Origin of the sequence: Mesorhizobium sp. LNHC221B00 (assembly GCF_000502935.1) — a bacterium.
Taxonomy (GTDB): domain Bacteria; phylum Pseudomonadota; class Alphaproteobacteria; order Rhizobiales; family Rhizobiaceae; genus Mesorhizobium; species Mesorhizobium opportunistum.
Genome location: NZ_AYWR01000010.1, coordinates 57,672 through 114,160 on the forward strand (window position 1 = coordinate 57,672; position 56,489 = coordinate 114,160).

General features: G+C 63.7%; 52 protein-coding genes, 1 other RNA gene and 2 pseudogenes (2 of these 55 cut by a window edge). 35 read left to right on the plus strand and 20 right to left on the minus strand.

The features are described 5' to 3' along the window. Positions 1-729, minus strand: partial view of a CaiB/BaiF CoA-transferase family protein gene (locus X741_RS152405; protein WP_023778004.1) — the 5' portion only. It extends 447 nt beyond the left edge of the window; the window shows 729 of its 1,176 coding nt (coding positions 1-729); the start codon lies at positions 727-729; its stop codon lies beyond the left edge, outside the window. An 82-nt stretch (positions 730-811) separates the two neighbouring features. After that, positions 812-1,744, minus strand: a complete 933-nt coding sequence (locus tag X741_RS152400; protein WP_023778005.1) for an alpha/beta hydrolase — start codon at positions 1,742-1,744, stop codon at positions 812-814. A 188-nt stretch (positions 1,745-1,932) separates the two neighbouring features. Between X741_RS152400 and X741_RS152395 the strand changes: the two genes are divergently transcribed. After that, positions 1,933-2,934, plus strand: coding sequence for a ribonuclease (locus X741_RS152395; protein ID WP_023778006.1), 1,002 nt, complete (start codon positions 1,933-1,935; stop codon positions 2,932-2,934). 46 nt (positions 2,935-2,980) lie between these two features. On the opposite strand, the gene X741_RS1000000171465 is transcribed toward X741_RS152395, so the two are convergent. Further along, complete coding sequence (locus X741_RS1000000171465) at positions 2,981-4,267, minus strand: GGDEF domain-containing protein (protein WP_023778007.1); 1,287 nt, start codon at positions 4,265-4,267, stop codon at positions 2,981-2,983. A gap of 243 nt (positions 4,268-4,510) precedes the next feature. Between X741_RS1000000171465 and ettA the strand changes: the two genes are divergently transcribed. The 3 genes from ettA (at position 4,511) to X741_RS152375 (ending at position 8,248) form a co-directional block, all read left to right on the plus strand. After that, positions 4,511-6,160: an energy-dependent translational throttle protein EttA gene (ettA, locus tag X741_RS152385; protein WP_013894629.1), complete on the plus strand. Its 1,650-nt coding sequence runs from the start codon at positions 4,511-4,513 to the stop codon at positions 6,158-6,160. 47 nt (positions 6,161-6,207) lie between these two features. After that, positions 6,208-6,978, plus strand: coding sequence for a trans-aconitate 2-methyltransferase (gene tam / locus X741_RS152380; RefSeq protein ID WP_023778009.1), 771 nt, complete (start codon positions 6,208-6,210; stop codon positions 6,976-6,978). 148 nt (positions 6,979-7,126) lie between these two features. After that, a complete protein-coding gene (locus X741_RS152375) occupies positions 7,127-8,248 on the plus strand; it encodes a beta-ketoacyl-ACP synthase III (RefSeq protein WP_023778010.1) in 1,122 nt (373 codons plus the stop codon). Positions 8,249-8,269: 21 nt separating this feature from the next. On the opposite strand, the gene X741_RS152370 is transcribed toward X741_RS152375, so the two are convergent. The 3 genes from X741_RS152370 to X741_RS152360 form a co-directional block, all read right to left on the minus strand. Beyond that, complete coding sequence (locus X741_RS152370) at positions 8,270-8,836, minus strand: isoprenylcysteine carboxylmethyltransferase family protein (RefSeq protein WP_023778011.1); 567 nt, start codon at positions 8,834-8,836, stop codon at positions 8,270-8,272. Positions 8,837-8,940: 104 nt separating this feature from the next. Beyond that, entirely contained in the window at positions 8,941-9,339 is a 399-nt protein-coding gene (locus X741_RS152365) for a glyoxalase/bleomycin resistance/extradiol dioxygenase family protein (RefSeq protein ID WP_023778012.1), read from the minus strand. 19 nt (positions 9,340-9,358) lie between these two features. Beyond that, complete coding sequence (locus X741_RS152360) at positions 9,359-9,781, minus strand: hypothetical protein (protein WP_023778013.1); 423 nt, start codon at positions 9,779-9,781, stop codon at positions 9,359-9,361. Between the two features lie 199 nt (positions 9,782-9,980). Between X741_RS152360 and X741_RS152355 the strand changes: the two genes are divergently transcribed. Continuing rightward, entirely contained in the window at positions 9,981-10,550 is a 570-nt protein-coding gene (locus tag X741_RS152355; protein WP_245272703.1) for a TetR/AcrR family transcriptional regulator, read from the plus strand. A 3-nt stretch (positions 10,551-10,553) separates the two neighbouring features. Then, on the plus strand, positions 10,554-11,171 hold the full coding sequence (locus X741_RS152350; RefSeq protein ID WP_023778015.1) for an MOSC domain-containing protein: 618 nt from the start codon (positions 10,554-10,556) through the stop codon (positions 11,169-11,171). Between the two features lie 50 nt (positions 11,172-11,221). Here X741_RS152350 and X741_RS1000000171645 read toward each other — a convergent pair. Continuing rightward, positions 11,222-12,140: pseudogene (locus X741_RS1000000171645) on the minus strand (SDR family oxidoreductase). 132 nt (positions 12,141-12,272) lie between these two features. After that, a complete protein-coding gene (locus X741_RS152345; protein WP_023778016.1) occupies positions 12,273-13,235 on the minus strand; it encodes a D-amino acid aminotransferase in 963 nt (320 codons plus the stop codon). Between the two features lie 160 nt (positions 13,236-13,395). Here X741_RS152345 and X741_RS152340 point away from each other — a divergent pair, with 160 nt between their 5' ends. Further along, on the plus strand, positions 13,396-13,905 hold the full coding sequence (locus X741_RS152340; protein WP_023778017.1) for a hypothetical protein: 510 nt from the start codon (positions 13,396-13,398) through the stop codon (positions 13,903-13,905). 6 nt (positions 13,906-13,911) lie between these two features. On the opposite strand, the gene X741_RS152335 is transcribed toward X741_RS152340, so the two are convergent. Both X741_RS152335 and tsaA read right to left on the minus strand, forming a co-directional pair. Then, positions 13,912-14,226, minus strand: coding sequence for a DUF2293 domain-containing protein (locus X741_RS152335; RefSeq protein ID WP_023765154.1), 315 nt, complete (start codon positions 14,224-14,226; stop codon positions 13,912-13,914). Beyond that, positions 14,223-14,762, minus strand: a complete 540-nt coding sequence (gene tsaA, locus X741_RS152330; protein WP_023778018.1) for a tRNA (N6-threonylcarbamoyladenosine(37)-N6)-methyltransferase TrmO — start codon at positions 14,760-14,762, stop codon at positions 14,223-14,225. The genes X741_RS152335 and tsaA overlap by 4 nt, the downstream gene beginning before the upstream one ends. Before the next feature lie 191 nt (positions 14,763-14,953). On the opposite strand from tsaA, the gene X741_RS152325 reads away from it, so the two are divergent. After that, positions 14,954-15,976 (plus strand): metalloregulator ArsR/SmtB family transcription factor, encoded by a 1,023-nt coding sequence (locus tag X741_RS152325; protein ID WP_023778019.1) that lies wholly within the window; start codon positions 14,954-14,956, stop codon positions 15,974-15,976. Then, positions 15,976-16,893, plus strand: coding sequence for a methylenetetrahydrofolate reductase [NAD(P)H] (metF, locus tag X741_RS152320; protein WP_013894643.1), 918 nt, complete (start codon positions 15,976-15,978; stop codon positions 16,891-16,893). Before X741_RS152325 ends, metF begins: the two co-directional genes overlap by 1 nt. 380 nt (positions 16,894-17,273) lie before the next feature. Here metF and X741_RS152315 read toward each other — a convergent pair whose 3' ends face one another. Further along, complete coding sequence (locus X741_RS152315; protein ID WP_023778020.1) at positions 17,274-18,191, minus strand: DMT family transporter; 918 nt, start codon at positions 18,189-18,191, stop codon at positions 17,274-17,276. A gap of 211 nt (positions 18,192-18,402) precedes the next feature. Between X741_RS152315 and X741_RS152310 the strand changes: the two genes are divergently transcribed. After that, positions 18,403-19,623 carry an alanine racemase gene (locus tag X741_RS152310; protein WP_023778021.1) on the plus strand — a complete coding sequence of 407 codons (1,221 nt, stop codon included), beginning with the start codon at positions 18,403-18,405 and terminating at the stop codon, positions 19,621-19,623. Here the strand turns inward: X741_RS152310 and X741_RS152305 are convergent. Continuing rightward, a complete protein-coding gene (locus X741_RS152305; protein WP_031250048.1) occupies positions 19,620-20,345 on the minus strand; it encodes an SDR family oxidoreductase in 726 nt (241 codons plus the stop codon). The genes X741_RS152310 and X741_RS152305 overlap by 4 nt on opposite strands. An 86-nt stretch (positions 20,346-20,431) precedes the next feature. Between X741_RS152305 and X741_RS152300 the strand changes: the two genes are divergently transcribed. After that, entirely contained in the window at positions 20,432-21,373 is a 942-nt protein-coding gene (locus X741_RS152300; protein ID WP_348625679.1) for a LysR substrate-binding domain-containing protein, read from the plus strand. Positions 21,374-21,407: 34 nt separating this feature from the next. Here X741_RS152300 and X741_RS152295 read toward each other — a convergent pair whose 3' ends face one another. Both X741_RS152295 and X741_RS152290 read right to left on the minus strand, forming a co-directional pair. Further along, complete coding sequence (locus X741_RS152295; protein ID WP_023778024.1) at positions 21,408-22,586, minus strand: lytic murein transglycosylase; 1,179 nt, start codon at positions 22,584-22,586, stop codon at positions 21,408-21,410. 297 nt (positions 22,587-22,883) lie between these two features. Next, complete coding sequence (locus X741_RS152290) at positions 22,884-23,684, minus strand: GH25 family lysozyme (protein ID WP_023778025.1); 801 nt, start codon at positions 23,682-23,684, stop codon at positions 22,884-22,886. Positions 23,685-23,942: 258 nt separating this feature from the next. Between X741_RS152290 and X741_RS152285 the strand changes: the two genes are divergently transcribed. Continuing rightward, on the plus strand, positions 23,943-25,322 hold the full coding sequence (locus X741_RS152285) for a serine hydrolase (RefSeq protein WP_023778026.1): 1,380 nt from the start codon (positions 23,943-23,945) through the stop codon (positions 25,320-25,322). 34 nt (positions 25,323-25,356) lie between these two features. Here X741_RS152285 and X741_RS152280 read toward each other — a convergent pair whose 3' ends face one another. The 5 genes from X741_RS152280 to X741_RS152260 all read right to left on the minus strand — a co-directional run bounded on the left by X741_RS152280 (position 25,357) and on the right by X741_RS152260 (position 31,958). Next, positions 25,357-25,665 carry a HigA family addiction module antitoxin gene (locus X741_RS152280; protein ID WP_013894649.1) on the minus strand — a complete coding sequence of 103 codons (309 nt, stop codon included), beginning with the start codon at positions 25,663-25,665 and terminating at the stop codon, positions 25,357-25,359. A gap of 8 nt (positions 25,666-25,673) precedes the next feature. Next, on the minus strand, positions 25,674-25,970 hold the full coding sequence (locus tag X741_RS152275; protein ID WP_023778027.1) for a type II toxin-antitoxin system RelE/ParE family toxin: 297 nt from the start codon (positions 25,968-25,970) through the stop codon (positions 25,674-25,676). Positions 25,971-26,089: 119 nt separating this feature from the next. Continuing rightward, positions 26,090-26,755 (minus strand): class I SAM-dependent methyltransferase, encoded by a 666-nt coding sequence (locus X741_RS152270; protein ID WP_023778028.1) that lies wholly within the window; start codon positions 26,753-26,755, stop codon positions 26,090-26,092. Continuing rightward, positions 26,752-28,050, minus strand: a complete 1,299-nt coding sequence (locus tag X741_RS152265) for a DUF3419 family protein (RefSeq protein WP_031250049.1) — start codon at positions 28,048-28,050, stop codon at positions 26,752-26,754. The genes X741_RS152270 and X741_RS152265 overlap by 4 nt, the downstream gene beginning before the upstream one ends. A 158-nt stretch (positions 28,051-28,208) precedes the next feature. Next, a complete protein-coding gene (locus X741_RS152260) occupies positions 28,209-31,958 on the minus strand; it encodes a hydantoinase B/oxoprolinase family protein (RefSeq protein WP_023778029.1) in 3,750 nt (1,249 codons plus the stop codon). Positions 31,959-32,139: 181 nt separating this feature from the next. Here X741_RS152260 and X741_RS152255 point away from each other — a divergent pair, with 181 nt between their 5' ends. The 7 genes from X741_RS152255 to X741_RS152230 all read left to right on the plus strand — a co-directional run bounded on the left by X741_RS152255 (position 32,140) and on the right by X741_RS152230 (position 36,131). Next, positions 32,140-32,349, plus strand: coding sequence for a hypothetical protein (locus tag X741_RS152255; RefSeq protein ID WP_023765142.1), 210 nt, complete (start codon positions 32,140-32,142; stop codon positions 32,347-32,349). Between the two features lie 160 nt (positions 32,350-32,509). Continuing rightward, positions 32,510-33,229 (plus strand): DnaJ family molecular chaperone, encoded by a 720-nt coding sequence (locus tag X741_RS152250; RefSeq protein ID WP_023778030.1) that lies wholly within the window; start codon positions 32,510-32,512, stop codon positions 33,227-33,229. Then, positions 33,226-33,981 (plus strand): N-acetylmuramoyl-L-alanine amidase, encoded by a 756-nt coding sequence (locus X741_RS152245; protein WP_023778031.1) that lies wholly within the window; start codon positions 33,226-33,228, stop codon positions 33,979-33,981. Before X741_RS152250 ends, X741_RS152245 begins: the two co-directional genes overlap by 4 nt. 211 nt (positions 33,982-34,192) lie before the next feature. Continuing rightward, entirely contained in the window at positions 34,193-34,912 is a 720-nt protein-coding gene (locus tag X741_RS152240; RefSeq protein WP_023778032.1) for a transglycosylase SLT domain-containing protein, read from the plus strand. Between the two features lie 80 nt (positions 34,913-34,992). Further along, positions 34,993-35,391, plus strand: an RNA gene (gene rnpB, locus X741_RS1000000167500) — RNase P RNA component class A. A gap of 165 nt (positions 35,392-35,556) precedes the next feature. Beyond that, positions 35,557-35,832 (plus strand): type II toxin-antitoxin system ParD family antitoxin, encoded by a 276-nt coding sequence (locus X741_RS152235; RefSeq protein ID WP_023778033.1) that lies wholly within the window; start codon positions 35,557-35,559, stop codon positions 35,830-35,832. Continuing rightward, positions 35,829-36,131: a type II toxin-antitoxin system RelE/ParE family toxin gene (locus X741_RS152230; protein WP_023765138.1), complete on the plus strand. Its 303-nt coding sequence runs from the start codon at positions 35,829-35,831 to the stop codon at positions 36,129-36,131. The genes X741_RS152235 and X741_RS152230 overlap by 4 nt, the downstream gene beginning before the upstream one ends. A 9-nt stretch (positions 36,132-36,140) precedes the next feature. Here X741_RS152230 and X741_RS152225 read toward each other — a convergent pair whose 3' ends face one another. Next, on the minus strand, positions 36,141-37,256 hold the full coding sequence (locus tag X741_RS152225; protein ID WP_023778034.1) for a cystathionine gamma-lyase: 1,116 nt from the start codon (positions 37,254-37,256) through the stop codon (positions 36,141-36,143). 409 nt (positions 37,257-37,665) lie between these two features. Between X741_RS152225 and mraZ the strand changes: the two genes are divergently transcribed. From mraZ to ftsZ, 16 genes and pseudogenes are all read left to right on the plus strand, one after another. Continuing rightward, positions 37,666-38,124, plus strand: a complete 459-nt coding sequence (gene mraZ / locus X741_RS152220) for a division/cell wall cluster transcriptional repressor MraZ (RefSeq protein WP_023778035.1) — start codon at positions 37,666-37,668, stop codon at positions 38,122-38,124. Continuing rightward, the gene (rsmH, locus tag X741_RS152215; protein ID WP_023778036.1) at positions 38,121-39,137 is read left to right on the plus strand and encodes a 16S rRNA (cytosine(1402)-N(4))-methyltransferase RsmH; all 1,017 of its coding nucleotides are present in this window, start codon (positions 38,121-38,123) and stop codon (positions 39,135-39,137) included. Before mraZ ends, rsmH begins: the two co-directional genes overlap by 4 nt. Before the next feature lie 4 nt (positions 39,138-39,141). Continuing rightward, a complete protein-coding gene (locus X741_RS152210) occupies positions 39,142-39,537 on the plus strand; it encodes a hypothetical protein (RefSeq protein WP_023765134.1) in 396 nt (131 codons plus the stop codon). Then, a complete protein-coding gene (locus X741_RS152205; RefSeq protein WP_023778037.1) occupies positions 39,534-41,243 on the plus strand; it encodes a penicillin-binding protein 2 in 1,710 nt (569 codons plus the stop codon). Before X741_RS152210 ends, X741_RS152205 begins: the two co-directional genes overlap by 4 nt. Before the next feature lie 54 nt (positions 41,244-41,297). Then, positions 41,298-42,750: pseudogene (locus X741_RS01000000166565) on the plus strand (UDP-N-acetylmuramoyl-L-alanyl-D-glutamate--2,6-diaminopimelate ligase). Next, positions 42,747-44,180: a UDP-N-acetylmuramoylalanyl-D-glutamyl-2,6-diaminopimelate--D-alanyl-D-alanine ligase gene (locus tag X741_RS152200; protein ID WP_023778038.1), complete on the plus strand. Its 1,434-nt coding sequence runs from the start codon at positions 42,747-42,749 to the stop codon at positions 44,178-44,180. The pseudogene X741_RS01000000166565 and the gene X741_RS152200 overlap by 4 nt, the downstream one beginning before the upstream one ends. Before the next feature lie 23 nt (positions 44,181-44,203). Then, entirely contained in the window at positions 44,204-45,286 is a 1,083-nt protein-coding gene (gene mraY / locus X741_RS152195; protein ID WP_023765130.1) for a phospho-N-acetylmuramoyl-pentapeptide-transferase, read from the plus strand. An 8-nt stretch (positions 45,287-45,294) separates the two neighbouring features. Then, a complete protein-coding gene (gene murD, locus X741_RS152190; protein WP_023778039.1) occupies positions 45,295-46,695 on the plus strand; it encodes a UDP-N-acetylmuramoyl-L-alanine--D-glutamate ligase in 1,401 nt (466 codons plus the stop codon). Next, positions 46,695-47,846, plus strand: coding sequence for a putative lipid II flippase FtsW (ftsW, locus tag X741_RS152185; protein ID WP_013894669.1), 1,152 nt, complete (start codon positions 46,695-46,697; stop codon positions 47,844-47,846). Before murD ends, ftsW begins: the two co-directional genes overlap by 1 nt. Position 47,847: 1 nt before the next feature. Then, positions 47,848-48,975 carry an undecaprenyldiphospho-muramoylpentapeptide beta-N-acetylglucosaminyltransferase gene (gene murG, locus X741_RS152180; protein WP_023778040.1) on the plus strand — a complete coding sequence of 376 codons (1,128 nt, stop codon included), beginning with the start codon at positions 47,848-47,850 and terminating at the stop codon, positions 48,973-48,975. Beyond that, a complete protein-coding gene (gene murC / locus X741_RS152175; RefSeq protein WP_023778041.1) occupies positions 48,972-50,378 on the plus strand; it encodes a UDP-N-acetylmuramate--L-alanine ligase in 1,407 nt (468 codons plus the stop codon). Before murG ends, murC begins: the two co-directional genes overlap by 4 nt. Beyond that, entirely contained in the window at positions 50,375-51,340 is a 966-nt protein-coding gene (murB, locus tag X741_RS152170) for a UDP-N-acetylmuramate dehydrogenase (protein ID WP_031250050.1), read from the plus strand. Before murC ends, murB begins: the two co-directional genes overlap by 4 nt. A gap of 301 nt (positions 51,341-51,641) precedes the next feature. After that, positions 51,642-52,568, plus strand: a complete 927-nt coding sequence (locus tag X741_RS152165; RefSeq protein ID WP_023778043.1) for a D-alanine--D-alanine ligase — start codon at positions 51,642-51,644, stop codon at positions 52,566-52,568. Continuing rightward, on the plus strand, positions 52,556-53,497 hold the full coding sequence (locus X741_RS152160; protein WP_023778044.1) for a cell division protein FtsQ/DivIB: 942 nt from the start codon (positions 52,556-52,558) through the stop codon (positions 53,495-53,497). Before X741_RS152165 ends, X741_RS152160 begins: the two co-directional genes overlap by 13 nt. Next, positions 53,494-54,801, plus strand: coding sequence for a cell division protein FtsA (ftsA, locus tag X741_RS152155; protein WP_013894675.1), 1,308 nt, complete (start codon positions 53,494-53,496; stop codon positions 54,799-54,801). The genes X741_RS152160 and ftsA overlap by 4 nt, the downstream gene beginning before the upstream one ends. A gap of 66 nt (positions 54,802-54,867) precedes the next feature. Beyond that, positions 54,868-56,489 carry the 5' portion of a cell division protein FtsZ gene (gene ftsZ, locus X741_RS152150; protein ID WP_023778045.1) on the plus strand. It continues 67 nt past the right edge of the window, so only the first 1,622 of its 1,689 coding nucleotides appear in the window; the start codon lies at positions 54,868-54,870; the stop codon falls past the right edge of the window.

Here is a 56,489-nt window from a genome sequence, read left to right on the forward strand (position 1 = left end):
CTCGTAAGGAGCGATGTTCATATGCGCATTGCCCATCTGCACCGGCGACTTGCCGGAGACGAGATAGTTGAGGTTCTGGTTGCCGAGCGCCGAGATCTGGGTGTCGAACAGCGCCATGTCGATGTGCTGGCCTTCGCCGGTCTGCTCAGCGTGGCGCAGGGCTGCCTGGATGGCGATGACGGAATAAAGGCCGGTGAAGATGTCGGAGATGGCGACGCCGGCCTTCTGCGGTTCGCGGCCGGCCTCGCCGGTGATCGACATCATGCCGGCCATGGCCTGGATGATGAAGTCGTAGCCGGCGCGTGGCGCATACGGCCCATCCTGGCCAAAGCCGGTGATCGAGCAATAGACGAGGCGCGGGTTTGTCTTGCGCAGGCTGTCGTAGTCGAGCCCGTATTTCCTGAGCCCGCCGAGCTTGAAGTTCTCGATCAGCACGTCCGAGGTGGCGACCAGTCGGCGCACGGTCTCGGCACCTTCCGGTGTCGAGAAGTCGATGGCGATCGAGCGCTTGCCGCGATTGCAGGAATGGTAATAGGCGGCCGACAGGTTCTCGCCGTCATGGCTCATGACGAAGGGCGGTCCCCATTTGCGGGTGTCGTCGCCGCCATCTGGGCTTTCGACCTTGATGACATCGGCGCCGAGATCGGCGAGCAACTGCCCGGCCCAGGGCCCGGCAAGGATGCGGGCGAGTTCGACGACGCGGACGCCTTTCAGGGGTGGTTCGGCCATAAATCACCAGAATTGGTCGGAACCGCAGCCTCTATCAACACCTTGTGCCGCTGTCACGGCCCTTGCGATGGGCCAAACCCTTTCAAGCCTTCAGCACGCCGTCGGCCCAGGCGGCGAAATCGTCCATGATGGCATCGCGGTTCACCTCGTTCAGGCTTTCGTGGCGGGTGTCTGCGTAAACCTTTGAAACGAGATTCGAAAAGCCCATCCTGCGCATGCGATTGGCGAGATGGGTGATGCCCTTGCCATAGTCCGAAGCCGGGTCCTTCTCGCCGCCGACAATGGCGACGGGAAGGTCGCGCCGCATACCGGCAAAGCCGGTATCCTTGCCGCCATTCAGCGCCATCGAGACCACATCGCGCCACATCGAGACAGAGGCGTCCCAGCCACACAGTGGATCGGCGATGTATTTGGCCACCTCGGCCTCGTCACGCGACAGCCAGTCGAACAGCGTTCGGTGGTTGGGCACTGCCTTGCCCCAGGCCTGGAAGGTGAGTTTCGGCAGCAGGCGCGACGGGACGTCGGAGCCCAGCCGCATCCGTTCCCAGGCAAGGATGCCGAGTGCCAGCTGCCCAAGCAGCCCTTGCGAGAAATTGCCGTTCCAGATTGCGGCTGCATGGACGCGCGGCGAATGGGCCAAAAGGTAGTTCAGTGCCACGGACGCGCCCATCGAGTGGCCGAAGAGGAAGACGGGAAGGCTAGGGCATTCGACGGCGATGAGATCGTGGATCGCGTCGACATCGGCGATCACCCTGGAAGGTCCGTCCTTGTCGGCGAACCTGCCGAGCGGCGCGTCGGGCGCCCTGGTCGCGCCGTGGCCACGATGGTCGTGGACATAGACATGGAAACCACGCTCGGCGAGAAAGTCAGCGAAACGGGCATAGCGCGCGGCATGCTCGGCCAACCCGTGATTGATGTGGATGACCGCACGTGGCCGGCCATAGGCCTGCCTGACCAGGAGATTGAGGTCGGCGCCGGTCGGCGAACGAACCAAGCGCTGCTGGCTGAATGGCATGGCCGCCCGGTCCCCCACCCGTGTCCTGTCTGTTACAGGACTTTGTTTGCGCCGGTGCCGGTTTTGCGTCAATCCGCCTTGCCTGCTTTCACACGACGATGTTTCTTGCGTTTGGCCAGCAAAATATCGCAATTCTGACATGGAGACAGCTTCAGTCTGTCGCCCACTTCTTCAGCCGGGGATTTCTCATGCGCATTGGTGTCGTTTTCGGATTGGCCTTGCTGGCGGCATCACTGACCGGTGCCGCGCATGCCGACGTCAAGATGAACGGCACCTTCGTCGCCGATGCCTCCTGTCCGGCGACACAGGCCATCAAGAACGGCAAGAACCCCGGCAACGTGTCGACCGACGCCGGAAAGAGCTACCAGTTGCTTGCCGGCAACAAGGATACGCCGACGCATTATCTGATCCTGGTGCCGGGCGCCGATCCGGAGCGCCGCTGGGTGAAGGTTTCCTGCGGTCATCTCTCGGGCAGCAATGCGGCGGCGGTGCCGGCGGCGCCGGGCGGGCAAGGCAAGTCCTCTGGAAAACCCGAATATGTCTTCGCGCTGAGCTGGCAGCCGGCCTTTTGCGAGACCAAGTCGAGCAAGACCGAATGCAAGGCGCAAAATCCGAACGAATTCGATGCCACCAATTTCACCCTGCACGGCCTGTGGCCGCAGCCCAACGGCAATTTCTATTGCCAGGTGCCGGCGAGCGACAAGGCCAATGACAATCCCGGTCACTGGAAGGATCTTCCGCCTGTCAATCTGGACGCGGGCACGCGCGCGGAGCTCAACAAGGTCATGCCGGGCACGGCTTCCCAGCTCGAGCGGCATGAATGGATCAAGCACGGCACCTGCTACGGCAAGACCCAGCAGGAGTATTTTTCCGATGCGCTCGGCCTGATGCGCGAGGTCAACAGCTCTCCGGTGCGCGATCTCTTCGCCAAGAGCATCGGCGGCAAGCTGACGGCGGACCAGATCCGCAGTGCTTTCGATACTGCCTTCGGCGCGGGGGCGGGGGACCGCGTGCGCGTCTCCTGCGTCATCGATCCGTCGAGCGGCAGGCGGCTGATCGGCGAACTGACGCTCGGCCTCGCCGGCCCGATCGGCCCGAACAGCTCGCTCAAGGATTTGCTGCTGGCCTCGGTGCCGACCAACAAGGCCGGTTGCCCGACCGGCACCGTCGACGCGATCGGGTTCCAGTGACGGGCTCTCTTCGCGCCTGCCGCAGCGAAAGGCGTGACAAACAGAGCTAGATCCGAGCGGACCTGGTCCAGGCGACCGCGGTGTCGGGCTCGTGGCCAACCGGCTCGCCGACGATGCGGTCGCGCCCGGTCGACTTCGCCTTGTAGAGGCGCTGGTCGGCGAGCGCGAACAGGTCGGCAAGACAGCGGGTCGTCTCGCCGACGCTGGAAACACCGGCGCTGACGGTCAGTTCGAAGCGGCTGGCGGCCGCCGATGCCTTGACGGCATGACGGATGCTTTCGCCAAACAGCCGGGCGACCGCATGCGGACGCGAGCTCAGGATGGCGAATTCCTCGCCGCCGATCCGGAACACCTGGTCCTCGGCGCTGGCCGCCTCGCGAAGCAAGGTCGCCAGCGCTTTCAGCACCTTGTCGCCCTCGGCATGGCCGAAGCGGTCGTTGATCGACTTGAAATGGTCGACATCGATGATCAGCAGGCTGAGCGGCCTGGCGGTGCGCAAGCTGACCTCGACGGAGGCCTCGCCGTCGGCGTCGAAGCGCCCGCGGTGCAGCAGGCCGGTCAGGCCGTCGCGGCCGACATGCTCGACCAGCGCTTCATAGCGTTCGCGATAGGTCAGCGTGTCGAAAATGTCGGTCAATCCACGCGGAACCGAAATCTCCCGGGCCTCGAACCATCTGAGGTAGGCGACGAGCATGGCGCTGAAGGTCAGCGCCGCCGCCATCTTGGCGAACCAGCCGCCGAAGAAGACCGCGATCGGCGCGCCGGCGACGAAATGCAGCGCGGTGAAGAAGCCCGCCTGGTCGAAGGTCAGCACGCAGGCGACGCAAATCAGGATGCGCGCGAACTGCGCCTTGCGCAGGGTGCGTCCAAGCTTTTCATAGAGCAGGATGATCAGGATGGCGTCGATGAACAGCAGCGTCGTGCCCCACACCATCAGCCAGCCCATCTCGTCGATGAAGCCGATATCGGGCAGCTTGCCGTCAGGGAGCGGTGCGATGGCGTGCAGACGCAAGAGCAGCACCAGCCCGATCATCAGCCCATTGCCGAGCAAGAGGCCGTAGATCGGCTGACGCACGGTGGCGGCGTCCTCCTTCATGTAGAGCAGGAGCAGCATCACCAGCTTGCCCGAAAACAGCACAGCCGAGCCCGGCGAGACCATTCCGAACGGCAAGGCGACGTAAAAGACGCTGGCGAGGTAGGTCTCGAGGAAATGCATGACGCCGAGCGCGCAGACGAAGACGCCAAGGCCGATGCGCTTGCGGAACCGGAAAAGCGTCACCATGACGCTGAAGTAGACGATCGCCTCGGCAAGGAGCAGGAAACTGTTCAGCACTGCCGTTCGATCCGATCTCTTTCCCGAAATCGCGGCGAGCCGGCGATTCCACCGCTCCTGTTTTGACGCCGAACGGTTAACCGGAGATTTCAGCGCGACCGGCGGCGGTGGAAAACTTCTCCCTTTCCGCGCGTGGCTTGCCTGATGTGGCAAAAGGATTGCCGTTCGGCCCGGCATCGCCTACATAGCGGCCAACCTCCATTCAATTCGACAAATCCATTCAGTTTTTCAGGGAAAGCGCGCGTGGCACGCCAGTTCATCTATCACATGGCCGGCCTCAACAAGGCCTACGGCACCAAGAAGGTGCTCGAGAATGTTCATCTGTCCTTCTATCCCGATGCCAAGATCGGCATTCTGGGCCCCAACGGCGCCGGCAAGTCGACGATCCTCAAGATCATGGCCGGCATCGACAAGGAGTGGAGCGGCGAGGCGTGGCTCGCCGAAGGCGCCACCGTCGGTTACCTGGCGCAGGAGCCGGCGCTCGACCCGAAGAAGACGGTGTTCGAGAACATCATGGAAGGCGTCGCCGCCAAGACCGCCATCATCGAACGCTACAACGAATTGATGATGAACTATTCCGACGAGACGGCCGACGAGTCGGCCAAGCTCCAGGACGAGATGGACCGGCTGAACCTGTGGGATCTCGAACAGCAGGTCGAAATGGCCATGGAAGCGCTGGGCTGCCCGCCCAAGGATTCCGAAGTCACCAAGCTTTCGGGCGGCGAGCGCCGCCGCGTCGCGCTCTGCCAGTTGCTGCTGCGCCAGCCCGATCTTCTGCTGCTCGACGAACCGACCAACCATCTCGACGCCGAAACCACGGCGTGGCTGGAAAAGCATCTGCGCGCCTATCCGGGCGCCGTGATGATCATCACCCACGATCGTTATTTCCTCGACAATGTCACCGGTTGGATCCTCGAACTCGATCGCGGCCGCGGCATTCCCTATGAGGGCAATTACACCAAATATCTCGAAGCCAAGGCCAAGCGCCTCAAGCAGGAAGGCCGCGAGGACGACGCCCGCCAGCGCGCCATCGGCCGCGAGCGCGAGTGGATCCAGTCGAGCCCGAAGGCTCGCCAGACCAAGTCCAAGGCGCGTATCCAGGCCTTCCAGGACCTGCTGGATGCAGCCGACAAGCGGCGGCCGAGCGATACCCAGATCGTCATTCCGCACGGTGAGCGGCTCGGCAATGTGGTGATCGAGGTCGACGGCCTGTCCAAGGGCTTTGGCGACACGCTGCTGATCGACGGACTGGAATTCAAGCTGCCGCCAGGCGGCATCGTCGGTGTCATCGGCCCGAACGGCGCCGGCAAGACGACGCTGTTCCGCATGATCACCGGCCAGGAAAAGCCCGATGCCGGCACGATCCGCGTCGGCGAGACGGTCAAGCTCGGCTATGTCGACCAGAGCCGCGACGCTCTTGATCCGTCGAAGACCGTCTGGGAAGAAATCTCAGGTGGAGCCGAAGTGGTCAAGCTCGGCAAGTTCGAGGCCAATACCCGTGCCTATTGCGCGTCGTTCAACTTCCGTGGCGGCGACCAGCAGCAGAAGGTCGGCAACCTCTCCGGCGGCCAGCGCAACCGGGTGCATTTGGCCAAGATGCTGAAAACAGGCGGCAATGTTCTGCTGCTCGACGAACCGACCAACGATCTCGATACGGAAACGCTGGCGGCGCTCGAAGACGCGCTGGAAAATTTCGGCGGCTGCGCGGTCATCATCTCGCACGATCGCATGTTCCTGGACCGTCTGGCGACGCACATCCTCGCCTTCGAGGGCGACAGCCATGTCGAATGGTTCGAAGGCAATTTCGAGGATTACGAGCAGGACAAGATCCGCCGGCTCGGCCCCGAAGCCGTCAACCCGCACCGCATGACGTATAAGAGGCTGACGCGGTAAGGGGATCGTAGGGGCGGCGATTTCTCAGCACGACATGAGGAGCTCGAATGGCTGACTGGTCCGCCGCCCAATATCTGAAATTCGAGGATGAGCGCACGCGGCCAGCGCGAGATCTGGTTGCGCAAGTGCCGGTCGACTTCCCGCGCCGGGTCATCGATATCGGCTGCGGGCCGGGCAACTCGACCGCATTGCTTGTCGAGCGCTGGCCGGATGCCGAGGTGCGCGGCGTCGACACCTCTCCCGACATGATCGAAAAGGCGAGGGCGCGCCTGCCCAACGTGACCTTCGATCTGGCCGATGCCGCGACATGGCAGCCGGCCGAGCCGGTCAACGTCATCTTCGCCAATGCGGTGTTCCAGTGGTTGCCGACGCATCCGGCGGTGTTCCAAGGACTGATGGGCTTTCTGGCGCCCGGCGGCGCGCTGGCTGTGCAGATGCCTGACAATATGGGCGAGGATTCGCATCGGCTGATGCGGGAAACCGCCGCTGAAGTGCCTTTTGCGGCAAAGATAGGAAACGCGGCGCGTGCGCCGCTGCCGCCGGTGTCGTTCTATTACGACCTTTTATCGCCGCACTCCGATCGGCTCGATATCTGGCATACCGTCTACAACCATCCGCTGGCCGATGCCGAGGCGATCGTCGAATGGGTGAAGTCGACCGGGCTGAAGCCGTTCCTCGATCCACTTGAGGCTGACGAGCGCAACATGTTCCTCGACAGTTACACGGCCAAGATCGCCAAAGCCTATCCGAAGACCGCTGATGGCAAGGTGCTGCTGCGCTTTCCGCGCATCTTCATCGTCGCCAAGCGGGCCGGCTAGGGCTATCCGTAGACCAACACCAAATTGTGGGCCTGTGAAATCGAGCCGGTTTAAGCCGGCGTAAACCCGCTGATGAGAAAAGGGTTGCGCCGAAGCGCTTCGGCGCCCACATGAAGCCGCAACGCCTGCGGATGGGACGGACTGAAATATGCATCGCGTCATCATCAGCGGCATCGGCGCTGAAATCCCTGAAGCTGTCATCACGAATGAAGAGCTGGTCGCGAGCTTCAACAGCTGGGTCGATACGGAGAATGCGCGGCGCGAGCGCACCGGCGAGACCTTGCTGCAGAAATCCGACAGCGATTTCATCGTCCATGCCTCCGGCGTGCGCTCCCGTCATGTGATCGAGCGCGAAGGCATCCTAGATCCGACCCGCATGACGCCGCGCATTCCGGCACGTCCGGACGATGCGCTGTCGCTGGAGGCCGAGTTCGGCATTGCCTCGGCCAGGAAGGCACTCGACCATGCCGGGCTGCAGCCATCCGACATCGACCTGATCATCTGTTCGGCCTCGCATCACCAGCGGCCCTATCCGGCGATCGCCATCGAAATGCAGGAGGCCCTGGGTACGAAGGGCGCCGGCTTCGACATGGGGCTTGGCTGTTCGTCCGCCGCGGCGGCGCTTCACATGGCCGTCAATCTGGTGCGCTCGGGCGCGCACAAGCGCATTCTGGTGACCACGCCGGAAATCATCACCGGCCATCTCAATTTCCGCGACCGGCAGACGCACTTCATCTTCGGTGACGCCTCGGTGTCGATGGTGGTGGAGGGGCTTGCCCAAGGCGAGAAGCGGCCGGGACGCTTCGAGGTGCTCGACACCCGCATCTGGACGCAGATGTCGAACAACATCCGCACCAATCTCGGCTATCACACCCGCACCGCCCAGGACGATCCCTACATGATCAATCTGGAAGGCAATTTGATCAAGCAGGTCGGCAACAAGGTGTTCAAGGAAGTCACCGTCGCCGGGCAAAAGTTCATCGTCGAATTCCTGGCCGAGCACGGGCTGACGCCGCAGGCGATCAGGCGCTTCTGGCTGCACCAGGCCAATGCGCGCATGAACGCGATGATTTTGAAGCTGTCCTTCGGCCACGATGTCGATCACGATCGTGCGCCGATGGTGCTGGAGCGGCTGGGCAATACGGCGGGCGCCGGCGCCATCGTGGCACTGTCGGAGAACCATGCCGACATGAAGCCCGGCGATTTCGGCCTGATCTGCGCGTTCGGCGCGGGCTATTCGATAGGCGGCGCGCTGATCAGGATGCTCTGACGTCTGGGGCGCTCCGCCGCGTCAGGCTGGCGCGAAGGGCACCAGCATCGGCACTCGCCCGGCGTAATCGTCATAGGCGGTTCCGAGTTCTGTGCGCAGGAAGCGTTCCTCCAGCTTGGCCTTCATGATGATGCCGAGGGTCAAAAGGATGGCGCCGACGACGCCCCAGACGGTGCCTTTCGTCGCCATGGTGGCCAGGATTCCCAGGAGCAGTCCGGTGTAGATCGGGTGGCGAACGAGGCCGTAAGGCCCGGTGTCGATGACGCGGTGCTCGGCCTTGGCGGTGACCGTTCCCGACCACAGCCGGCCAAGATGCAGCCGCGCCCACCATGAGAAGGTGAGGCCGATTGCGATCAGCGCGACACAGATCCAGGCCACGGCAAGGTTGGGAAACCACATGCGAAAATGGCCGACATAGTTATGCGCCGGAATGAACAGCAGGATCGTGCCGAGTATCAGCACCGCGCGGTACGGCGCCTCCGCCTGAAAGCCGGCGCGCTTCATTGCCGGGGCGGCCCAGAACGCCGCGGCGGCCCACGATACCGCCCAGATCAACCAAAGCAGCGCGATTGCCGTGCCGGGGCGCATCACGAACCTCCGTCAAATTATCTGGACGTTACCATGAGACCGGCTCGGCGCGGCAGCAATGCGGCGCTGGGTCCATTTCCAGTAAGAAGATCGTGATTCCGTCCTCATTCACCCGAACAGCTGAACATCCACTGCACGCCAAAGGCGTCGACCAGCATGCCGAAAAAGGTTCCCCAATATTGCCTTGCCAGGGGCACGGTGATCCGTCCGCCTACGGCCATGCGGGCGAACAGCTCCCGCATGGCGGCCAGGTCTTCGAACTCCAGCATCAAGGCGGAGCCTTTCATCGGCTCCGCATCGTCATTGTCGGAGGCATGGAACAGCACGCCCGGACCTTCGAAGCGCGCATGCAGGATTTTTCCGCGCATCGCTTCGGTCCGCACCGGCATGTCGTTGTCGCCCCAGCGCAGCAGGATCGTCCCCCGGCCAAGACCGCACTGTTCGTAGAAGGCCAATGCCGGTTCGCAGCCGGTGGTGAAGAACAGCGAAGGGGAGAGCCGCATCCTACCGCTCCTTGCCAGTTCAGTGCGCGGCGGCGGTGGCGGCTGCAATGAGCGCGTCGCCTGAATATTGCCTGTCACCAATGCCCCAGCCGCCGTCGGGCGCGTTGACGATGCTGATCCAGGTGTTTTCAGGTCTGTGGTCCGGCACGCAGTGCTCGGCGACAATCGCGGCGGCGGCGGAGATGAAGTCCTTGCGGGCTTCGACCGAGGCCAGGCCGATGTTCGGCAATTTCAGCTCGACCATGACGACCGGCCGATTGGCGCCACCGGCATAGATGTGGTGAGGCGGCAGGATGTGGACCGTGCCGCCGACGATCGCGGTGAAGAAGGAATTGCCGGTGGCACCGGAGGCTTCGATGAGGGCGGCGCTGAGGCGCGGCAGGATTTGGCGCTCTCCGGCCGGGGTCAGTACGCCTTCGGGGGCGGTCACGGTGATTGGCATTTGGGCTCTCCTTTATCCTCGGGTTGTAGGGCCTTGCCGGTCGGGTTGTCTTCACGGCTTGCCATGTTTCGTATTGATTGGTACGTTATGCGTCGGAGATGAGTCAATAGGTTTCGTATCGATCACTATGGATAATTTGGAAAAGCCGCGCGGGGGCAGGCCGCGTGCGTTCAATCCCGATCAGGCACTGGATGCGGCGATGCACCTGTTCTGGGAGCATGGCTACGAGGCGACGTCGCTGGCCATGCTGCGCGAGGCAATGGGGCTGACGCCGCCGCAGATTTACAACGCCTTCACCGACAAGGAGACCTTGTTCCGCAAGGCGCTGACGCGCTACCACCAGACCGAGATCGGCTTTGCGCTGGATGCGCTGAGCGCGCCGGTGCCGACGCGGGAGGCGATCCGGCGGTTGCTGCTCGGCGCGGCGGAGGCTTATTCCAGACCCGGCAAACCCGGCGGATGCCTGTTCGTCAGCGGTGCGCTGGCGGCCTCGCCGCAAGCGCAAGCCATTGCGGATGAACTCAAGGCCTATCGCAAGGCGAGCGAAGCAGCAATCGCGGAACGATTGGCCAAGGGCAGGGCGATGGGTGACTTTCCTGAAGCTCTCTCGGTCGAGGGCTTTGCCAAATACCTCGCCGGTGTCATGAACGGCATGTCGATCCAGGCGCGGGATGGCGCATCGGTCGAAGAGTTGCGTATTTTGGCCCAAACCGCTCTTGCGGCTCTGCCGGCCGAAGGGCAAAACCAGGGCGTGCCATCCAAGGACTGAAGCATGCTGGATCTCTTCCCCGAGGCCGAAAAGCCGGTCGAAATCATCCCGGCAAAGAAGCTTTCCGCACACGCGGCCGCCCTCTATGTCGCGCCGTCGGATCATTTCGAGACGCGTCCGGTGCAGGAGTTGCGGCTGGGCTTCGACGGCATATCGGGTGATTTCCACGCCGGCGCGACGCGACGCTCGGGCGGCCGCGAGCCCTGGTATCCACGCGGCACCGAAATGCGCAACGAACGGCAGCTGTCGATCGTGGCCGTGGACGAACTCGCCATGGTCGCCGAACGGATGGGCTTGGCCCAGATCAAGCCGGAATGGATCGGCGCCAATCTGGTGATCGAAGGCGTACCGCATCTGTCGATGCTGCCGGCCGGCACGCTGCTGTTCTTCAAGGGCGGCGTGACCCTCAAGGTCGACGCACAGAACGGACCGTGCCGCATCGCCGGCAGGTCGATCGCCGAACATGCCGGGATGGCCGACATCGAAGCCGGTGCGCTGCTGTTCCCGAAGATTGCCAAGCGCCTGCGCGGCGTGGTCGCCTGGGTGGAAAAGCCCGGAACGATCAAGGCCGGCGAGGAGATTTCGGCGCGGGTGCCGGAGCAATGGATCTATCCCACCTAGATCGGAAACGGTGCGGCTGCGCAGCCAGGGCCGCGCAGCCGAAGACCTGTCTAGGCAGCCTTGCGGTTCTTCTTGGCGCCTTGCGCCATGATGGAAACCTCATCCCACTTTTCCCAAGTGGCGAGGCGGTTGGCGTATTCCTGGCGGATCATCGGCAGGCCGCCGTCGCCGAAGAATACCCTGAGCGGCGGCTCGGCGGCGTCGACGATGGCCAGCATCGCCGGGCCGGTCGCCTCGGGATCGCCGGCAACCGAGTTGGCGCGGCGCTCGGCCATCCTGGCGCGAGCGGGCGCATAGGCTTCGATCGCCTGGGAGACCCTGGCCGACGGGCCGGCCCAGTCGGTGGAAAAACCACCCGGCTCGACCAGCGTGACATGGATGCCGAATTCCGCGACCTCGATGCTCAGCGACTGGCTGAAGGCTTCCAGCGCCCATTTCGAGGCGTGGTAGAGGCCGAGCGAGGCAAAGGCGTTGACGCCGCCGATCGACGAGATCTGGATGATGTGGCCGGACCGCTGCGCCCGCATGATCGGCAGTGCGGCCTGCGTGACCCAGAGCGCGCCGAACACGTTGGTTTCGATCTGGTCGCGGGCTTCCTGCTCGCTGACTTCCTCGATGNTGCGTGACCCAGAGCGCGCCGAACACGTTGGTTTCGATCTGGTCGCGGGCTTCCTGCTCGCTGACTTCCTCGATGGCGCCGAAATGGCCGTAGCCGGCGTTGTTGATGACGACGTCGAGCCGGCCAAAGCGCCTGTGCGCTTCGGCAATCGCGGCATCGACGGCTTTCTTGTCGGTGACATCGAGCTTTATCGCGGCGACGTTGTCGCCATATTTCTCGACGAGATCGGTGAGCGTGCCGGCATCGCGGGCCGTTGCGGCAACGCGGTCGCCACGCGCCAACGCGGCCTCGGCCCAGACGCGGCCAAAGCCCTTCGACGATCCGGTGATGAACCAAACCTTGTTTGTCATGATGTGGAATCCTTGCCCCTGCGGGCGCAATTTTCAGGTGAAAGCGGAGGCTTCTCCGCTTTCGGGCATATACGGCCTATCCCGCGATTTTCCAGAGGCGAGGGGAAAACTTTTTGAATGAGATGTCTGGCGTCAGCGATAATTCACCGCACTCGACCACGCCGGATCGTCGTGCTTTTGCCAATAGAGCGCCATCAGCCGGCTGGTGACTGGCCCGACCTTGCCGCCGGCGATCGCCGCGCCGTCGATCTCCGTCACCGGCATGATGCCGCCGGCGGTCGAGGTGATGAAGACCTCGTCGGCTTCGCGCAGCGCGGCGACGCTGACATCGGCGGCTGTCGCGGCGAGACCTGCCTCTGCACAGAGATCGAAGACGGTGCGCCTTGTTATGCCCGGCAGCACGCCGATCGCCGGCGTCGACAGTCTGCCATCCTTGACGCAGAAGACGTTGAAGCCCGGGCCTTCGGCGACGTTGCCATTGAAGTCGAGAACCAATGCGGTCTCGGCGCCGCGGTCATAGGCATCGTAGAGGCCGCGCACCAGGTCGAGCCAGTGGTAATTCTTGATCGCCGGGTCGATCGAGACCGGCGGAATGCGCACCTTGTCGCTGATGGCGACGCGCAGGCCGCGCCGCAACTGCTCGGCATTGGCGACGGAGCCGAACGGCACGGCGAACGCCATGAAGCGGTTGATCGCCTGGCGCGGGTCGCGGCTGAAGGTCGGCGAGGCGCCGCGCGTGCACAGCATTTCGACATAGGCGGCGCGATGGCCCGACAAGGCCACGCAATCGTGCAGGATTTCGGCCACGCCATCGCGGTCGAAGGGTATCGTCATGCGCAGTTTTTCCAGCCCGCCGAAGAAACGGTCAAGATGCAGGTCAAGGCGGAAGAAGCGACCGTCCCAGACATGCACGGTGTCATAGGTGGCGTCGGAATGCAGGAACCCCCAGTCCAGCACCGATATCTTGGCTTGCGACATCGGCAGATATTGGCCGTCGAGGAAGGCGATGCCGTCCGGATAGGAATGCGGGTCAACGTGATGCTCGCTGACCGCGGGCAGCGGCTTCGAATTCTCTATCGCCGTGGTCTGGCTCATCAAGGCCTCCTGTCGCGTAAGGCGGGGTATCCGCAGGCTATCGGCCCTGGTCAGAAGGCATAGAGCCAGGCGTCCGGCGCTGTTCGTCCTCAAGGGGGACGTGGCCGATACATCAGGCTGGAATTGCCTTATGGTCGCGTTGCTGAGACGGAGCGGGAAAATGGGCAGGCTTGAGATCGTTGTTGCGGCTTTGTCGATTTTCGCCGTAGCCGGCGAAGCCAGCGCGCAGTGCGTGAAAGAGGGCGACGAGCTCTGCCAAAGTGGCCAGACCTATCGCTGTGAGAAGACGGGCAGCGAACTGACGCCGATCTTCCAGAACCTGCCTTGCGCGGTGAACATGCCGGCGCCGACGCTGACCGGCACCTGGGCCGGCAGCGGCCACCAGAGTCCGGCGGGTGACGCCGGCGCCGACTGGTCGATCGCCATGACGATTGGCGATGGCAGCGGGTCGATCGACTATCCCTCGCTCGGCTGCGGCGGATCATTGTCCCAAACCTCCAGGGACGACAGCTCAGCGGAGTTCCATGAGAGCATCACCTATGGTCAGGACAAGTGCATCGACGGCGGCGACATCACCGTCCGGTTCTTCAAGGAAAAACTGTCCTGGACATGGGTCGGCCACGCCGATGGCCAACCATACAATGCGGTCGCCGTGCTGACGCGGCGGTAGCAGGTCTCATTCGTCCTCGTCGTCGGCGTCAAGCAGGCGGGTGGCGCGCCAGCGGGTCAGCACCACGTTGGTCTGCTCGATGACGAAGAAACGCGCCGAGTCGCGGTCATAGCCGTCGGCGAGCAGTTTTTCGTAATCGGTGTGCATATGGCGGATATGGGCAATCGCCGCCAGCCACACCGCGATCGTCGGCGGCAAGGTTTTCATATGCACCGAGCCGGCATCCGTGCGGATCTTCTCCATGTCGGCGTAGGGCGCTAGCGGCAGAAGCGCTGTCAGCGCCTTGGCGATGGCGCGGCGGCGGCCTGTCGGCGCGGTCATCGCCGACTCCGATCGGATTCCTCTCGCCCCTCAACGGTCGCCTCGGCAATGGCATCGGTCGAGGCGAAGTAAGGCTTGATGTCGATAACCGGCGTGCCGTCGAGCACGTCGATGGCGTCGAGATCGACGCGCCCGGTGGCGATGTCGAGTCCCACGAGCCGCGCCACATGCAGGCCGACCGGGTTCGGGCGGGCAGGGGAGCGCAGGCCGAATACGCCTTTGGCTTCAGCCGCATGGCGCGGTTTCTGCACAATCAGATTCCGCGGCGCGTGATGCAGCCAGGACAGGATAACGACGTGGCTGGACCGCTCCAGGCCGCGCAGGCCTTCGCGGTAGGGCGCTTCGATGGTGAGCATGGCGGGCTGTCCGGTCTCACGGGCAGCGCGCATGTTCTTCGGGCAGCTTTCCCGCGTCGCCCATGGCGAGGCGATGCGGCCGATGAAGACGACGCCGGCATCGGGCGGCATTGTTGCCGGATCATGGTCCAGCCTCCGCTCGCCTTCGCGTGCCTCGAACATCTCACGCGGTCCGGTCATTTTACCCATCTCTTGCTGGTGCATGTCATTGCCCCAAAACCGTTACGCACTTTTGGGCGATATACGCCGGGAAATCACGCATGCGGCATTTTCTTGTCCGGAAGCGACATAGCGCTTGCAAGGTTTTGAAAATCGACATAAACATATGTTTATATCTTTTTCAAAGTGAATAGGCTGAAAAGAATACGCTGATGCACGTCTCGCTCGACACCATGGTGGACACATTGAAGGCGGCGGCCGAATCCAGCCGCCTGCGCATACTGGCATTGTTGTCGCGCGGCGACCTCACGGTTTCCGATCTTACCGAAATTCTCGGCCAGTCGCAGCCGCGTGTCTCCCGGCACCTGAAGCTGTTGCTGGAGGCAGGGCTGATCGGCCGCTACCAGGAAGGCTCGTGGGCCTTCTTCCGGCTCTCGGATGCCGATTCCGCGCGTGACTTCGTCATGGGGCTGGTTTCCGGCATTCGCGGCGCCGATCCGCAGGTCGAGCGCGATCTGGAACGGCTGGCCTCGGTCAAGCGCAAGCGGCAGGATCGCGCCACCGAGTATTTTTCGGTGAACGCGGCGAGCTGGGACCATATCCGTTCGCTGCACGTGCCGGACCGTGCCGTCGAGGCCGCCATGCTGAAGCTGGTCGGCAAGCGGCCGTTCCAGTCGATGCTCGATCTCGGCACCGGCACCGGGCGGCTGCTCGAAATCTTCTCGCCGCTCTACCGGCGCGGCATTGGCATCGACATGTCGCGCGAGATGCTGACCGTGGCGCGCGCCAACCTCGACAAGGCCGGCGTTTCGAATGCGCAGGTGCGGCAGGGCGACATCTTTTCGCCACCGGTCGAGCGCGACGCCTTCGATCTCGTCACCATCCATCAGGTGCTGCATTACCTCGACGATCCGGCCCGCGCCATCCACGAGGCGGCGCGGCTGTTGCGGCCCGCCGGCCGGCTGGTCATCGTCGATTTCGCACCACACACGCTGGAGTTCCTGCGCGATAAGCATGCCCACATGCGGCTCGGCTTCTCCGACCGGCAGATCGGCGAGTGGTTTGCCGAGGCCGGCCTCGACCTCGAGGACGCCCAGGAGTTCGAGCCGCGCGGCGGCAACGAGGCCAGGCTCACGGTAAAACTCTGGCTTGGCCGCGACCGTCGCCTGCTGATTGCCGATCCCGCCAATGACAGCCAGCAGACCAAAATGACCTCGATAGGGGAAATCGCCTGATGAACCAGTTCCGTTTTTCCCGCCGCCCCGACATTGGCGACAAGGTCCGGGTTTCGTTCGAATTCTTCCCGCCCAAGTCCGACGAGATGGAGGCAAGGCTGTGGGACACGGTCACGCGGCTGGAGCCGCTGAAGCCGAAATTCGTATCGGTGACCTATGGCGCCGGCGGTTCGACGCGCGAGCGGACCGCGCGCACCATCAGCCGCATCCTGCAGGAAACAAGCCTGACGCCGGCCGCGCACATGACCTGCGTGGATGCCGCCCGCCATGAGGTCGATGCAGTCATCCAGGAATTTGCCGATATGGGCGTGAAGCGCTTCGTCGCCTTGCGCGGCGATCCGGCCGCGGGCGTCGGCACCGCCTACCGTCCGCATGCGGACGGCTATGCCAACGGGGCTGAGCTGGTCGGGGCGCTGAAGAGCGCCGGCGACTTCGACATTTCGGTCTCGGCCTATCCGGAAAAGCATCCGGAAAGCCCTGACTTTGCCACCGACATCGACATGCTGAAGCGCAAGGTCGACAATGGCGCGACGCGGGCGATCACCCAGTTCTTCTTCGACAACGATCTCTACGAACGCTATGTCGAGCGCGCGCGCCGCGCCGGCATCTACATCCCGATCGTTCCCGGGATCTTGCCAGTGCACAATTTTACCCAGGTCGCCAATTTCTCGGCGCGCTGCGGTGCGCTGGTGCCGGCATGGCTGGCCGAGCGTTTCGACGGCTTGCAGAACGACCCGCAGACGCATGCGCTGGTGGCGTCAGCCGTGGCCGCCGAACAGGTGCTGGACCTGGTCGAGCGCGGGGTGGGCGACTTCCACTTCTACACCATGAATCGGGCCGACCTGGTGTTCGCGATCTGCCACATGATCGGCATCCGTTCGCACGAGGCTGAGGTGGCGGGTTCGGCCGCAGCATAGGCACGCTGAATAGCAAAAGGCCGGGTAAAAACCCGGCCTTTCGAATTGTCTGGACTATTTGGTGCTGGTCTTCCCCGGTTGGCGGGTTCAGGGAAGGACGCCCATAATGAGGGCGCCGATGAAAGCAAACGCAGCACAGATCATCAATGCGTTGATTGGCCTCGTAAGTCCCATGACATAGCCTCCTCTTAAAGAGCTATGAGTGGGAGTCTAGGTTCATTTGTGCCACAGGCAAGCGGAAAATGTGCTGCATTGCGACGTGATTGTGGAATTTGCGACCCCGGTTTTGCCGTTAGGCTTTGAAACTCCTGCGCAAAAACCCGCTTCAGGCCTGTGAATAAATTGTGGCGACGGCGTGTCGTTGCTGTGTCATGGCAGCGCTACCTTTTGACAAATAGCCGCCCATCGATGGTGACAAGGCCAAGCGCGATCAGCACCACGCCGCCGATCTCGAACAGTTCCAGCCGTTCGCCGAGGAACATAAAACCGAGCAGCATGGCGCTGGCCGGCACGATGAGCGTGACCAGCGAGGCGTTGGTCGCCCCGGCCGAGGCGACGAGATTGAAATAGAGGATGTAGGCGAAGGCGGTGGACAGCAGCGCCAGCGCAAAGACGGCTGTCCATACCGGCGGCGAGGCCGAGAACAGGCCGGCCGGGCCATGGGCGAAGAGCACGATCGGGATCATGATGATGGTCGAGGCGGTCATCTGTCCGGTGGCGATGACCGGCGAGGGCACGCCCTTGAAGCGGCGTGCGACCATCAGGGCGACGCCATAGGACAGCGAAGCGCCGATCAGCGCGAATTTGGCCCAGACCGGGCCGCCGAGCCCGGCGAGCAGGCCCGGTCCGATCATCACCGCGGTGCCGGCAACGCCAAGCGCAATGCCGGCAAGCTTGTTCCAGGAGAGCTTCTCGTCCGATGTCAGTGCATTGGCGAGGATCAGCGTCCAGAACGGCGTGGTGGCGTTGAGCACCGAGGCGACACCGGCACCAAGCTTCGTCTGGCCGGCAAAGATCAGCGAGAAGGGGACGACGTTGTTGGTGAAGGCCAGCAGGAAGAACAGGCCGGCGTGGGGCAGGGCGAGGCGGAAGGAGGGGCCGCGCAGGCCGAGATAAAGCTGCAGCGCGATCGCGGCGATGGCGACGCGAAACAGCACCAGCACCAGCGGGTGAAGTTCCGCCACCGCTATGCGGGCGAAGAAGAACGAGCCGCCCCAGATCGCACCGAGCAGCAGCAATTGCCCCCAGTCGGTGAGCGTCATCGGTCCGCGTGGTGGTGCTGTCGCGGCCATTGCCATGTGAATCATCCTCCTCCAAGACGGGCTGAAATGCCGACCGGTCAGGCAGATGGCATATCGGGTTCGGCGGCAAGGGCCACCCGAAACCTGATCGATGGCAAACGCTGCCCCAAAACTAGAGTCGCTGCGCCGGGCGCACGAGACACAGAATTGTTTTCATTGGCCGCTAGCTTGGATTAATTGTGCGCAGGCCGAAGTCGAGGATTCGTCAATGCAGCGATTCGAGAATGCCCGCGAGGCGGCCCTGGCGCTTCGCCCGGACGATCCGGTCTATTGCTTCCGCCCGCAGGTGCTCAAGGCAGACGCCAGGCAGTTCATGGGCATGTTCCCAGGCAAGACCGCCTATGCGGTCAAGACCAATGGCGAACAGATCGTGCTGAAGACCCTGGTCGGGGCCGGTGTCACTGCCTTCGACGTTGCATCGCCGGGCGAGTTTTCCGCCGTGCGCGCCGTCTCGCCCGATGCCGAGATGCTCTACATGCACCCGGTCAAGGCTCAGTCGGACATCAAGCTGGCGCTTGAGAAATACGCCATCCGCGTCATCTCGCTCGACCATGAGGACGAAATCACCAAGCTGACGCGCGTGGTGCGGGCGCTCGATATCGATCCGCGTGCGATCAGCGTGTTCGTGCGCATCCAGACGAAAGGATCGGCCGCCTACGAGCTGTCGAAGAAGTTCGGCGCCGGACCGGCTTATGCCGTTGAACTCGCAGAGCGGCTGAACCGCACCGGCTACAAGGTTGGGCTTTGCTTCCACGTCGGCAGCCAGATCGAGGACCCCGACACCTATGAGCGAGCGCTTGCCTCGGCCGACTGGGTGCGCAACCGCCTGACCTTCGATATTGCCGGGTTGGATGTCGGCGGCGGCTTTCCCGCTGAATACGGGCACGATCCCAACCGCAAGCAGATCGAGATGCCGTCGCTCGGCCAGATCATGTCGCGGCTTTCCGGCGACCTGAAGGAGTACCAGTTCGATCAGATTCCATTGGTGGCTGAGCCGGGCAGGGTGATCGTGGCACGCTGCCTGTCGCTGATCGTGCGGGTGCTGTTGCGCAAGGGCAAGCGGCTCTACATCAATGACGGCATCTGGGCATCGCTGTCGGATTCATGGACCGGCAAGATCACGCTGCCGGCCCGCTTCATTCCCGATCCAGCGATCCGTTCGCGCAATGGCGAGGAGAAGAACATCGTGCCGTTCAAGGTCTGCGGCGCGACCTGCGATTCCGTCGACATCCTGTCTCGGCCGTTCTGGCTGCCGGAAACCGTGGACACCGGCGACTGGATCGAGATCGGCCATATCGGCGCCTATTCGCTGTCGCTCAGGACTCGCTTCAACGGGTTCTATCCCGACACCTTCGTCGAGGTGGCGACGCCGTTCGACGAGGGCGACGCGCCGCAGGGTTTTGCCAGTTTGGAGACGATGGCGGATTAGGCCACGCCGCCACCGGCCTGGATGTTCTCGCCGGTCAGCCAGCGAGCCTCGTCGCTGGCCAGGAAAACCGCGATATCGGCAACGTCGCGCGGCGCACCGAGCCTGCCGAATGGCGACATGCCGGCCGCCACGGTGCGATCGCGCTCGGGAAGCAGGTCCGTATCGGTGAAGCCCGGCGACAGCGCATTCACGGTGATGCCGCGTGGCCCGAGTTCACGCGAGAGCACACGGACGAATTGTTCGACAGCACCCTTGCTGCCGAGATAGAGCGCTGTCTGCGTGAAGAACATCTTCGTGCCGCCGGTTGACACGGCGATGATGCGGCCGCCGTCGCGCACGCGGCGCGCTGCTTCCTGAAGCGTGAAGAAGGTGCCCTTGGCGTTGGTGCCGAAGACATGGTCGAAATCGGCCTCGGTTGCCTCGGTCAGCGGTTTGATGACGGCGACGCCGACATTGGCGACCACGATGTCGATCGTGCCCAGCTCACGCTCGGCCTGGTCAAACAGGCGGCTGATATCCGAAACGCTGGACATATCGGCCTGGATGGCGACGGCTTTTCCCCCGTTGCCGGCGATGGCGGCCACGACCTCATCGGCGGCTTTCTGGTTGCCGACATAGTTGACGGCGACGGCGGCGCCCTTGGCCGCGAGCCCTTCGGCGATGGCCCGGCCGATGCCGCGCGAACTGCCGGTGACGAGTGCGGTTTTGCGTTGCAGGGACATGATCAATTTCCTTCAACCGTTTATGCCGCGTCGATATTCGTGACGGGCTGATGGCGAACAGATAGCGACATGCAACTGATCAGATAATGGCCTATTATCTGAGTGGCTCGTTAATCTGGGGATACACAATGCGTGGGTCCGAATTCGCCGAACTCAAGGCATTCGCGGCAATCGTGGAAGAGCGCAGTTTCGTTCGCGCCGCCGCCCGGCTGCGCGTGTCTCCGCCGGCGCTAAGTCAGTCGATCCGGCAATTGGAGGCTCGCATCGGCGTCCGCCTGCTGAACCGCACGACGCGCAGCGTTTCACCCACTGCCGCCGGCGATACGCTGTTTGCGCGACTTGCCGTTGCGTTTGAAGAGCTGGAGGGCGCCGTCGCGGACGTTCATGCCACACGTGACCGGCCCGCGGGTTCGCTGCGCATAAACGTGCCGCGTGTCGCCGCGATGCGGTTCATCGCGCCGATCCTCGGCGACTTCCAGCGCGCCTATCCCGATATCGCGCTGACCGTCATCGTCGACGACACGCTGACCGACATTGTCGGGGGACGGTTCGATGCCGGAATCCGACTTGGCGAGCGGCTGGAAAAAGACATGGTGGCGGTGAAGCTGAGTGGGGATCTGCAAATGGCCGCGGTGGCCGCTCCCGCCTATCTCGAGAACCGTGCCATACCTCGTCATCCGCAGGAGCTGCACCGGCACCAATGCATCAAATTCCAGTGGCCCGGCGGCGGCAACCTCTATCGATGGGAATTTGCGCGCGGCAAACGGGCCTTGGAAATCGCGGTCGAGGGGAGCTTGACCGTCAACGACACCGAATTGATGCTCAACGCCGCGCTGGATGGAGCCGGCATCGCTTACATGATCGATTACCAGGTCCGGCCTTGGCTGGAAAATGGCAAGCTGGTTCGCTTCCTGGAAGCCTGGTCGCCCAGCTTTCCCGGTTTCTATTTGTATCACCCAAGCACGCGGCACGTGCCGCCAGCCTTGAGGGTGTTCATCGATTTCCTGCGGGCGAGGAGGAATGAGTGAGTAGTGAGTAGATTTGACTCACTGCTCGCTCCCTTCACAGTTTCGCCAAAAGCTCCGGTGTCGGCCAACCGTCCACGGGCAACCCCAGCCGCATCTGCTCCTTGCGAATGGCTTCGCGGGTGTTGGTGCCAAGGATGCCGTCGACCGTACCGACGTCGTAGCCCCGGGCTTCGAGCTTGGTTTGCAGTACCTTCATCTGGTTGTTGTCGAGGCCTGGTTCAGGACTGCGCGGATCAAGCGGCGGTGCGCCGTCGAGCCTTGCCGCGAGGTTGGCTGCGGTCAGCGCATAGGTGAAGGACTGGTTCCATTCGAGATAGACGTCGAAATTGTCGTAGGTGAGGAAGGCCGGGCCCTTGCGGCCCATGGGCAAGGCGAGGCCAGCCTTCAGGCCCTTGTCGACAAGCGGAGAGCCGTCGGGATTGGTGATGCCCCACTGCGCCCATTGCGTCAGCGGCAGTTTGTTGGTGCGCCCGGTCTGGTCCCACGGCATCTCGTCGGGCACGCGCACTTCCTGGATCCAGGGTTCGTCACGCTTCCAGCCGCGCGACAGCACCTTGTTGGCCGTGGTCATGATCACGTCGGGCGCACTGCCGCGCAGGTCGATCTTGCCGTCGCCATCGCCGTCGACGCCGCGCGCCAGATAGTCCGAAGGCAGGATTTGGGTCTGGCCGATCTCGCCGGCCCAGGCGCCGGTGACATCGGCCGGCAATACGCCGCGATCGATCAGTTCCAGCAGTGGTACGAGCTGCTGCCGGAACAGTTGCGGGCGGCGGCAATCATGCGACAGCGTGACCAGCGCGCTCAGCGTGTGGAAATCGCCCTGCACGGCGCCGAAGTCGGTCTCCAACGCCCAGAAGGCGGTGATGACCGGCGCCTGGACACCGAACTGCTGGTCGGCGCGGGCGAAGATATCGGCGTATTTCTTCATGTTCGCCGCACCTTGCTTCAGCCGGTAGGCCGAGATCATGCGGTTGGAGAATTGGACGAAGGTTTGGGTGAAGACGCCCTGGGCGCGGTCGCGCGCCAGCGCCCTCTCGTCGAAGTTGGCATCTTCAAGCGCATCGAGGCCGACAGGACCGACGCCTGCCGCCTTGGCCTCGGCCGCGACGCCCTGTTTCCAGGTTTCGAAATCGCCGCCGCATTCCTGCGCCACCGCCGGCAAGGCCGTGGCGCACAGCAACAGCGCCGCGAGGGCTTGGAAACGCAATCGCATCGGCTTCCTTTCGAAGCGAAGAAGGGCGTTGTCGCGGCTTGCCTGGAAGCCCAACACCCTGAATTACCGGCGGTTGCACTCATTACCGCTGGCTGTGTCGAAAAGCAGGCGGCAGGCCCGGTGTCAACGGTTCTTCTGCCGTAGCCACATATCCGGGCGGATTCGCTGCCGTTGAAACCGGTTCAACGGGAGCTCTGCAGGAGTGATCAATCCAAGCGTTGCTGCCGTTGAACCCGGTTCAACGGAAACTCTGCTGGAGTGATTTGATCTAAGGCGGTGCTGCCGTTGAACCTGATATCAACGGGTGTTCTGCCGCAGCCACTTGTTCCAGGCGGCCTCGCTGCCGTTGAACACGTTGATATCGGACTTGCCGGTCATGCCGGGAACGATGCCCGTGCCGGTGTACTGCCAGAAGGTGAAGGGATGGCTGCCGTACTTCTCGCGCGGATGGCCGGCGACGGAGCGCAGCCAGTAGGGATAACCGCGGAAGGTCGACAGTTCGTTGTCGTCGAAGAAATCGACCGAGGTGTAGATGATCGGCTTCTTGCCGTAGTGCCGCTCGATGATTTCGAGGAAGGTGGCCATCTCCGCGCGCACCGTGGCCGCGTCGGGGCGCAGCCTGCAGGTCGGCGATTTCGGGTTCCATTCCATGTCGAGCACCGGCGGCATCGAGGAGCGGTCGACGGGGACATTCTGGATGAACCAGCGCGCCTGGACGGCCGCCGGCGTGCAGAAATAGAAGAAGTGATAGGCCGCGCGCGGAACGCCCGCGGCTTTGGTGCGTGCCCAATGCTCGTTGAAATATTCGTCGAAGCGGTCGCCGCCCTCGGTCGCCTTGATGAAGGCGAAGGAGATGCCGCTCGCCCTGGCTGCCGGCCAGTCGACCGAGGTCTGGTACTTGGAGACGTCGGTGCCGTGCACGGCATAATTCCATGGCGCCCCGCTGTCCCACTCGTGCGGCTTGGAATCGCCGAAGCGCGGCGCGCGCACGGCAACCGTCCCACTGCTGGACGAAGATGGCGACAGCGGCGAGAGATCGTCCACGGTCGAGCAGGCGCCAAGCAGCGTCAGCATGAAAAGAGCCGCAAGACGGCGCATCACAACTTCCAAGCCGGATTCAGCCGGTCGCTGATGGGTTGTTGCTGCGGGGTGACCTCAGTGCCTTGGTCGGCACGTGTCAGCCCTCAGGAGATCGCCCCACAGCATCTCCTGATTCTCCAGTGATCGCCGATCATGGTTGATAACAGGTTGATGGCGCTCGACAAGAACCTCGATTTTGCCGAAGCAATGGCGGCAAATCGATGACATAAATCGAGCCGGAAGTGACCGGGCAGCTGAAGAGCAGGGACCGAAAAGATGCGGATCGTCGTCAAGATCGTCAAATGGCTGCTTGGCCTGATCGTGCTGGCGGTCGCCGCTTTGTTTGCCTGGCTTTATATCGCGCCGCCGGAATTGATCCGCGTCGGCTCGGGCTATTCGGCCAAGATCGTCTGCTCCAATGTCTTCATAGCCGGGCGCGACCCCAACGAGGTGCTTGCCGTCGACGTGCAGGCGCCGGGCCATCCACTGCTGCGGCTGATGCGGGTTTCGGTCGACAAGAACCGCGGTACCGTTTCCGCTGGTTTGCTCGGTTTCCTGGGCAAGAGCGTCGCCGTCGCCCGCGACGGGCTGGGCTGCGCCTCGGTCCCCGACGGCGACGTCGGCAAGGTGCGGCGCACGGCAGTCCATGTCGAGCCTGTCGCGACCAGCCGGGATACGCTGTGGCCGGAGGGCGAGCGGGTCGACGCTTCACAGGATCCAGTGATTGCAAAGCTGCTCGACGATGCGGCGCTGACCGGCGCCGGCATGCGGGCGATCGTGGTGGTCAAGAACGGCCGCGTCGTCGCCGAACGCTATGGCGAGGGGTTTTCCGCCAAGACGCCGCTGCTCGGCTGGTCGATGACCAAGACGGTGAATGCCGCCATCATTGGCACGCTGGTCAAGGACGGCAAGATGACCATCGACAACAAGGGCCTGTTCGCGCCGTGGAAGACAGATGGCCGCGCCGCGATCAGCCTTGCCGACATGATGGCGATGTCGAGCGGGCTGGAATTCAACGAGGATTACGGCGACGTCGCCGATGTCACGCGCATGCTCTATCTCGAACCCGACATGGCAAGCTTTGCCGAATCCAAGCCGCTGACTGGCGAAGTCGGCAAGGTGTTTTCCTATTCGAGCGGCACGGCGGTGATGCTGTCGCGGCTCTGGCAGGACGCGATCGGCGACAAGGCCAAGGCACTGACATTGCCGCGCAGCGCGCTGTTCGAGCCGCTCGGCATGCACAGTGCGGTGCTCGAAACCGATGAGCAGGGCACATTCGTCGGCTCGTCCTATCTCTACGCCACCGCGCACGACTGGGCGCGCTTCGGCCAGTTCCTGCTGCAGGGCGGTGTCTGGAACGGCAACCAGGTCCTGCCGGCGGGCTTCGTCGACTGGATGCGCGAACCGGCACCGGCTTCCAATGTCTACGGCAAGGGCCAGTTGTGGATCGAAGCACCCGGCGACGAGGAGAAGCCTGGCGCTGGTGTCGCAGCGGGCCTGCCCAAGGACACTTACTGGATGCAAGGTCATGACGGGCAGACCGTCACCATCATCCCGTCCGAGCAGTTGGTGGTGGTACGGCTCGGCCTGACGCCTGCCAAGCTCGGCTACCGCCCGCGGACGATGGTGGGAGCGCTGGTGAAGGCATTGCATTAGAACGCGGCGGCCGCCGGTCGCCTCAAAGTCCTGTCTATGCAGCCGTCGCCAAAGGCTTGGCGCGATCGACACGCGCGCGCTCGTCGGGCGAATTCATAACCGCCCAAAGATCGCTGCGGCGTTGGACGTTCAACCAGAAGTCCGGACTGTTGCCAAACACCCGCGCCAAAATGAGCGCAGTCGCCGCCGTCACGCTGCGGCGGTCGTTGCACAATTCGTTCACGTGCTTGCGTTGAACGCCCATCGCGTCGGCCAAGGCTGCCTGTGTCAGGCCGAGCGGCTGCATGAATTCTTCCGAGAGAATTTCACCAACCGTTGCCGGCTTGCGTGCAGTCATCAACATGTCTCACCTCACTTATAACCGTGGTCGTCCAGATAGATGTCCGACGCCTCACCGCGGCCGCCATCCCAACGGAAGACCAGCCGCCATTGCTTGGTGACGCGGATGGAATGGAAGCCTTCGAGATTGCCGCGCAACTTCTCGAAATGATTGCTTGGCGGCACGCGCAAATCCTGATCGACCATCGCGTCGTCAATCATCTGGAGCTTGCGGAACAAGCAGCTTTCGAGGTCGGACGGAATATTGCGGGAGTGGGTATCTTCTACGACGAAAGCCCGCAGCCATCCGTCCCTAAAGCCGACGATCATCACATGCTTTCAGCAGCATGGAGATAATGTACCACTCCTTGGGTCATCAGGCAATCTATCTTGCTGAGCGCGGTAGCTATCGTCTCGCTGAGGGGATTGATCCCGATGGCTGGTATTTTTCAAATGGCGATCTTGATCACAGCCAGCCACGCGTAGCCGCGATAAAGCGTGCGGAAACGGAAGGTTGCGCCTGTTCGCCGGGATTCCGATTCCAGAACTTCGCGCAACGATTCACGCGGCGCGACGTGGAATTTTCTGAGCCATCCTCGCAGCAACGTCCGGAACCAGGCGGGCAGGCCTTCCTGCTGGCCGAAGTCGACAATGTGCAGCGAACCGTTGGGGGCAAGTGCTGCAAGGGCCGCAGACACCGTCTTCTCCCAGCCAGGAATCATCGACAACGAATAGGACACGAAGACGCGGTCGAAGCGTTCGGTGCCGAAGAGCGCGCCGGCATCGAAATCGGTCGCGTCGCCTCTTGCCAGCGTGACGCGGCTAGACAGGCCTTTGCGGTCGATCGCCTTGCCGGCCGTCTCCAGCATCTCGGCCGAAATGTCGAGGCCGAAGAAGCGGGCATCGGGATAGCGACGGGCGGCCAGGATGATGTTGCGCCCGGTGCCGCAGCCGAGTTCCAGCACGGTGCCGCCAGTCGGCACATCGAGCCCATCGATCAGCCGGTCACGGCCGAGAAGATAATATTTGCGGGTCAGGTCGTAGATGTGGCGTTGCCAGCGGTAGACGCCGTCCATCAGTTCGGCATGGTTGGCCGGCAGTTCCGTCGTGCTCATGCCGGACGCTTCACATAGAGGTGGAAGCCGCCATAGATGGCGGAGCGGTCGCGGGCCGAGAAGTCGCGCGATGCCTCGTTCTGGTAGTCCCATTGGTCGAGCAACGAAGTGGAGACGCGGCCCGGCAACAGGCTGGGCTCGGCGGCGGTGCGGAAGATGACGCGGGCGCCGGTGGAGGCGGTGCGGGTGATTTCCGACCACAGTGCATTGAGCTGGTCGTCGGTCATCCAGTCCTGGGCGTCGAGCAGGATGAAGCGGTCGACGGTGCCGGCATCCTTGCCGGCCAGGAACTCGATCAGATTGGCATGGTGGATGGCGACGCGATCGATGTTGCCGCGGATGGTGTCGTAGTTATGCTTTTCCAGATAGGCGGGCAGGGCGGCTTCGCCGGGCTCGGGATAGCGGCGGGCGAAAGCCTGCCAGGCGAAATAATTGTTTTCCAAGGGAAAATCGCAGGCGAGTTTTTCCAGCCGGGCCTTCAGCACGCTGGCCATTGTGCCGTCGCCGGAGGTGATCAGGGAATCGTACTGCGCCGGCGGAATGCCGAGGCCGAACAGCGAGGCCTTGCGCGAGGTCGCCCATTTCAGAAGCTTCCTGTCGAAGACCGGCGCCAGTTCCTCGTTGAAGAACCGGCGCTGTTCGCCGATGTTGCGGGCCTGCATGATGCCCGCTGGGTCGACGCCGAAGAATTTCGCCGTGCGATGGCCCATGGCGATGAACAGGCCGAGCAGGCCGGTCTGGTAGAAGTTGCGGTCGAAAACGCCGATGCGCCTGATGCCGCGCCAGTTGCGGCGCTCCCAATAGTGACGGCTGACCGGATCGAGATGCGGCGCGATGAAGCGGTCGTAGGCTTGCGAATTGTGGCTGGTGTCGGCAGCACCGAAGAAACGAAACAGATCGCCCTGCGAGGGCAGGCGGCGCACCGCCTCCAGCTTCATGCGGTTCAGCGCGATGTGCGCGGCATTGAGGTCGACGGCGTCGATCCTTGCCGGCGAGCGGGTGAGGTAGGCCAGGATGTTGCAGCCGCCCGAGGCGATGGTGACGACGCGGTGGCCCTGGCCAAGCTGCATGGCCTCCATGTCGACATCGGGGTCTTCCCAGATCTGCGGATAGACGAGGCCGGAAAACAGGAAGGCGAACAGCCGCTCGGAAATGCCGGCTTTCGAAAGCGCGCGGTTCTGGTAGACGGCCCTTCCAACTTCCTTGCCGCGGCGAAAAACCAGATCCGAGGAGACGTCCGTCATGGCAAAGTGATTCCCCATTTGCTTTGCCGCAAGCGGGTAGCGCAGGGTCATGACAGGCCGGTGACAGTCGGAAGCATCGATAATTCTACTGCGGCGGTCATCTAACGCGGCTTTCTGCGCTTCCGGTGCTCACGGACGTAATGTCCGCTCCGCTCCGGTTCTCGAAAGTCACGTCACCCGACTCGCCGCAGCGAATTCTCGAAGCTTCCTCAGGCGCGCCCAAATCCACCTGGCGTCGGTGTCGTCAGGATGACAGCCTCGCCTGCATCAAGCACGGTCTGGTCGCAGGCCTTCAACGTGTCGACGCGACCGTCCTTGCGGCGAACCTGGGTCGAGCCGACCTCACCATCACCACCACCGTCCAGCCCCTGCGGCGGGCGGTTGCGGTGCGAGGACAGGATTGCGCATTCCATCTTTTCGAGGAAGCGGATGGTGCGTTTGGTGCCGTCGCCGGCATTCCATTTGCCCGTGCCGCCGGAGCCTTCGCGGATGTGGAAATCCTCCAGCACCACGGGAAAGCGGAGTTCCAGCACTTCCGGGTCGGTGAGGCGGGAATTGGTCATGTGGGTGTGGACGCCGGACGTGCCGGCAAAGCCGCGGCCGGAGTTCATCTGGCCTGCCGGCGAGCCGGAGCAGATCGTCTCGTAATACTGGTATTGCTTGTTGCCGAAGGTCAAATTGTTCATCGTGCCCTGCGCATTGGCCATCGCGCCCATGGCGCCGAACAGCGCGTTGGTGACATGCTGCGAGGTCTCGACATTGCCGGCGACGACGGCGGCGGGGTAGGCGGGCTTCAGCATGCAGCCATCGGGAATGATGATGTTGATGGGCCTGAGGCACCCGGCATTCATCGGGATCATGTCCTCGACCATGACACGGAAGGCATAAAGCACCGCCGCACGGGCGACAGGCTCGGGCGCGTTGAAGTTGTTCTTCATGACCGGCGACGTGCCGGTGAAGTCGACGGTCGCCTCGCGTTTTTGCCGGTCGACCGATATCTTCACCTTGATGACCTGGCCGGTGTCGGTCGGGTATTCGTATCGTGACGTGTCGGGCAACCGTTCCAGCACGCGGCGCACGCTTTCGGCGGCGTTGTCCTGGACATGACCCATATAGGCCTCGACGACATGGAGGCCGAAATGCGCGACCATCTTGCGCAGTTCGGCGACGCCTTTCTCGTTGGCGGCGATCTGCGCCTTGAGGTCGGCTATGTTCTGGTGCGGGTTGCGGGCCGGATAGCGGTGGTCGGTGAGCAGCGTCTGCAATTCCGGCTCGCGGAATTTCCCGCGGTCGACGATGCGGAAATTGTCGAACAAGACGCCTTCCTCGTCGACCGTGGTGGCGAGCGGAGTCATCGATCCAGGCGCGGTGCCGCCGATATCGGCGTGGTGACCGCGCGACGCAACGTAGAAGAGGACTTCCTCCCCCCTTGAGGGGGAGGTGCCGCCGAAGGCGGTGGAGGGGGTCGCCGAGGCAGTGCTCGACGTTCTTGCGGTGCCTTTTGAGAGGACCCCACCCGGCCGCTGCGCGGCCACCCTCCCCTCAAGGGGGAGGGAAAACACCGGCGTCACCACTGTGATGTCGGGCAGATGCGTGCCGCCATTATAGGGTGCGTTCAAGGCAAAGACGTCGCCGGGGTGGATGTCGCCGGAGTTCAGCCGGATGATGGTCTCGACCGAACGGTCCATCGAGCCGAGGTGGACCGGCATGTGCGGCGCGTTGGCGACCAGCGCACCGGTGTGATCGAAGACAGCGCAGGAAAAATCCAGCCTTTCCTTGATGTTGACGGAGTAGGCGGTGTTTTGCAGCGTGACCCCCATCTGCTCCGCGATCGACATGAAGAGGTTGTTGAAGACCTCCAGCATCACCGGGTCGGCTTCGGTGCCGAGCGCTGCCTGACGGCGCTTTCTTTCGACACGGCGCAGCAGCACATGGTTCCTGGCGGTGATCTCGGCCTGCCAGCCCGGCTCGACGACGATGGTTTGGTTCGGCTCGATGATCAGGGCGGGACCGGCAATCCTGTTGCCCGGCTTCAGCGCCTCCCGGCGGAAAATGCCGGATGCACGCCATTCTCCCTCGGTGAAGATTTCGCGGCTCTGCGAAGGGCTTAAGGTGAGATCCTCGGTTTCTGAATCGCTTTCGTCGCGGCCGCCGCCGCCGGTGTCGGTGCCTTCGACGCCGACCGTCTCGACGATCATCGGCTTGTCGTCATAGACGAAACCGAATTGCGCCTTGTGGGCGATCTCGAAATCGCGCTTCGCCTGGAAAATCGAGTCACTTTCGAAATTCACCGGCAGTGTCGTGTCGGTGCCGTCGTAGCGAATGTGCAGCACCGGCCTTGCGGCAACCGCGTCTTCGGCGACGCCTTGCGCAGCGAGTTCGGCGATGACGGTGTTTCTCAAATTGGCAATGAGGCTACCGATCTCGGTTCGGGACTCCTCCGCAAGCGGCTTTAGCAGCGCCTGCTGGCGCGAGGCAAAGACGGAGGCCAGGCCGATGCCATAGGCCGAAAGCAGGCCGGAGAAGGGGTGGATCAGCACCGCCTCCATGCCGAGCGCGTCGGCAACCAGGCATGCGTGCTGGCCGCCGGCGCCGCCAAAGCAGTTCAGCAGGTATTCGGTGACGTCGTAGCCGCGCTGCACGGAAATCTTCTTGATGGCGTTGGCCATGTTCTCGACGGCGATGGTGATGAAGCCTTCCGCGACCGCCTCGGGCGAGCGGCCGTCACCGATCTCGGCGGCAAGTGCGCTGAATTTCGCGCGCACGGCCTCGACGTCGAGCGGCTGATCCTGGTCGGGGCCGAATATCGCCGGGAAGAAATCGGGCTGCAGCTTGCCCAGCATGACGTTGGCGTCGGTGACTGCGAGCGGTCCGCCACGCCGGTAGGCGGCGGGGCCGGGATTGGCGCCGGCGGAGTCCGGGCCGGCACGAAAGCGGCCGGCTTCGTAATGCAGGATCGAACCGCCGCCGGCGGCGACGGTGTGGATGCGCATCATCGGGGCGCGGACCCGCACGCCGGCGACTTCGGTGTCGAAGGCGCGCTCATACTCGCCGTCATAGTGGGCGACATCGGTTGATGTGCCGCCCATGTCGAAGCCGATGACCTTGTCGAAACCGGCGGATTTCGCTGTCTCGACCATGCCGACGACGCCGCCGGCCGGACCCGACAGCAGCGCGTCCTTGCCCTGGAACATATTGGCGGCGGTGAGGCCGCCAGAAGACATCATGAACATCAGGCGGGGGGATTGGTCAGTCTCTTCGGCCGCACCCAGTTCTCCCGCCACCTTCTGCACATACCTCGACAGGATGGGCGACAGATAGGCGTCGACCACGGTTGTGTCGCCGCGGCCCACCAGCTTGATCAGCGGCGAAACCTCGTGGCTGACCGAGACCTGGCCGAAACCAAGCTTGCGGCAGACTTTTGCCACCGCCTTCTCGTGATCGGGATATTTCCAGGCATGCATGAAGACGATGGCGACGGCATCGATGCCGTCGGCCTTGGCCTGTTCTATTGCCGGCCGACAAGCGGCGATGTCGAGCAGCCGTTCGACGGAGCCATCGGCCAGCACGCGCTCGTTGACCTCGATGACGCGCTCATAAAGCTGTTCGGGAAGGATGATCTCCTTGGCGAAGATGTCCGGGCGCGCCTGATAGGCGATCCTGAGCGCATCGCGAAACCCCTTGGTGATGAGCAGGAGCACGCGGTCGCCCTTGCGCTCCAGAAGCGCATTGGTAGCCACCGTGGTGCCCATCTTGATGTCGCCGAGCCGGCCGGGCGGAACCGCGACCCCAGGTTCAAGCCCGAGCAGGTCACGGATGCCCTGGATGGCGGCATCGCCATAGGCTTCCGGGTTCTCCGAAAGGAGCTTGCGCGGATGCAGCCCCCCTTGCGGGTCTCGGCCGACGACATCGGTGAAGGTGCCGCCGCGGTCGATCCAGAAGTCCCATTTCGCGGCCATGGCGGCTGTCTCCGGCATTTTTCGTTTCCAGCTTTCGTTGTTAATGCGCCAAGGCATCAGCGGCAACGCATCCCGTTGATGTTACACGCGGAAACGCAACGTTACGAAACTCATGGCGATGTGATGCATTTCCCCTTCGACCGTTCACTGCAACGTGAACGTGTGTTGAAGGAGAGATGTCATGAAAAAGCTCATTCTTGCGTCCGTGTCCGCGCTTGCCCTGCTGGGCCTCGCCGCCTGCAGCGACAGCGGCACAGGCACTGACAACACCACCACGCAGAGCACCAATCCGCCGGCCTCCGAGCCGATGAAACCCGCGGCCCCGGCCGATAATTCGACCAAGCCTGCCGAGCCGGCTCCGGCAACGCCTGCTCCTGCGCCCGCGCAGTAGCTTGTAAGCAGTAAGTGTCTTGGGAGAAAAGGCCGGCGTCATGCCGGCCTTTTCTTGTGGAGGCGACCATCGGAACCGACGAGGCGCTCTCCTCACCGACACCGGACAGTGGCCGTTATTGGCTTGATAGCGGGGTCCGGTTGGCTTTATGAAGCTGGCCATGTCGATTTGGGACCGCCTTGGCGAATTCATAACACGGGTTTCGTCTTCGACGACGTCGGGCGTCGCCGACGTCGTCGAGGCCGTGCGCACGGTGTTCTCCGGCGACGCGGACCTGCGCCGCCGCGTCGCCTTCTCGGTGGCCATGATCGCGCTTTCGGCCAAGATGGCCAAGGCCGACGGCATCGTCACCCAGGACGAGGTGCGCGCTTTCCAGGAAATCTTCGAAGTGCCGCCGAAGGAGACGCGCAATGTGGCGCGGCTATTCGATCTGGCGCAGCGCGACGTGGCCGGATTCGAGACCTATGCCGAACGGATGGCGCAGATGTGCGGCTCTGGGCATTCCAACTGCGTGATGCTGGAAGACATACTCGACGGCCTGTTCCACATCGCAAAGGCCGACGGCTTGGTGCATGAGCATGAAGGCACCTTCTTGCATCGGATCGCGGAGATTTTCCGCATCGACGAGGCACATTATGAGGCCATCCTGGCGCGACACGTCAATCTTGGCGCTGGCGACCCCTATGTCGTGCTCGGCATCGAGCGCGGCAAGCCGTTCGAGGAGGTCAGGAAGCGGTACCGCAAGCTGGTTTCCGACAATCATCCCGACCGGCTGATCGCGCGCGGCTTGCCGCAGGAATTCATCAAGATCGCGACGACCAGGGTCGCGGCGATCAACGCCGCCTATGAGATGATCGAGCGAGGCCTGCGGCACGTATGAGCGGCTTCCTGCCCGACGAGCCGCGCGCCGAGGTCAGGGTGTCGCCGAATTTCGGGCCAAGGCGCGACACGATGAAACCCGATATGATCGTGTTGCACTATACCGGCATGGCGACGGGTGCCGGGGCAGAGGCGTGGCTGTGCGACCCGGCCAGCGAAGTCTCGTCGCATTATCTCGTGCATGAGAATGGCCACATCGTGCAGATGGTCAGGGAAAGCGACCGCGCCTGGCACGCCGGCAAGAGTTCCTGGTTCGGACGCAGCGACATCAACTCCTGTTCGATCGGCATCGAGATCGTCAATCCGGGACATTCGCTGTGCTATCGCGGATTTCCCCAGCGTCAGATCGACGCGGTGATCGGCCTGTGCGAAGGTATTGCCGCGCGGCATGCGATCCCCGCCACGCGGGTGCTGGCCCATTCGGACGTGGCGCCTGGGCGCAAAGTCGATCCAGGCGAGAAATTTCCGTGGCGCGCGCTGTTCGACTCCGGCGTCGGCCATCTCGTGCCGGCCGCTCCCGTGAGGCGTGGAGCCGCGCTGAAGCCCGGCGACAGCGGCGCCGATGTCGAGGCACTGCAGTCGATGCTCGCGCTCTATGGCTATGGTGTCGAGATATCGGGCGTTTTCGATCATCAGACACGGATTGTCGTCGAGGCTTTCCAACGGCATTTCCGTCCCCGCCTGGTTGACGGGCTGGCCGACGGCTCGACGATGCGTACGCTGCAAAAACTGCTTGCCTCCATGAGCCGCTGACCCAGGGTCAAGGCCTGCCCAAGTAATCCTTTTCGCCTTTCAGGTTACAAACTGTCACCTAAAGTGACTTGCCCCGCCTTCATTGGCGCCAATTCGGACTTCAAAGGGCAATTCGTACAGTTTGTCGGACGTCTATCCCCCCGGATGTTCCGATATTAATCAAGGCATGCCACGCGATGATCTTCGCGTGGTCCAAACAGAACAGGATCACATGCAGAAATTGACCGTTGTAACGGCAGCTCTTGCTGCCGGCGTAATGACTTTTGCCTTTGGTGCGGCCAATGCCGCGCCGTTAAGCCCACGGGCCGATCAAGGGCTCGTCGCCGCAACTGCCAAAGGCAAGGCCATTTCGGCCAAAAGCAGCAGGAGTGTGAAGACGGCGAAGAAGCAGGCTTCCGCGAAAGTGGAAAAGGCAAGCTGGACCAACGCGAAAAAATCCACCGCCAAAAAGCAGACCAAGCGCGGACGCAAGACCGTCGACATGATGACGACGGCATCGATCGGCCTCGGGAATGCAGCCGCGTCGACCGCAGTGGTGGCCAGCAGCGGCCAGTATTCCGCGATCGTCGCCCGCTATGCGGCGAGCTACGGCATCCCGGTGTCACTGGCTAATGCCGTCATCAAGATCGAGAGCAATTACCGGCCGAACATGGTCGGCGGCGCCGGCGAGATCGGCCTGATGCAGATCAAGCCGGCGACGGCGCGGATGATGGGTTACAACGGTTCGGCCAAGGGCCTCTTCGATCCCGACACCAACATCAAATACGGCATGAAGTATCTCGCCATGGCACGGGATCTCGGCGGTGGCACGACCTGCGGCACGATCCTGAAATACAATGCCGGCCATGGCGCGACACGGATGAACCCTGTCTCGGCCGCCTATTGCAGCAAGGTCAAGGTGCAGTTGGCCGCCGTTGGTGCGCCTGCCTGAGAAGAGCTGGCGTGAGAAGAGCTGGCCGCAAGCGGCTTTTTCGGTTGCGTTTTCTGGGCTGAACCCCTTTATACGCCTTGCCAGCTGGCCGGGCGGCCGCACTCGCAAACGCCGAAAGGTCGCGGGTGAGGAAAGTCCGGGCTCCATGGAGACACGGTGCCGGTTAATGGCCGGCGGGGGCGACCCCAGGGAAAGTGCCACAGAAAGCAAACCGCCACGGTTTCACCGTGGTAAGGGTGAAAGGGTGGGGTAAGAGCCCACCGCGCGACTGGCAACAGGAGCGGCACGGTAAACCCCACCGGGAGCAAGACCGAATAGGGGCGGTGCGAGGGAAACCCTCGAGGGCTGTTTCCGGCTCACCGTCCGGGTAGGTTGCGTGAGGCGCATGGCAACATGCGCCCAAGATGAATGGCCGCCACGTTCTCGTCCCGCAAGGGGCGAGGGCCATACAAAACCCGGCTTACAGGCCGGCTGGCAGTTTTCCTTCGAAAAGAAAACGTTTGAGATCAGCAGGTTGCGCCCTCCAGCGCGCCTGCCGATTCAAGTTGGTGCGGCTTTGCCGGCTGGATCGACACCAAGCCATTGCTTGAAGCTGGTACGATTTAATCGTACCATTGGATCGACGAAAGCATCGGGAGCCTATCATGGGACATGTCGATAAACGCAGCATCACGCTGTCGCCGGAACTGGCGCAAGCGGTGGACGATGTGGTTGCCGCCGGCGAATATGCTTCGGCGAGCGAAGTGATCCGTGATGCGCTGCGGCAATGGAAGGACCGCCGCGATCTGCTCGGCTATACGGTCGAGGAACTGCGCAAGCTGGTGCAGGAAGGGATCGATAGCGGGCCTGGTCGATTTGCATCGATGGATGAAATCAAAGCCGAGGCGCGGAGACGGTTGCGATCTGACGACGCAGCATGAATCTGTTGTCCATCGTCCGGAATGCACGCGTTGAAGACGATCTGATCGCGATCTGGCTGCATATTGCCCAGGACAGCGAGGCTGCAGCCGATCGGCTCCTCGATCGCATCGAAGCGCGATGGCAGCAACTGGCCATCTTTCCCCTCTCAGGTGCGCCACGCGACGATATTGCGCCCGGCATCCGTCATCTGGTGGTCGGCGATTATCTCACCCTGTATCGCGTCGGTGGCGAAGCGATCGAAATTCTTCGCGTGCTGCACGGCCATCGCGACATCGAAGCCGACGATCTCGGTTCGTGATCGATCCTGTCAGCCTCTGATCCCGTCCAGCGACATCTCGATTGCTTTCCAGAGTTCTTCCACCGGTTCACATCCGACCGAGAGGCGTACGAAGCCAGGCGCAACCGCATCGCCTCGCTTCAAGCGCCGCTCGGCCGAGGTGTGGACGCCGCCGAAGGATGTCGCTGCCTGCATCAGGTCGCAATTGTTGATGAAATCCTCGGCCTTCTGTTCCGAGGCAAGCTCGAACGAGATGAGAAAGCCGAAGCGCTCCATCTGGGCGCGGGCAAGGTTGTGCGACGGATCGCTCTCCAGTCCGGGAAATCGCAGGCCGCTGATCGACCGGTGGCCCTGCAGTCGCCGCGCGATCACTTCCGCGGAGGTGCACATGCGGTCGAAGCGCACATCGAGTGTCTCCAGGCCACGGTGCACCAGCCAGGCTTCGAACGGTCCGGGAATGCTGCCTGAAATTTCACGCCAGCCGGTCACGGCGGCGATGATGTCGGCGTTGCGGCTGGCGACGTGGCCGAACAGCACGTCCGAATGACCGTTCGGTGCCTTGGTGTCGGCGGCGACGACGATATCGGCGCCGTGGTCGAGCGGGCGCTGGCCGAACGGCGTCATCGTCGTGTTGTCGATCGCCAGCAGCGCACCTGCTTTGTGAACCGCCGCGGCAACGGCCGCTATGTCGCAGATATCCAGTCCCGGATTGGCCGGGGTTTCGACGAAAGCAAGCCGGTAGCCATCGAAGCCGCCATCGAGGAACGCCGAGGTCGGACGGACATCGTAGCTGACGCCGAAAGGCTTCAGGAAGCGATCGGCCAGTGCCCTTGTCGTGTGATAGCCGTCCGACGGCAGCAGGATACGGTCGCCAGTCTTGAGCAGTCCGAAGAACACGGCCGAGATCGCGCCCATTCCGGAAGGGAAGGCCACGCAGGGCGCGTCTTCCAGATGCGCCAGCATATGTTCGACCGCGTCCCAGGTCGGATTGCTGAAGCGGCCATACTGATCGTAGCCGGTGGCATCGCCAGGCGCGTGGTAGATCGCGGCCATGGTCAGTGGCAGCGGGATCGGGTCGCCCATGGCGAGCCCGTTGTTGCGCAGATGGGGAAGTGCTGCAGCGCGTGTGTTCGCTGATTCAGGCATCGATTCTCAAACCCTCCTGGTGACCGGCCGGACGCGAGCGAACGCTATGCCCGGCAACGCGCCCCAGCAAGCCGCCTCCGGTTGGGCCAAGCGCTCTAAACGCTTCGTTAGGCTTAATGATCCATAAAGACGAGACGTGCCGTAACGGCTGCCCTCATCGGTCGCGATGCGCGTGTTTGTGAAGCCTATTCCCGTTGACGCCCATAGTGCCCCATGATATCCCATTCCGATACTCAAGCCTTCGTTCCGCGTCAGGGTAAAGCGTACGCCAATCGGGCAGCCGCGGCGGCTGCGCGTTTGCCGGTTTTTGCCCGCGTAAACGAGGTGGGTGCGAGGCAGGGAACGCGCTGCGGCGGCGCGTGCGACACGATGAAGAGGGGTGCGGCGGCGCAAGCGGCTGTAACGCGTGATGGACCGGTTTCTGTCGAACACGGTGAGCAGGATCGATGTGAAGGGGCGGGTGTCCGTTCCGGCGCATTTCCGTGCCGTCGTGCAGAAACGCGGCTATTCGGAACTCTACGCGCTGCGTTGCCTGGACCTGCCGGCGATGGATGTCGGTGGGCTCGACCTGCTCGATCGTTACGAGCAACGCATCGCGCTCGAGGATCCTTTCCTGCAGACGGCGGACGACATGTCCTTCTTCTGCCATGGCGATGGCGCGTTCCTGAAACTCGACCAGGATGGCCGCATCACCATGACCGATTTCATTCGCGAGCACACCGGCATCTCGGCGGAGGCGACCTTTGTCGGCCGCGGCAATTTCTTTCAGATCTGGGAGCCGGGACGGCTTGCTGCCTATGGCGCCCAGGCGCGGGCCCGGCTTTTGCAGCTTCGGCAGGGGACGAAGCCTGGGGAGCGGCCGGAATGACGGCGGGCCACGGCGATGACATCAACGCCGTTGGCGGATCGGCCCGCCACATTCCGGTCTTCCTTGGCGAAGTGCTAGAGGCACTGGCGCCGGGGCAGGGCGACACCATCATCGACGGCACGTTCGGCGCCGGCGGCTACACCAAAGCCATCCTGGCGACGGGCGCTTCGGTGGTGGCCATCGACCGCGACCCGGACGCGATCGCCGCCGGACGCGATCTCGAGGCACAGTCGGGCGGCAGGCTGAGGCTGGTGCAGGCGCCGTTCTCGACGCTGGACCAGCATGCCGAAAGCGTTGATGGCGTCGTGCTCGACATTGGCGTGTCCTCGATGCAGCTCGACCAGGCCGAACGCGGGTTTTCCTTCCGCTCCGACGGGCCGCTCGACATGCGCATGGCGCAGGCGGGCCTCAGTGCCGCCGATGTCGTCAACAGCTTCAAGCCGGGCGACCTTGCCCGCATCTTCGGCTTTCTCGGCGAGGAGCGTCACGCCGGGCGTATCGCCCGCATGATCGAGGCGCGCCGCGAAAAGCGGCCGTTCGAACGCACGCTGGAACTCGCCGACGCCATCGAGACGCATATCGGCCGCGCGCCGAAGGACAAGATCCATCCGGCCACCCGCGTCTTCCAGGCGCTGCGCATCTTCGTCAACGACGAGCTCGGCGAGTTGGCCAAGGCCCTGTTCGCTGCCGAACGCGCGCTGAAGCCGGGCGGACGCCTCGTCGTGGTGACGTTCCATTCGCTGGAAGACCGTATCGTCAAGCGCTTCATAGCCGACCGCGCCGATGCCGTGACGGGGTCTCGCCACATGCCCGAGGCGCAGGCGCGCAGCGCCACCTTCCGCAAGGCAGGCGGCGGCGTGACGCCTGGTGACGCCGAGATCGCGGCCAATCCACGCGCCCGCTCGGCGAGGCTGCGCGCCGCGATCCGCACCGAGGCGCCGGCGCGCCCCGGCGATTTTTCGATTTTCGGCCTTCCAAAGCTTCCCGGTATCGACCGGCAGGGGGAGAGGTAAGCACGTGTTCCGTACCAGCGACATTGTCCTGATCGCCGTCATGGTTTCGGCGGCGGCCCTGACCTACAAGATCAAGCGCGAGGCCGAGGACCAACTGGCGGCGGTGCAGAAGATCCATACCCAGATACGCTACGAGGAGGAGACGATCGACCTGCTCAAAGCCGACTGGAGCCTGCTCACCCAGCCGTCGCGGCTGCAGAAGCTCGCCGAACTCTACAAGGCGCAGCTCGCCCTCGAGCCGGTCAGCGCGCGCCAGATCGTGGGCCTGGGCGACCTGCCGTCCAAGGCCCTGGACATCCAGGACATACTGAACGGCCGCCAGGGCGGCATGGCCGACAATTCCGACAAGGCGCCCCCGGGCGACAAGGATCCCGTCGTCACCGGAGGCATCGCCCAATGATCGGCAAACTGCTGAAGCGCCGGGCCAGGACGGTCGAGGACGGGTCCATCGTCGTCGAGGGCGCCCGCAAGGCGACCGGCGGCAAGGGCAAGGCGCGCATCGTGATGACGATGGCGGTGTTCTTCGGCATCTTCTCGGTCATTTCCGGGCGGCTGGTCTATCTCGGCTTCCAGACACCCGACCTGTCGGGCGGCCCGCAGAGCCGGGTCACCGCCTCGCGGCCCGACATCGTCGACCGCAATGGCGAAGTGCTGGCTACCGACATCAAGACAGCGTCATTGTTTGCAGAGCCGCGCCGCATCGTCGATGCCGACGAGGCGATCGAAAAACTGTCGACCGTTCTGCCCGAGATCGATTATGAGCAGACCTACCATAAGCTCAAGAGCGGCGCCGGCTTCGTCTGGCTGCAGCGCCAGCTGACGCCCAAGCAGCAGGCCGACATCATGCAGCTCGGCATTCCCGGCTTCGGCTTCCGCACCGAGAAGCGCCGTTTCTATCCAAGCGGCGAGACCTCCTCCTACATTGTCGGCCTGACCAACATCGACAACCAGGGCATCTCCGGCATGGAGAAGTACATCGACGAGCAGGGCCTGAGCGACCTGCAGGCGTCGGGCCTGGCGGTGGCCAAGGATCTCAAGCCGGTGAAGCTTTCGATCGATCTGCGCATCCAGCATGTGGTGCGTGACGAGATCGCCGCCGGCCTGGAGCGCTATCGCGCCATGGGCGCCGGAGCCGTCGTGCTCAACGTCAAGACTGGCGAAGTGGTGGCCATGGCCTCGGTGCCGGATTTCGATCCGAACAATCCCTACAATGCACAGGAAAAGGACCGGCTGAACCGGATGTCGGCGGGGCTCTATGAGATGGGCTCGACCTTCAAGAGCTTCACCTCGGCCATGGCGCTCGATTCCGGCAAGGCGACGATGGCGAGCCGCTTCGACGCTTCGCATCCAATCCGGGTCGGCCATCAGGCCATCCACGATTTCCACGGCAAGAACCGTGTGCTGTCGTTGCCGGAGGTGTTCCTCTATTCGTCCAACATCGGGTCGGCCCGAGAGGCCGAACTGGTCGGCATCGCGGGGCACCGGGAATTCCTGCACCGCCTTGGCATCCTGGACAAGATGCAGACCGAACTGCCGGAAGTCGCTCGCCCGACGGAACCGAAGGTCTGGAAACAGGTCAATTCGTTCACCATCGCCTTCGGCCATGGTGTGTCGACGACGCCGCTGCAAGCGGCTGTCGGCTGCGCGGCGCTGATGAATGGGGGCTACTTGATGGAGCCGACGTTCCTGGTCCGCAGCGAGCAGGAAGCGATGGCGACGGCCAAGAAAGTGGTCAACGACAAAACCGTCGAAGGCATGCGCTACCTCTATACGCTCAACGCCGAGAAGGGCTCGGCCAGAAACGCCAGGGTCCCCGGCTACCGCGTCGGCGGCAAGACCGGAACGGCCGAGAAGGTGATCAACGGCCGCTATTCTAAGGATTTGAATTTCAACACCTTCGTCGCCGCCTTCCCGATGGACGATCCGCAATATCTCGTGTTTACGATTGCCGACGCCCCGCACCCCGAAAAGCCCGGGATGACCGACGTCGCGGCCGCGAATGCCGGGGTTATAGCCGGCAATATCATCAGGCGTTCAGCGGCCATGCTTGGCGTGAAGCCAGATTTCAGCCATGAAAATGGTGCAACGCTGGTGTCCTATCAGTGATTCTTGGGGCGCGCCGGTAACTGCGCGCTATTTTGTTGCGGTGAACGGAACTCGATGAAGCTCAGAGATCTAGACGGTATCCTGCCAGTCGAAGGAACAGCTTCCGCCGATCTGGAGGTTACCGGCATCTCGTCGGATTCCCGGCAGGTTAAGCCCGGCGTCATCTTCTTCGCGCTTGCGGGAAGCAAAGCCGACGGCTCGGCCTATGCCGCCGATGCCGCCAGGCGCGGTGCCGTGGCGATCGTGACAGCCAAGGGCACCGCCGTTGGCGGGCAGCAGGTGCCAGTGCTGGCGGTGGACGATCCGCGCCTGGCGCTGGCGCTCGGAGCCGCCCGCTTTTTCGGCAAGCAGCCACAAACCATGATTGCGCTGACCGGCACCAGCGGCAAGACGTCGGTCGCCGCCTTCACCAGGCAGATCTGGGAGCAGGCCGGCTACGCCGCCGCCTCGATCGGCACCACCGGCGTGGTGGCGCCGGGCCGCAACGAATATGGTTCTCTGACGACTCCCGATCCGGTCGCCCTGCACCATCTGCTCAAGGAATTGGCCGACGCCGGCGTTACCCACGCCTCGATGGAGGCTTCCAGCCACGGGCTCGACCAGCGCCGCCTCGACGGCGTCAAGCTCGCCGCCGGCGGCTTCACCAATCTTGGCCGCGACCACATGGACTACCATCCAACGGTCGAGGATTATCACCGCGCCAAATTGCGCCTGTTCGACACGCTGCTGCCGAAAGGCGCGCCGGCGGTCATCTTCGCCGACGATCCGTGGTCGGCGCCGACGATCCAGGCGGCGCGGGCCGCCGGGCTCGAGGTGCTGACCGTTGGCCGCCATGGCGATTTCCTCCGGCTGAAGCGGGTCGAGCATGAGCGTCATCGCCAGCGCGCCGAGGTCGAGGCCGACGGTGTGCTTTACGAGATCGACTTGCCGCTGGCCGGCGATTTCCAGATTTCGAACGCGCTGGTTTCCGCGGGGCTCGCTATTTCCACGGGAACACCCACTCCCAAGGCTTTGATGTCGTTGGAGAAATTGAAGGGCGCGCCGGGCCGGCTCGATCTCGTCGGGACCACCGCCAATGGTGCGCCCGTTTATGTCGATTATGCCCACAAGCCCGATGCGCTGGAAAACGTGCTGACCTCGGTGCGGCCGTTCACCACGGGCCGCGTCCTGGTCGTGTTCGGCTGCGGCGGCGACCGCGACCGGGGAAAAAGGCCGATCATGGGCGAGATCGCGACCCGGCTCGCCGATGTCGTCATCGTCACCGACGACAATCCGCGTTCGGAAGTGCCCGAGACGATCCGCGCCGCCATCATGGCCGCAGCACCTGGCGCCANAGATCGGCGACCGGCGCAAGGCGATCCACGATGCGGTCGCCATGCTTCATGCCGGCGACACGCTGATCGTGGCCGGCAAGGGCCACGAGGAAGGCCAGACGATCGGCTCCGAGACGCTGCATTTCTCCGATCATGAGGAAGTCCGCGCCGCGCTGCGGGAGCGTGCCGCATGAACCTCTTGTGGACTTCCGAAGCGCTGGTTGCCGCCATGGACGGGCGGCCGCTCGGTCCGATGCCGGAAGGCATATCGGGCATTTCGATCGACAGCCGCAGCCTGCAGCCCGGCAATGCCTTCTTCGCCATCAAGGGCGAGGCGATGGACGGGCACGACTTCGCCACCGCTGCGATCAAGGCCGGCGCCGGCGTACTGGTGGTGGCTGAAGGCAAGCTGCCGTCGCTCGGCCGGCTGACGGCGCCGATTGTCGTCGTCGAGGACGTGCTGGTCGCATTGGAAAAACTCGGTGTCGCGGCACGAGCCCGTTCGCAGGCAAAAATCATCGCGGTGACCGGTTCCGCCGGCAAGACCACCACCAAGGAAGCGCTGCGCCACGTGCTGTCGGCGGTGGGCAAGGTGCATGCCTCGGCGCAGTCCTTCAACAACCATTGGGGCGTGCCTCTGACCTTGGCGCGCATGCCCGTGGATTGCGATTACGCTGTGTTCGAGATCGGCATGAACCATCCCGACGAGATCCGGCCGCTGGTCAAAATGGTGCGGCCGCATGTCGCCATCGTCACCATGATCGCGGCGGCGCATCTCGGCTTCTTCCGCAACCTCGACGAGATCGCCAAGGCCAAGGCCGAGATTTTCGAGGGCATCGAACCCGATGGCGCGGCCATCCTCAACCGTGACGATGCGCGCTTCAAGCTTCTGGACAAGATGGCGCATGCCGCTGGTGTCGAGCATGTCTACGGCTTCGGCGAGAACGCGCGGTCGACCTTCAAGCTCACCAAGTGCGAACTCCACGCCGACCATTCCGACATCGCCGCCAGGATCGGCGGTCATGATATGATCGCCCGTATCGGCGCGCCCGGCCGTCATATGGTGCAGAACGTGCTGGCCGTGCTGGGCGCGGCGCATCTGGTCGGCGCCGACCTCGACAAAGTGGTGCTGGCGTTGGCCGATCTCTCCGCCGAGCGTGGGCGCGGCAAGCGCCATGTGCTGCGCCATCCCGGTGGCCCGATCACGCTGATCGACGAGAGCTACAATGCCAATCCGGCATCGATGGCCGCCGCGATGGCGTTGCTCAACACGACGCCTGTGACGGGCGAGGGTCGTCGCATTGCCGTGCTCGGCGACATGCTGGAGCTCGGTGATCATTCGGCCAAGCTGCATGCCGCACTTGCCGACCTCATCGTCGGTACCGGCACGCAGACAGTCTTTCTCGGTGGCCCGGAAATGAAAGCGCTGGCGGAAGCGCTTCCGACCGAGATCCAGACGGAATACCGCGCCGGCGTCGCCGAGTTGAAGCCGGTGCTGGTTGCCGCGCTTAAGCCGGGCGACGTGGTGATGATCAAATCGTCGAAGGGCATCGGTTTCGCAAAACTGGTCGATGCGCTGCTGGGCAAATTCCCGGCGGAATCCACAACCAGCAAACAGACCTAGACCAAGTCGGGGGACGAAAGCGCATGTTCACACTGCTCGTCGATTTTGCGGACAAGATCTCGGTCTTCAATGTCTTCCGCTACATCACCTTCCGCACCGGCGGGGCGCTGATCACATCGGCGCTGATCGTCTTCATCTTCGGACCGACGATTATCAATTCGCTCAGGCTGCGCCAGGGCAAGGGCCAGCCGATCCGTGCCGACGGGCCGCAGACGCATTTCAAGAAGGCCGGCACGCCGACCATGGGCGGCCTGATGATCCTGTCCGGCATCATCGGTTCGTCTCTGCTGTGGGCGAACTTGTCGAGCATCTATGTCTGGGTGGTGCTATTGGTGACGCTCGGCTTCGGCTCGATCGGCTTCTACGACGACTATCTGAAGGTGACCAAGCAGTCGCATCTCGGCTTTTCCGGCAAGGCAAGGCTGGCGCTTGAATTCGTCATCGCGGGCATCGCCGCCTGGGTAATCATGCACAATGGCCAGGCGCCGTTCTCGTCGTCGCTGACGTTTCCTTTCGCCAAGGAATTCATCATCAACCTCGGCTGGTTCTTCATTCCGTTCTCCTGCTTCGTCATCGTCGGCGCCGGCAATGCGGTGAACCTGACCGACGGCCTCGACGGACTTGCGATCGTGCCGATCATGATCGCGGCGGCGTCCTTCGGCGTCATCGCCTATCTCTCCGGCAACGCGGTGTTCGCCGAATATCTGCAGATCCATTTCGTGCCGGGCACCGGCGAACTGGCGGTCGTGCTGGGCGCCGTCATCGGCGCCGGCCTCGGCTTCCTCTGGTTCAACGCGCCGCCGGCGGCGATCTTCATGGGCGACACCGGCTCGCTGGCTATGGGTGGCCTGATCGGCACCGTCGCGGTCGCCACCAAGCACGAGATCGTGCTGGTCATCGTCGGCGGGTTGTTTGTCGTGGAAATCCTGTCTGTCATAATCCAGGTCGGCTACTTCAAGATGACCGGCAAGCGGGTGTTCCTGATGGCGCCGATCCACCATCACTTCGAAAAGCTCGGCTGGACCGAAAGCCAGGTGGTGATCCGTTTCTGGATCATCGCCGTCATCCTGGCGCTGGTCGGCCTCTCCACCCTCAAGCTCAGGTAGGAGGCCCCTTGATCCCCGCCGCATCTTTCGCAGGCAAGCGCGTTTCGCTCTTCGGGCTCGGTGGCTCGGGGATAGCGACGGCGCGCGCGCTGATCGAGGGCGGTGCTGAGGTGCTGGCCTGGGACGACAATCCCGACAGTGTCGCCAAGGCGGCCGCCACCGGCATTGAAACCGCCGATTTGCGCGGCGCCGACTGGGCGAAATTCTCGGCCTTCGTGCTGTCGCCAGGCGTGCCGCTGACACATCCCAAGCCGCATTGGACGGTGGAGCTGGCGCGCGGCGCCGGTGTCGAGGTGATCGGCGACGTCGAACTGTTCTGCCGCGAACGGACGCTCAGTGCGCCGACAGCTCCCTTCATCGGGATAACCGGCACCAACGGCAAGTCGACGACGACCGCACTGACGGCGCATATCCTCAAATCGGCGGGCCGCGACACGCAGATGGGCGGCAATATCGGCCGCGCGGTGATGACGCTCGATCCGCCGAAGCCCGATCGCCACTATGTCGTGGAATGCTCGTCCTACCAGATCGACCTCGCACCCTCGATCAACCCGACGGCCGGCATCCTGCTCAACCTGACGCCCGACCATCTCGACCGCCACGGCACCATGCAGCACTACGCCTCGATCAAGGAACGGCTGGTGGCGGGTAGCGAGACGGCGATCATCGGCATCGACGATTCCTGGTGCGCGCAGATCGCCGAACGGCTGGAGCGGGCCGGGCGGCAGGTCATCCGCATCTCCAAGCGGCTGCCTTTGACCGACGGCTATTTCGCCGACGGCAGCAATTTGATGGAAGCCGTGCACGGCCGCTACAGCCGGGTCGCCTTCCTCGAAGGCATCGGTTCGCTGCGCGGCCAGCACAATGCGCAGAACGCGCTTGCCGCGGTCGCCGCGTGCCTGAGGGTTGGGATGGAGCTTGGTGAGATCCAGTCGGGGCTGGAAAGCTTCCCAGGCCTCGCGCATCGCATGGAGCAGGTCGGCCGCAAGGACCATGTGCTGTTCATCAACGATTCCAAGGCGACCAATGCCGATGCGGCGGCGCCCGCCCTGTCGAGCTTCAGCCGCATCTACTGGATCGCCGGCGGCCTGCCCAAGGAAGGCGGCATCGAGCCGCTGCGCGGCTTCTTCCCGCGTATCGCCAAGGCCTACCTGATCGGCGAGGCGGCGCCCGCCTTCTCGGCGACGCTGGGCGAGGCGGTGTCCTACGAGATATCGGGCACGCTGGCCGCTGCGGTCGAACACGCCGCGCATGATGCGGCCAGGGACGACGGCGGCGAGGCTGTGGTGCTGTTGTCGCCGGCCTGCGCCAGTTTCGACCAGTTCAAGAATTTCGAAGTCCGCGGCGAAGCCTTCAGGCAAGCTGCGAATGCTATCGAGGGCGTGAAACCCATCGGAGGGGCACGATAATGCAGAGCCGTCTCGACAAAAGCCCGGTTGCAACCTGGTGGTGGACGATCGATCGCTGGTTCCTGGCGGCATTCCTGTCGCTGATGGGGCTCGGTATCGTCTTGTCGTTCGCCGCCAGCCCGGCGGTGGCCGAACGCATCGGTCTCGACAGCTTCCACTTCGCCACCAGGCAGATCATCTTCACCGTGCCGGCGCTCGGCGTGATGCTGGCCGTCTCCTTCCTCGATTCCCGGCAGATCCGGCGCATGGCACTGATCATGCTATGCTTGATGCTGGTGCTGATGGTGGCGGTGCTCTACATCGGCATCGAGGTGAAGGGCGCGCGGCGCTGGGTGTCGATTGCCGGCCTGTCGATCCAGCCGTCGGAATTCCTGAAGCCGGCCTTCGTCATCATGTGCGCCTGGCTGTTCGCCGAACACAAGCGTCAGCCCGACATTCCCGGCAATCTGTTCGCCATGCTGCTCCTGGTGCTGGTCGTGTCGCTGCTGGTGGCGCAGCCGGATCTCGGCCAGACCATGCTGACGACAGGCACCTGGGGCATCATGTTCTTCATGGCGGGGTTGCCATGGCTGTGGATCATCGTGCTGGGCGCGGCCGGCGTCGGCGGCGTCTTCGCCGCCTATACGGTGTTCCCGCACGTTGCCTTGCGCATCGACAAGTTCCTCACCGGCGAAGGCGATACGTTCCAGGTCGACATGGGACGCGACGCCCTGATCAATGGCGGCTGGTTCGGCGTCGGGCCGGGCGAGGGCACCGTCAAGCGGGTCATTCCGGACAGCCATGCCGACTTCGTGTTTTCGGTCGCGGGCGAGGAATTCGGGCTGATCATGTGCTTCTTCATCATGTCGATCTTCGCCTTCATCGTGCTGCGCGGTCTCAACACGGCGCTCAAGGAACATGACGATTTCACCCGCTATGCGGTCGGCGGCCTGGTCACCGTGTTCGGCCTGCAGGCGGTCATCAACATGTGCGTCAACCTGCAGCTGGTGCCGGCCAAGGGCATGACATTGCCCTTCATCTCCTATGGCGGCTCCTCGCAGATCGCCATCGCCATCTCGATGGGCATGGTGCTGGCGCTGACGCGCAAGCGGCCGGAAAAGCGCAAGCAAATGGGCTTTACGCTGCCGCAGCGCGCGATGCCGGCGGAGTGACATGGCAAGAGGCGTCATCCTTCTTGCGGCGGGCGGAACCGGCGGACACCTGTTTCCGGCCGAGGCGCTGGCGCATGAGCTGAACGAGCGCGGCTGGTCGGTGCATCTGGCGACCGACGACCGCGCCGAGCGGTTTGCCGGCCATTTCCCGGCCGCCGCCATCCATCCCATCCAGTCGGCGACCATGGGCTCGAAGAACCCCATTGCCATGCTCGGCGCCTTCTGGAAAATCTGGCGCGGCGTGCGCCAGGCGTCCGCTGTCATCGCCAGGATCAAGCCGGATGCGGTCGTCGGCTTCGGCGGCTATCCGACCTTGCCGCCGCTCTATGCGGCGACCCGGCGCAAGGTGCCGACGCTGATCCATGAACAGAACGCTGTGATGGGGCGCGCCAACCGGGCGCTGGCCGGCCGCGTGGACGCGATCGCCGGCGGGTTCCTGCCGCAGGATACGAGTGCCGCGGGCGCCAAGACGGTGACGACAGGCAATCCGGTCCGGCCGGCCGTGCTGGAAGCGGCCAGGACGCCTTATGCGGCATCGGCCGGCGAACAGCCATTCCGCCTCCTGGTGTTCGGCGGCAGCCAGGGTGCGCAGTTCTTTTCCGACGCCGTGCCGGGGGCCGTCGCGCTGCTTTCGGATGCGCAGCGCAAGCGGCTTGTGATCACGCAGCAAGCGCGGGCGGATGATGTGGCGCGGGTGAAGGCCGCCTATGCCGCTCTTGGCGTCGCTGTCGAGGTCTCACCCTTCTTCACCGATATGGCGGCGCGCATCGCGACCGCGCATCTGGTGATCTCGCGCTCCGGCGCATCGACCGTTTCGGAGATCGCCGTCATCGGCCGGCCGGCGCTGCTGGTACCTTATCCCTACGCGCTCGACCATGACCAGGCGGCGAACGCGGCGGCCCTTGCCGCTGCCGGAGGCGGCGAGGTGCACCCGCAATCCTCGCTGTCGCCCGAGCGCATCGCGGCGCTCATTGGTGGGCTGATGGACAACCCCGAGCGGCTGGCGGCGATGGCTGCGGGCGCGAAATCGGCCGGCAGACCGGACGCGGCACGGTTGCTCGCCGATCTCACAGAGGCTATTGCGTCCGAAAAAACCGTCTCGGATTTCAGGAAGGGGACGCACGCATGAAGATGCCGCAGACCATCGGCCTTGTGCATTTCATCGGTATTGGCGGCATCGGCATGAGCGGCATCGCCGAAGTGCTGCACAATCTCGGCTACAAGGTGCAAGGGTCCGACCAGGCCGACAGCGCCAATGTGCAACGGCTGCGCGATAAGGGCATCGAATGCTTCGTCGGCCACAAGGCCGAGAATCTCGGCGAGGCCGAGGTGGTGGTCGTTTCGACAGCGATCAAGAAATCCAATCCGGAGCTGAAGGCCGCGCGCGAAAAGCTGCTGCCGATCGTGCGCCGCGCCGAGATGCTGGCCGAACTGATGCGCTTCCGCCAGGCGGTGGCGATCGGCGGCACGCATGGCAAGACGACGACGACCTCGATGGTCGCGACGCTGCTGGAAGCCGGCGGGCTCGACCCGACCGTCATCAATGGCGGCATCATCAACGCCTATGGCACCAATGCCCGCATGGGTGATGGTGAGTGGATGGTGGTCGAGGCCGACGAGAGCGACGGCACCTTCCTGAAACTGCCGGCCGAGATCGCGGTGGTCACCAACATCGATCCCGAGCATCTCGATCACTATGGCAGCTTCGACAAGGTGCGCGAGGCGTTCCGCCAGTTCGTCGAGAACGTGCCGTTCTACGGTTTTGGCGTGATGTGTACCGATCACCCTGAAGTACAGGCGCTGGTCAGCAGGATCGAGGACCGCCGCGTCATCACCTATGGCGAGAACGCGCAGGCCGACGTGCGCTTCACCAACCACCGCATGGCCGGCGCCATTTCGGAATTCGACGTGGTGATCCGCAACCGCAAGACGGGCGGCCAGACAGCGATATCGGACCTGCGGCTGCCGATGCCCGGCCGTCACAACGTCTCCAACGCCACCGCCGCGGTCGCGGTCGCGCACGAACTTGGCCTGTCGGCCGAGGCGATCAAGAAGGGCCTGTCGTCCTTCGCCGGCGTCAAGCGGCGCTTCACCCATACCGGCTCGTGGAACGGCGTCGACGTGTTCGACGATTATGGCCACCATCCCGTCGAAATCGCTGCGGTGCTGAAGGCGGCGCGTAGCGCCACCAAGGGCCGCGTCATCGCCATTGCCCAGCCGCACCGCTTCACCCGGCTGCATGATCTGTTCAACGAGTTCTCCGCCTGCTTCAACGACGCCGACACGGTGATGGTCGCCCCGGTTTACGCTGCCGGCGAAGAGCCGATCGACGGTGTCACGTCAGACGAGCTGGTGTCTCGCATCCGTGCCGGCGGCCATCGCGATGCCCGCTACATAGAGGGGCCGACGGCGATCGCGCCGGTTATCCGCGATCTGGCGAAACCTGGCGATTTCGTCGTCTTCCTCGGCGCCGGCAACATCACCCAATGGGCCTATGCGCTGCCCAAGGAGCTCGGCGGGACTGTTTCATGATGCACGGCCAGGCCTTGATCGACAGACTTGGCGACCGGCTTGCCGGCCTGCGCGGCCGCATCACGCCGAATGCCGAGATGGACAAGATCACCTGGTTCCGGGCCGGCGGCCTTGCCGAGGCGCTGTTCCAGCCGGCCGACGAGGAAGACCTGGCCGCGTTCCTCAAGGCGGTTCCCGAAGAGGTGCCGCTGACCATCGTCGGCGTCGGCTCGAACCTGCTGGTCCGCGACGGCGGCATTCCCGGCTTTGTCATCCGGCTTTCAGCCAAGGGCTTTGGCGAGGCCGAAGTCATTTCGCCGATCAGGATCAAGGCCGGCGCGGCCACGCCCGACAAGCGGGTAGCCGCGGTGGCGCTCGAGGCAGGCATTGGCGGCTTCCATTTCTACCACGGCATCCCAGGCGCCATTGGCGGGGCGCTGAGGATGAATGCCGGTGCCAATGGTGTCGAGACACGCGAGCGCGTCGTCGAGGTGCGGGGGCTCGACCGCAAGGGCAATCTCCTGACGTTGAGCAATGCCGAGATGGGCTATGCCTATCGCCATTCCGGAGCCCCGTCCGGGCTGATCTTCACTTCGGCGGTGTTCGAAGGCTTTGCCGAGGAGAAGGCGGTGATCAAGGCGGCGATGGATGCAGTCCAGAACCACCGCGAGACCGTGCAGCCGATCCGCGAAAAGACCGGCGGCTCCACCTTCAAGAATCCGGAAGGCACGTCGGCCTGGAAGGAGATCGACAAGGCAGGCTGCCGCGGCCTGATGATCGGCGGTGCACAGATGTCGCCGATGCACTGCAACTTCATGATCAACACTGGCACTGCGACCGGTTACGATCTCGAATATCTCGGCGAGACCGTGCGTGCCCGCGTGCTCGAACATTCGGGCATCCGCCTGCACTGGGAGATCAAGCGCATCGGCAATTTCCGCTCCGGGCATGCCGTGCAGGAGTTTCTCGGTCAACTCCTGTAGCCGCCGTTGAAGTTCATGTGATGCATGAACTTCAACGTGTTCCCAAAACGCGCAAAACCGTTGCTCCAAGGACTCACCGACACGGTTTTCGCAGCCATTTTCTCAGAAAGTGAATCTCTCGAAATCATAAGCACTTGCCAGTGAATCAACTCTCTGATTCTCTGCTCGAAAGCGTTTCCTGATTTGAGTCGTTCGACGCGTTACCCGCGTTTTCCGTCTGGGGGGGCAACCTGCCGGGAGACTCGGACTCAATGTTGCGGAAATCCTGGTTTTGGTCCGCCACGAGAGGGGATGACGGGGAATGAAGAGCAAGCATGTGGCCGTACTGCTGGGAGGTTTCTCGTCCGAGCGGCCCGTGTCCCTGTCTTCGGGAAAGGCTTGCGCCGATGAACTCGAGAAAGAAGGCTACCAGGTCACGCGCGTGGATGTCGGGCGCGATGTCGGCTCGGTGCTCGCCGAACTCAAGCCCGATGTCGCCTTCAATGCGCTGCATGGTCCGTTCGGCGAGGATGGCACCATCCAGGGCATCCTCGAATATCTCGCCATTCCCTACACCCATTCGGGCGTGCTCGCCTCGGCGTTGGCCATGAACAAGGAGCAGGCCAAGCGGGTTGCCAAATCGATCGGCATGCCTGTCGCCGAATCGAAGGTCACCAGCCGCTTCGCCATCCAGGACAAGCATCCGATGAAGCCGCCCTATGTGGTCAAGCCGGTCAGCGAGGGCTCGAGCTTCGGTGTCGTCATCGTGAGCGAGGGCCAGTCGCATCCGCCGCAGGTCATCGGTTCGTCCGAGTGGAAATATGGCGATACGGTCATGGTCGAGCGCTACATCCACGGCCGGGAACTGACCTGCGCGGTGATGGGCGATGTCGCGCTCGGGGTCTGTGAGATCATCCCGACCGGCCATTCCTTCTACGACTATGATTCAAAATATGTCGCTGGCGGATCAAAGCACGAATGCCCCGCAAAAGTTTCACCGAATATTTACCAAAAAATACAAACACTGGCGCTCAAGGCTCACCAAGTGATCGGCTGTCGGGGCGTTTCCCGGTCGGACTTCCGTTATGACGATCGTCACTCCGAAAATGGCGAGGTTGTATGGCTCGAGGTCAATACCCAACCGGGCATGACACCGACGTCCTTGGTGCCTGAAATCGCCGCCCATGCCGGGCACTCGTTTGGCGGTCTGTTGAGTTGGATGGTGGAGGACGCTTCGTGTCTGCGTTGAAATGGGGACAGAGCAAGGGGAAGGGCGCGGCTGGGCCGTCGCTGCTTGGCCTGTCGCTTTCGTTCGACCATTTCATCCTGCCGCGCATGCTTCGCCGCCCGGTGCGCATCCTGGCGCGCCTGGGTGACGGCGAGTTCCAGGCGCCGCGTTTCTCAGCCGCGATGATGTCCGCCGTGCTGCTCGCTTCGAGCGGCGCCTATGGCGCCTATCTTGGCGGCCATGCCGACGGCATCATCCAGAGCATTACCGCCCGTACCGGCTTCGCCGTCGATCAGGTCAAGGTGGTCGGCAACCGCCAGACCTCGGAGATCGATATTCTGGACAGGCTCGAACTCGACGGCTGGACGTCGCTGATCGGCTTCGACGCGGAGGCCGCGCGCGAGCGCATCTCGGGTCTGCCGTGGATCGAGGTCGCAGCGGTGCGCAAGGTCTATCCGCACACATTGGAAGTGCGCGTTGGGGAGCGCGAGGCGTTCGCGCTCTGGCAGCAGGGCGATGCCCTTTCGGTCATCGAGAAGGATGGCGCCGTCATCGCGCCGTTCTCGGGCGGCAAGCAGGTGCTGCTGCCGTTGCTGATCGGGACCGGTGCGCCGGCCAAGGCGCCGGACTTCCTGGCCAAGATCGAAAAATATCCGGACCTTGCTTCCCGCGTGAAAGGCTACATCCGTGTCGGTGAGCGGCGCTGGGACCTGAAGCTGGACAACGGCATCACCGTCAAGCTGCCCGAGGATGACGAGGACCAAGCGCTCGCCGAGCTCGTCAAGATGGACCATGACAAGGGGCTGTTGTCGCGCGACATCGCCGCTGTCGACATGCGCCTGACCGACCGGCTGGTCGTGCAGCTGACGCCCGAGGCGGTGACGCAGCGCGAGGCCGCACTCAACGAGAAGCCGAAAACCCTGAAGCGCAAGCCGGAGACGAAGATATGAGCTGGCTTGGCGGTCATGGCGATGCCTCGTCGCGCCGTTCCGGCACCCTGACGGTGCTGGATGTCGGCTCGAACAAGGTCTGCTGCATGGTGGCGAAGCTGAAGCCGTGCGATGATGGCAAGTTGCTGCGCGGCCGCTCGCACCGGATCCAGGTGATCGGTATCGGCCATCAGAAATCGCAAGGCGTGAAGTCTGGCGTGGTCGTCGATCTCGACCGGGCTGAGCATGCCATCCGGCTGTCCGTCGATGCTGCCGAGCGCATGGCGGGGCTGACGGTCGATTCGCTTATCGTCAACATGACCGCCGGCCGGCTGAAGAGCGAAGCTTTCGCCGCGACCATCAATCTTGGTGGCCACGAGGCCGACGAAGCCGACATCAAGCGCGTGCTCGGCGCCGGCGCCAAACAGGCGCTCAAGGCCGAGCGCGAGGTGATTCATTCGCTGCCCGTCGGCTTCTCGCTGGACGCCGAGCGCGGCGTGCGCGACCCGCGCGGCATGGTCGGCGATGCGCTTGGCGTCGACATGCATGTGCTGACCGGTGACGCCGCCCCGATGCGCAATCTGGAACTCTCCATCAACCGCTCGCACCTTTCGGTCGAACGCATGGTAGCAACACCCTATGCCAGCGGGCTGGCGGCACTTGTCGACGACGAGCTGGAGCTTGGCGCTGCCTGCATCGACATGGGCGGCGGCACGACGACGATCTCGGTGTTTTCGGAAGGCAAGTTCGTCCATGGCGACGCCATCGCCATCGGCGGCAACCATGTCACGCTCGACATGGCCAAGGGGCTCTCGACCTCGCTCGATGCCGCCGAACGGCTGAAGGTGATGCATGGCTCGGCGCTGCCGGGCAGCGCCGACGACCGCGACCTGGTCTCCATCCAGCCGATCGGCGACGATGGCGACGTGCCGCTGCAGATACCGCGCTCGGTGATGACGCGCATCGTGCGCGCCCGCATCGACGAAACGCTTGAACTGCTGCGCGACCGGCTGAACAAGTCCGGCTACGGCAATGCGGTGGGCAAGCGCGTCGTCTTGACCGGCGGCGCCAGCCAACTCGCCGGCCTGCCGGAAGCGGCGCGCCGCATCCTGGGGCGCAATGTGCGCATCGGCCGCCCGCTCGGGGTGGCGGGCCTGCCCGAGGCGGCAAAGGGGCCAGCCTTCTCGGCCGCCGTCGGGCTTTTGATCTATCCGCAGATGGCGAGCTTCGAGAGCCATCCGGCGAAAGGAATTTCCGGTCTCAGGATGACCGGAACGGGCGGAAAACTGCATCGCATGAGTCAGTGGTTGAGAGACAGTTTCTAATTGACGGGGACAGCCCCATAGGCGGCCGCGGCGGCGAAGCGGCGTGAAAGGCAAAGGACGGAGACAATGACCATCAATCTGCAGAAGCCGGACATCACCGAGCTTAAGCCCCGCATCACCGTGTTCGGCGTCGGCGGCGGCGGCGGCAATGCCGTCAACAACATGATCACCGCAGGTCTGCGCGGTGTCGAGTTCGTTGTCGCCAACACCGACGCGCAGGCGCTGACCATGTCGAAGGCCGATCGGCTGATCCAGCTTGGCGCGCATGTCACCGAGGGTCTCGGCGCCGGCTCGCAGCCTGAAGTCGGCCGTGCGGCGGCCGAAGAGTGCATCGACGAGATAATCGATCACCTGTCCAACACCCATATGTGCTTCGTCACCGCGGGCATGGGCGGCGGCACGGGTACCGGTGCTGCTCCGGTCGTGGCGCGGGCCGCCCGCGAAAGGGGCATCCTCACCGTCGGCGTCGTCACCAAGCCGTTCCATTTCGAAGGCCAGCGCCGCATGAAGACGGCCGACCTCGGCATCGAGGAACTGCAGAAATGCGTCGACACCCTGATCGTCATCCCCAACCAGAACCTGTTCCGGCTGGCCAATGACAAGACCACCTTCGCCGACGCCTTCGCCATGGCCGACCAGGTGCTCTATTCCGGTGTTGCCTGCATCACCGACCTGATGGTCAAGGAAGGCCTGATCAACCTCGACTTCGCCGACGTGCGTTCGGTGATGCGCGAGATGGGCAAGGCCATGATGGGCACCGGCGAAGCTTCGGGCGAGGGCCGTGCAATGGCCGCCGCCGAAGCAGCGATCGCCAACCCGCTGCTCGACGAGACGTCGATGAGAGGCGCCAAGGGCCTGCTGATCTCGATCACCGGCGGCCGCGACCTCACCCTGTTCGAGGTCGACGAAGCGGCGACCCGTATCCGCGAGGAAGTCGACCAGGACGCCAACATCATCCTGGGCGCCACCTTCGACGAAGAGCTGGAAGGCGTCATCCGTGTCTCGGTGGTCGCCACCGGCATCGACAAGTCGGCGGCTGAAATCGCCGCCGCGCCGATCGCGATCCGCACCGCACCGCAGAAGCCGGCCGCCCGTCCGGCCGTGGCAGCGGTCGAAAGCCGCCCGGCGCCGGTGCAGCAGACCGCCTACGAGCCGCGCGCAGCGGACCCGGTCGCCGAAGCCATCCAGCTCGCCGAGGCAAACGCCGCGGCCATGGCGCAGGCTCGTCCGGCACCTGTCGCCCATGCGGACGATTTCCGCCCGCAGAGCAAGATCTTCCAGGCGCCGCCGGCACAGCCGCAGCCGATGGCACAGCCGGTGGTCCAGCAGATGATGCAGCCGGCTCCGCAGCCGCGCGAAATGCTGCGTGAGGTGCAACAGCCTGTGGCGATGGCGCCGCAGCGCATGCCGCGCGTCGAGGACTTTCCGCCGGTCGTGAAGGCCGAGGTGGACGCCAAGAGCCGGCCGGTCGACCATGAGAACAACAGCGGGCCGATGGGCCTGTTGAAGCGCCTGACCAACGGCCTGACCCGCCGCGAGGAGGAGCCCGCACGGCTGCAGCCGGCGCAACCGCGCGAGCCAAAGCTGCGCCAGGCGGCACCGGAAGTGCGCCGTCTCGCCAGCCAGGACGCCCAGCTCTACGCGCCGCGCCGCGGCCAGCTGGACGACCAGGGCCGCCTGACGCCGCA

What these genes read in the sequence shown, in the direction of transcription:
- X741_RS152205 (WP_023778037.1), top strand. Translation starts at nt 39,534, where the DNA reads ATGATCGGCAAACTGCTGAAGCGCCGGGCCAGGACGGTCGAGGACGGG.
- X741_RS152345 (WP_023778016.1), bottom strand. Translation starts at nt 13,235, where the DNA reads ATGAGCCAGACCACGGCGATAGAGAATTCGAAGCCGCTGCCCGCGGTC.
- X741_RS152280 (WP_013894649.1), bottom strand. Translation starts at nt 25,665, where the DNA reads ATGTTGATGACTGCACGCAAGCCGGCAACGGTTGGTGAAATTCTCTCG.
- ftsW (WP_013894669.1), top strand. Translation starts at nt 46,695, where the DNA reads ATGCAGAGCCGTCTCGACAAAAGCCCGGTTGCAACCTGGTGGTGGACG.
- X741_RS152400 (WP_023778005.1), bottom strand. Translation starts at nt 1,744, where the DNA reads ATGCCATTCAGCCAGCAGCGCTTGGTTCGTTCGCCGACCGGCGCCGAC.
- X741_RS152200 (WP_023778038.1), top strand. Translation starts at nt 42,747, where the DNA reads ATGAACCTCTTGTGGACTTCCGAAGCGCTGGTTGCCGCCATGGACGGG.
- X741_RS152290 (WP_023778025.1), bottom strand. Translation starts at nt 23,684, where the DNA reads ATGCGCCGTCTTGCGGCTCTTTTCATGCTGACGCTGCTTGGCGCCTGC.
- murG (WP_023778040.1), top strand. Translation starts at nt 47,848, where the DNA reads ATGGCAAGAGGCGTCATCCTTCTTGCGGCGGGCGGAACCGGCGGACAC.
- X741_RS152245 (WP_023778031.1), top strand. Translation starts at nt 33,226, where the DNA reads ATGAGCGGCTTCCTGCCCGACGAGCCGCGCGCCGAGGTCAGGGTGTCG.
- X741_RS152165 (WP_023778043.1), top strand. Translation starts at nt 51,642, where the DNA reads ATGAAGAGCAAGCATGTGGCCGTACTGCTGGGAGGTTTCTCGTCCGAG.
- X741_RS152340 (WP_023778017.1), top strand. Translation starts at nt 13,396, where the DNA reads ATGGGCAGGCTTGAGATCGTTGTTGCGGCTTTGTCGATTTTCGCCGTA.
- rsmH (WP_023778036.1), top strand. Translation starts at nt 38,121, where the DNA reads ATGACGGCGGGCCACGGCGATGACATCAACGCCGTTGGCGGATCGGCC.
- X741_RS152360 (WP_023778013.1), bottom strand. Translation starts at nt 9,781, where the DNA reads ATGCCAATCACCGTGACCGCCCCCGAAGGCGTACTGACCCCGGCCGGA.
- X741_RS152250 (WP_023778030.1), top strand. Translation starts at nt 32,510, where the DNA reads ATGTCGATTTGGGACCGCCTTGGCGAATTCATAACACGGGTTTCGTCT.
- X741_RS152260 (WP_023778029.1), bottom strand. Translation starts at nt 31,958, where the DNA reads ATGGCCGCGAAATGGGACTTCTGGATCGACCGCGGCGGCACCTTCACC.
- X741_RS152370 (WP_023778011.1), bottom strand. Translation starts at nt 8,836, where the DNA reads ATGCGCCCCGGCACGGCAATCGCGCTGCTTTGGTTGATCTGGGCGGTA.
- X741_RS152335 (WP_023765154.1), bottom strand. Translation starts at nt 14,226, where the DNA reads ATGACCGCGCCGACAGGCCGCCGCCGCGCCATCGCCAAGGCGCTGACA.
- mraY (WP_023765130.1), top strand. Translation starts at nt 44,204, where the DNA reads ATGTTCACACTGCTCGTCGATTTTGCGGACAAGATCTCGGTCTTCAAT.
- X741_RS152365 (WP_023778012.1), bottom strand. Translation starts at nt 9,339, where the DNA reads ATGCGGCTCTCCCCTTCGCTGTTCTTCACCACCGGCTGCGAACCGGCA.
- X741_RS152350 (WP_023778015.1), top strand. Translation starts at nt 10,554, where the DNA reads ATGCTGGATCTCTTCCCCGAGGCCGAAAAGCCGGTCGAAATCATCCCG.
- X741_RS152325 (WP_023778019.1), top strand. Translation starts at nt 14,954, where the DNA reads ATGCACGTCTCGCTCGACACCATGGTGGACACATTGAAGGCGGCGGCC.
- X741_RS152315 (WP_023778020.1), bottom strand. Translation starts at nt 18,191, where the DNA reads ATGGCAATGGCCGCGACAGCACCACCACGCGGACCGATGACGCTCACC.
- metF (WP_013894643.1), top strand. Translation starts at nt 15,976, where the DNA reads ATGAACCAGTTCCGTTTTTCCCGCCGCCCCGACATTGGCGACAAGGTC.
- X741_RS152275 (WP_023778027.1), bottom strand. Translation starts at nt 25,970, where the DNA reads ATGATCGTCGGCTTTAGGGACGGATGGCTGCGGGCTTTCGTCGTAGAA.
- murB (WP_031250050.1), top strand. Translation starts at nt 50,375, where the DNA reads ATGATGCACGGCCAGGCCTTGATCGACAGACTTGGCGACCGGCTTGCC.
- X741_RS152270 (WP_023778028.1), bottom strand. Translation starts at nt 26,755, where the DNA reads ATGAGCACGACGGAACTGCCGGCCAACCATGCCGAACTGATGGACGGC.
- X741_RS152310 (WP_023778021.1), top strand. Translation starts at nt 18,403, where the DNA reads ATGCAGCGATTCGAGAATGCCCGCGAGGCGGCCCTGGCGCTTCGCCCG.
- X741_RS152235 (WP_023778033.1), top strand. Translation starts at nt 35,557, where the DNA reads ATGGGACATGTCGATAAACGCAGCATCACGCTGTCGCCGGAACTGGCG.
- X741_RS152265 (WP_031250049.1), bottom strand. Translation starts at nt 28,050, where the DNA reads ATGACCCTGCGCTACCCGCTTGCGGCAAAGCAAATGGGGAATCACTTT.
- murC (WP_023778041.1), top strand. Translation starts at nt 48,972, where the DNA reads ATGAAGATGCCGCAGACCATCGGCCTTGTGCATTTCATCGGTATTGGC.
- X741_RS152225 (WP_023778034.1), bottom strand. Translation starts at nt 37,256, where the DNA reads ATGCCTGAATCAGCGAACACACGCGCTGCAGCACTTCCCCATCTGCGC.
- tsaA (WP_023778018.1), bottom strand. Translation starts at nt 14,762, where the DNA reads ATGACCGGACCGCGTGAGATGTTCGAGGCACGCGAAGGCGAGCGGAGG.
- mraZ (WP_023778035.1), top strand. Translation starts at nt 37,666, where the DNA reads ATGGACCGGTTTCTGTCGAACACGGTGAGCAGGATCGATGTGAAGGGG.
- X741_RS152375 (WP_023778010.1), top strand. Translation starts at nt 7,127, where the DNA reads ATGCATCGCGTCATCATCAGCGGCATCGGCGCTGAAATCCCTGAAGCT.
- X741_RS152295 (WP_023778024.1), bottom strand. Translation starts at nt 22,586, where the DNA reads ATGCGATTGCGTTTCCAAGCCCTCGCGGCGCTGTTGCTGTGCGCCACG.
- X741_RS152285 (WP_023778026.1), top strand. Translation starts at nt 23,943, where the DNA reads ATGCGGATCGTCGTCAAGATCGTCAAATGGCTGCTTGGCCTGATCGTG.
- X741_RS152230 (WP_023765138.1), top strand. Translation starts at nt 35,829, where the DNA reads ATGAATCTGTTGTCCATCGTCCGGAATGCACGCGTTGAAGACGATCTG.
- X741_RS152355 (WP_245272703.1), top strand. Translation starts at nt 9,981, where the DNA reads ATGCACCTGTTCTGGGAGCATGGCTACGAGGCGACGTCGCTGGCCATG.
- X741_RS152255 (WP_023765142.1), top strand. Translation starts at nt 32,140, where the DNA reads ATGAAAAAGCTCATTCTTGCGTCCGTGTCCGCGCTTGCCCTGCTGGGC.
- X741_RS152395 (WP_023778006.1), top strand. Translation starts at nt 1,933, where the DNA reads ATGCGCATTGGTGTCGTTTTCGGATTGGCCTTGCTGGCGGCATCACTG.
- tam (WP_023778009.1), top strand. Translation starts at nt 6,208, where the DNA reads ATGGCTGACTGGTCCGCCGCCCAATATCTGAAATTCGAGGATGAGCGC.
- ftsA (WP_013894675.1), top strand. Translation starts at nt 53,494, where the DNA reads ATGAGCTGGCTTGGCGGTCATGGCGATGCCTCGTCGCGCCGTTCCGGC.
- X741_RS152300 (WP_348625679.1), top strand. Translation starts at nt 20,432, where the DNA reads ATGGCCTATTATCTGAGTGGCTCGTTAATCTGGGGATACACAATGCGT.
- X741_RS152240 (WP_023778032.1), top strand. Translation starts at nt 34,193, where the DNA reads ATGCAGAAATTGACCGTTGTAACGGCAGCTCTTGCTGCCGGCGTAATG.
- X741_RS152305 (WP_031250048.1), bottom strand. Translation starts at nt 20,345, where the DNA reads ATGTCCCTGCAACGCAAAACCGCACTCGTCACCGGCAGTTCGCGCGGC.